This window comes from Burkholderia sp. Cy-637, assembly GCF_011753175.1.
GTDB classification, from domain to species: domain Bacteria; phylum Pseudomonadota; class Gammaproteobacteria; order Burkholderiales; family Burkholderiaceae; genus Burkholderia; species Burkholderia gladioli.
In genome coordinates this window covers 1-51,530 of sequence record NZ_VWWC01000034.1, presented here as the reverse complement: position 1 = coordinate 51,530, position 51,530 = coordinate 1, and the positions used below count along the sequence as shown (strand labels likewise).

Sequence of the window (51,530 nt, the reverse complement as noted above, 5' to 3'; positions counted from 1 at the left end):
GCCAGCGAGGCGGCCAGCACGCGCGCTTCCAGGCTCAGCGCCGCGCCGCGCAGGCCGCGGAAGTAACCCGAGCCGTCCTGCCGTTCGTAGGCCTGCGAGGCCAGCGCGGCGGCCTCGCCCAGGCTGCCGGTCTGCCGGCCGGCGCGCTCGGTCCAGTAAGGCACCAGCCGCACTTTTTCCCAGGCGCTGGCGGGCAGGGCGCGGGGCAGGTTCCATATCTCGTTGGGCACGGCGGCGCGGCCGATGCCGTGGATCAGGCCGGCCCGGTAGACCAGCGCGCGCGCCGCGGTGTCGCCGGCCAGGCGCGCGTGGCATTCGGCGGCGGTGGCGGCGACCGCGCGCGAGAAGCCCGTCATCCAGGGCAGTTTCAGGTCGATCACGTCGGCGACCAGCGCCGCCGAGCCGGTTCGCTGCATGTCGGTGGTGGCGAGCGCGAGCTCGAAATCGGCCGGCGCCGCGCTGGCCAGCTCGGCGAGCCAGCGCTCGGCGTGCCGCGCGGCGGTCGCCGCCAGATGGGCCGGATAGCGTTGCCCGGCGCGTTGCGCGATCAGCGCCAGCGCCGCCTCGATGCCGTGCGCGCGGCTGAGCACCTCCAGGTCGCCGGCCAGCGCCACCACCAGCACGGCGACCGGCACGTCCTCGCGCGCCAGTTGCGCGGGCACGCCGCGGCCGTCCCAGGTTTCGAAGATGGCGCGCAGCGCCGTCTCGGTCTGCGTGGAGAGGCCGAGGATGCGGGCGACCTCGCCCGACACCTCGCAATGGATCTGCGCCAGCGGCATCAAGGCGGCGCCGGCACCGGCGCGGACGATCGCCTCGGTCGCCTCCGGCCGGCCTTCGAGCATGTCGTTGCGGATCGCGATGTCGTCGCCGAACACTTCGGCGAAACCCGCCGCGTTCGCCGTGCAGCCCGACCAGCGCAGCAGCGACACCTCGCGAACCGTGTCGCCGACCGAGGCCGTGAGGCCGGCCGCGTGCGCGAGCCGTGCCGCCAGCCAGGCGGTGCGCAGCGAGTGATCGGTCGGCTGCCCCATGCTCAGGTCGCCGATGAAGGCCAGCGCCCGCACGGAATCGAAGATGCGCAACGCGGCGTGGCCGGCGTCGAGGTCGAATATCGGGTCGGACATGAAAAGTGATCGGGATGGCAAAGGATCCGGCATGCTGCCCGCGAGCGGGCGCGGCCGGATTGCCGATGATATCGGACATTCGGGTTCCGCCACGGCGCCGCGCTGCGCGCGCGGCGCCGAAACATCGGTCAATCGACCGATGTTTTGGCCGCCGGGCGCTGGCGATACTGGCAAGCATGCGGGCCGTCCGGCTCGCGAACCGGCTTTGCCAAGGAGCATGCATGTCCCAACCTCGTCTCGATGCCAGCAGCACCCAGCAGGAGCACTGGCTCAAACGCTACTACTTTTCCCGCGCGCTGTTCTCGGTGATCTGGGTGGCGCTGGCCTTCGCGGTCGGCCGCCAGAGCCCGGCCGCGGCGGCGGTGTTGCTGGTCATCTACCCGGCCTGGGATGCGCTGGCCAACTTCGTCGACCTCTCGCGCAGCGGCGGCGGCATGAGCGGCAATCCCACCCAGGCCAGCAACGTGGCGATCAGCGCGCTGACCACCCTCGCGGTGCTGCTGGCGCTGGGCTCGGGCCTGTCGGCGGTGCTGACGGTGTTCGGCGTGTGGGCGATTCTTTCCGGCCTGCTGCAGCTCGGCACCGCGATCCGCCGCTGGCGGCGCTTCGGCGCGCAATGGGCGATGGTCCTGAGCGGCGCCCAGTCGGCCCTGGCCGGTACCTTCTTCATCGTGCAGAGCGAGATCACGGTGCCGCCGCCGATCGTCAAGATCGCGGGTTATGCGGCGGTGGGCGCGGTGTACTTCCTGATTTCCGCGGTCTGGCTGCAAGTGAAGCAGGCGCGGCGCGGGGCGGCTTGAGGGCAGGGCCGAGCGTGTCGCGAAGCCGGCTCGGGCCGCGCGCGATCGTTGCGCGCGCAAGCTTGCGGGGTGATCGTCGCGCCGGCGCCGTCCCGTGCATAAGCGGGACGGCGCCGGTCGTCCTTTACTCCGGCAGCGCCTCGTGCAGCAGCCCGCGCGCCGGCGCGCTGCCGTCCATCGGGAACAGCTTGCGCGTCTTGACGCGCCATCCCTCGGCGGTGCGCACCACGGTCCAGCGGTTCGCCAGCACGCGGAAGATCCGGTGGCCGCGCGAGAGCCCGTGATTGGGCAGCTCCGTCTCCGGGCTGTCGCGATCGAATCGCACCAGCATCAGGTAGGAGGTCACGAAGGCCGTGTCGCCGTCCAGCTCGATGCGCGGCAGGTTGCCGAAATGCGCCAGGCCGCCGTCGAGCGCCTGCTTGTGCGCCTCGCTCTCCACCAGCGCGACCAGCGCGTCGCGGCCCACCGCGCCCGGCGCGGCCGTGCCGCGATCGAACACGGCGTCCTCGGTGTAGACATGTGGGAAGAACGGGCCGTGGCCGGTGTCGGCGCTCAGCGGATGGGAGGCGATCAGCTCGTAGATCGCGAGCTTGTCTTCGATGATGGCCAGGCGCTGTTCCAGCGCCGAGGTGGAGGTGGGTTCCAAGATATGGACTCCTGTCGAGATGAAGGGGAGGGCAGAAAACCTCGCTGCATTCTAGGGGGATTTCGCGTTTCCGAGGCGGCCGTCGGCAGGCGTGAGCGAGGAATTTTCCGCCCGCTCAATCGAGGCTGCTCCAGCGGTTCGTGCCGGGCGGCGACAAGCCGATCTCGAAGGCGTAATGGAACAGCTCGGCGTCGCGCTCGATGCCGAGCTTCTTCATCGCGCTGACCTTCTGCGCGCTGACGGTCTGCTTCGCGCGGTTCAACCGCAGCGCGATTTCCCCGATCGTGTGCCCGGCCACGTAAAGCCGGATCACCTCGAATTCGCGCGAACTCAGCGTGTCGGCGATGCGCTGCCCGCGCAGGGCGCCCCTCACGCTGGGCGAGTAATACCTGGCACCCGCGTAGACCGAATGCGCCGCCGAGATCAGGTGGTCGGCGTCGTCGAGCTTGCTCAGCACCGACTGCACGTCGATGCCGACGATCTCGCGCAGCATGCCTGGATTGTCGACCGTGGTGAACACCACGATCTTCAGGTCCGGCCAGTTGCGCCGCAGGTGCAGCAGCAAGGGGAAACCGTCCGGGAAGCCGCCGCCCGGCATCATGTAGTCGGTGATCAGCACGTCGCAGACGGTGGCGTCCAGCAGGGCGATCAGCTTGCCGGCACTGGCGGCGAGGCCGACGATCTCGAGCGTCGGGGCCCGGCCGATTTCATGCCGCATGCCGGACAGGACCGTGGGATGGTCGTCGGCGAGGATCAGGCGGATCTTCATGGTGACTGTCGCGGGGGCTCGGAGTCCGATGCGCGGGAAGCCAGGGGGCGCATGTCATGGCGAATCGCCGAGCAATTCGATGACGAGTTGCGCATGGCTGAGGATTTCGTCGATCGCGACGGTGCCGGCGAGCGGCATCACGGCCTCGATGCTCAGGCGTCCGGACAAGCTGCGTCCGGGGATGACGCCGTCGGACATCCTCACCGTCAAGGTCTGGCCGGGTAGCCAGGCGACTTCGTTCGCGATGGTGCCCGGCGCCGCGTCGCTCTCCAGCCACGCGGGTTTGCCGTCCAGGCTGAGATCGCCGAGGCGCACGCGCAGGGCGCCGTCCTTGCCGAAACCGGCCAGTCCTGCCGGGCCGGCCTGGCCATGCAGGCGCAGCGCGAGCCTGGCGGGCTGCGCGCAGACGGCCGAGAGCGAGCCTGCCTGGGTGCCGAAGGTGACGATGCCGGGCGCGATCGGGACGAGCTCCCCGGCGGCGCGGCGTGGATAGTCCAGGTGCGGCCGGGAGAGACGAAGCTCGCAGCGGGCGTGCGTCGCGGCGGCATGGGATTCGGACGATCGGGCGAAGCCCGGCTCGGCGGCCAGGCAGGCGGCCTCGAATACGATCAGGGCAAGTGCGATACCGGGCTTGGGCAGCAGGAATGTCATGGATTCATGGAGTGTGGGAGCGGGCCGGCGACACGGTTCGGCATACGGCGTCGATGCGCTCGTAGACGCTGTCGGCCGGGGCTTGATGAGGAATCGCGAATTCCAGTCGGCAGCTCGCGCCGTCCGGATGGCGGGCGAACAGGGCCTGCTCCGTGAGATCGGGCAGGAAAACCATGCTGCCGGCCCCGGCCAGGGTGACCAGCCGACCTTGCGCGTCGACGATTGCCGAGCCTTGCGGGATGCCGCCGCCATCCTCCGCGGTGACGTTCAGCAGCGCTCGCCGTACCGTCGAAATCGCGAATTGCAGCTTGCCGACCGCGCCGCGCGCGGCATGGATGCGTCGATAGCCGTTGGCGAGATCCATGTTGCGTTTCAGGGACGCGACCATGACTTCCACCTGCGCGCCGCCGTAGGCAGGCAAGGAGGGAATCACCGCGCGTCCCCAGGCGTCGGTCCAGACCTTGCCCGCCGGGGTGTTCAGCGCGATACCCGCGACCCGGCCGACGGTGGCGATGCCGAAGGTGTCGCGCACCGGATAGGGCGAGAAGCTCAGGCCATCGGCGTGCCATACCGCGGCGCCGCTCGCCTGTACCGACCACGAGTTGCTCCCGGCGGCGACGGCGGACCCGAGCGCGAGCTGGACGTGACGCGGTGTGAGATTCAGGTTGGCGCTGGCCGAGGGCGCGGTGCCCGGGTTGTCCCGCTCGGCCGAGAGCGAGTAGCTCGCATGATCGCCGAGCGCCGCGCCGGTGCGGACCCCGACGCCGCGTCGCGTGCCTGAGCGGGTTCCGTAGATCGCCGTGTCATGGCGGCCGAGCGCGAAGGAGGCGCTGACGTACAGATTGTCGCCATCGTGCCCGCCTCGACGCGCATCCAGTGCACGCTCGGCCGATATGGACAGATTGACGAGGCCCAGGCGCTTGCCCCAGGAGACGAACAAGCGCCGCGAGGTGAGGCCGTGGAAGAAGCGTGTGCCGTCATAGCTGAGGTTGAAGTTGCCCAGCGCGGCGCCGGACCACGACAAGCCGATGGTGCGCCGGACTTCGGGCCGGTCGCGGTCGAGCCCCTGCGCGATCGCGTGACCGGGCGAGCTTGGCAAGGCAGGTCGCGGCATGTCGAGCAGGTCCGAATATCCGCGCGACTGACGCGTCTCGGAGACGTCCATCGAGAAGCCGGCGGCCAGCCGGGCCGATCCCAGCAAGGTGGCCTTCACGCCGCGGGCATGCATGCGCGGATTATCGGCGCCGACCAGCTGCGCGCTGGTGCCGAGCCAGCCGGCGGGCTGCGCGTCGAGGCGAATGCCGAGTGCGCGATAGCCGCTCGCGAGCGTCACGCCGTGGCTCAGGTTGACCCGGCTGCCCAGGGCGAAGCCGTGGGCCACGCTGGCAAGCCATGGCGCGGGGCCTGCGCCGCCGAGATCCCGGAGCTTGCCGAACGACATGCTGAAGCCGGCCGGCGGCCCGATATTCAACGGCTGCACGGCGGCGGCCGGAATCGAGAAACCGTGCCGCCGACCGTCTGCCTCGATGACCTCGACCGTCACGTCGCGGCGGGTCGACAGCAAGGGCAGCTCGGAAAAGGAGAAAGGGCCCGGGGGTACCACGGTGGAATGGATCAGGATGCCGCCCTGGCGCACTTCCACGCGGGCCTGCGAATGGGCGATGCCCTGGATCATCGGGCTGCCGCTGCCGCGAGGCAGCAGCGCTTGCTCGGGCGCGATCTGGACGCCCGTGATCGGCGCGCCACCCGTGATGTCGCCCTGCGCCATGAGCTGGCCAATCTGGAGTGCGGTGCGATATCCGGTGAAACTGCGCTGGCCGTAGGCCTGCACGTGGCTCCATTGCCGGCTGCCGTCGCGCATCGAGAAGGCGTCCTGGCTGCGCACGACCCATCCCTGGTAATTGAAACCCGACTCGACCGAACCCTGCAGGAACCGGCTGGTGCCGCCCATCGATCGGCTGTAGCCGGCCAGCACGTTGTAGTTGAGTATCGCGGCCGCGCCGCCGGTGGTGTAGACGGGGGACGGCGCCGCGCGTGCCGCGACGGCCTCGGGCGGCGTCACCAGTTCGACCGCCTGTTGCTCGGGCAGCAGATGGACGGCGGTGGTCGGAAAGGCGTCGAGAAATGCGCGGCAATCCAGGGCAACCGGCTGCGCGAGCCGATCGGCGCGAGACGGCGAGGCAGGGTTCGCGGTCTTGCCGGAGGACGGCACCGGCCTCAATCCCGCAAGGCGCAGCAGCGCGTCGCTCAGGCAGATCCGCCCCTCGGCGTCGAAATGCGCCGGGTGGCGGCCGACGGTGCTGCCGTTGACGCTGAGTTCGACCAGGTTGCGGCCCGGAAGGAACCGGGAGGCGGTGCTGAAATGCGCGGCGATCGATGGATCGATGCCGCGCGAGCGCAATACCTCGGGATCGAAACGCGTGGGTTCCGCGTCGGCGGGAAGCCATGCCGTCATGCCGGCGAGCGCGAACGCAGCCGATGACGAATGGCGCAGCAGGCACTTGCGACCTGCCGCGGTTTTCCGTGCAGCGGGGGATGGCGAGGATGGGCACGTGCGTGTGCTGCAGACACCGGCGAGGCACGGGCCGGCATGAGGCTGGATGCTTGGCGAAACCACGGCGGTGAATCAGCGTCGCTCGAGGACGTAGCTATCGCTCATGTACCCATAGACGGTGGCCGGAAAGAGCCGGATGCCGTCGACCGATTCCGCCGCCACGTGAGCCGGCAGGGGGACCGACACGGTCTCGCCGGGCAGGATGTACGGCTTCGCCAGGACCGCGGCGGCGGCGCTCGGCAGAATCCGGACCTGCTGGTCGAGACGGACCACGTAGCGGCTCGGATTGCTCAGCCGAACCGTGTCGCGATCGAGTTGCAGGGTCAGCCTGGTCCAGGGCGTGCGCGTTCTCTGCAGGTCCTTCGGCAGCACCAGCAGGGGCAGATTCTGGCGCACCGTCATGCGCACGGTCTGCGCCTGGCGCGCCGTTTCCGGAATGCCCTCGAAAATCACGCGTTTCATGCGTTCGTTGCCGAGCGAGCGCGTGTTGGTCAGCATGAACCGGATCAGTTGCGTCTTGCCGGGTTCGACGCGTGCGATCGGCGGCGTGGCGACCACGAAGCTGTCATCGTCCTCGGCCAGGTTCTGGATGGTGGTCGTCAGCAGCATGGGCGTGGGATCGGTGTTGGTGACCTTGATGCTGCCGCCTTCCTCGGCCTCGCTGAGCAGGACCACCGAGGTTTCCGGCAGCGGGCCGCCGGCCTGGGCGTCGGCGCAAGCCAGGCAAAGCAGGGCGAGGAGGCCGCGAGCGGCGCGAGATCGTATCGTGGGGGGCATAGTCTTCATGCGGCGAGTCGGCCGGAATCGTCGCGCGACAGGGAGTGCGCGCGGCGGGATGTCAGCGGGATGGGGGCGGGAGCCGGGAGCTTGCCTGGGGTGGACCCCGGCGAGGGGAAGACCCGGCGGATGGGCACGCGACAGTTGTCGCGCGCCCGATGCGGCTAGAGGTAGCGCAGTTCGAAATTCACCATGCCGTCGAGCAGGATTTCATCCCGGATCGGCAGCGAGGCCTTCCTTGCGATGGTCGGCACGATGTCGAGCGTCATGCTGGCGGTGGTAATACCTCCCGGGGTCTGGCCGCCGAGCGGGTACGAGCCTTTCCAGAACGTATACATGCCGTAGCTGTGGCCGTCATGGACGAGCCAGGTGCCGAAGTAAGGATTGGGATTGCCGGTGGTGAGCCGGGAGTTTTGATCCGTCATGGCCGCCACTCCGCTACCGCCGTCGACCGTGACCTTGCCGATGTCGATCATGAAGGCACCGATCTTGACGGCTTGTCCGTCGGTACCGGATACCGTGCCGAGGCCGAATACCGCATATGCCCCGTTGTTCTGGGCGGCGACCGGACTGCTGCCCCATGCGAGGTGGCTGACGTCGCCGGTCGCGATCCTCGACGCCGCTCGCATGTCCTTCAGCGTGATGCCGAGCCGGGTTGGCATCGCGCACTGGATCGCCAGGTCGATCGACTTCGCCTCGAGTTTCGTGCCATCCGCGTCGAGCGAACTATAGGCTCGATCGAAGTTGACGTTGCCATGATTCGAGAAGTCGAGGCTGCAGGCCGGTGGCGTTATCCGGCCCGTCATCGTCAGGATCGCGCTGCCGGTGCCCGGCGGATCGCCAGCGGCCCAACCGGCGATCGGGCAGATCGACAAGGACGCGCCCAGCACGATGGTGCGGGCCGCTTGCCGCGGATTCCAGTTCCAATGCATGAAGTGCCTCTTCAGAGATAGACGAGGTCGAGCGTGACGCTGCCGTCGAGTTCGATGGTGTCGGCGCTCGGCAAGGACACGGTGCGCGCGATGGTCGGCGTGACGACCAGCGTGCCGTTGACGAGCTTGGCCGCCAGGGGCGTGTCGGCGCCGCTCCTGGACCAGGAGGTGGTCGATTTGGGCGAGAGATACTGGCTTTTCGCGTCGCTCGACCAGGACGAGCGATTGGTGCTGGCCATGACCTTGGCATTGGCTTCGTCGAGTCGGACGGTACCGTCCTGGAAACCGATCATCATGCCGCCGATTCGTACCTGGTCATTCGGTCCCGTGGTGCCGAGGCCGAAGATCCAGTCGTCGCCGAGCGCGCTGGCCCAACGTGAACTGGCGACATCGGCCTGGGCGATCTTCGAGGCCGAGCGGGAATCGACCACCGCCAGGCCGACGCGCGTCGGGGCCTCGCAGACGATATTCAAGGCCACCGTCTTCGGCGCGAGTTGCGTGCCATCGATATTCAGGCTGTTGAAGGATGTCGATCCGAAATCGAGGCGGCCGTTGTTCTCGAGGGAAATGCTGCACGAGGGCGGTGAGATCCGTCCCGTTACCGTGAGTGTGGCCGAGGTGCCGGCCATCGCCGCCGATTGCATGAGGCTGTAGCAGAGGATTGCTGATGAGATTTTTTTGATTCTTATCACGATGTCGAATATGGAGATCGGTTGAGTTTGCGGGTTTGGGTGTAAGGGCGTGCGCGAGCCGAAAGCGATTATTTTTTCTAGACACCTCCCTTGCAAGAAGACGAGTCAGATACTTGAATTGGGGTCGATGCGGTAGTGCCTGTCGAATATTGTTTTATTGGCGGCATTGAGCCGTGTAGGGAGTCGAACAGGCTGTCGCAGTTCTCGTGAAGCATCCGGAACAGATCGGCGTTCCGCTCGACGCCGAGCTTGCGCATGCCGCGCAGCCTTTGTGCGCTGACGGTCTGCTTGCTCCGGTTGCGGCGGCTCGCGATCTCGGTGATCGACAGGCCGGACAGGTAGAGATGCAGCACCTCCAGCTCGGACCTCGTCACGCCGCGGCCGCGCCTCATGTCTTCGGCCTGCGCGAGCGGAATGCCGGGCGAATGGTAGTGGCCGCCGGCGAGCACGGCCTGGATCGCCGCCACCAGGTGATCCAGGCTGTCCGACTTGCTGACGATCGCCCGTATGCCGATCCTGCGCATCTGATCGACGAAGCGGGCGTTGATCTGCGAGGTGAAGACGACGATGCGCAGCCCGGCGTGGCGGTTGCGAATGCGCGCGAGCATCGACAAGCCGTCGCTCGAGTGCGCATCCGGCAGCGAGTAGTCGGTGACGAGCAGCCGGCAGGGAACGCGCGACAGCACGTCCATCAGGTCGGGCGGGCTTTGCGCGCTCCCCGCGATGCGCAATCCGTCGATCTCGCGCAGCACGGTGGCGAGGCCGGCGAGCATGGTGGGCTGGTGGTCCGCGAGGACGACGTCGAGAGAGGACGGGGCCATGGATGTGGGGGAATGGACAGGGCGAGGTTTCGTCAATGTACGAAGACCGCAAGGCCGAAAGCATTGGACCTGTCCTAAATCTCCCGGAATCGTCTAGGACGTGTCCGAGCCATGGCGCCCGCTGGCGCGGCCGAGGTTCATCTCGGCGCGGATGAAAAAACCGCTGCCATCCGGATCGCCCGGGTGGCAGCGGTGGTGTTGCAGCGACCGGATTACCCGGTCTGGATCAGCGCGATGCGGGCCTTACTTGCCGCATTCGCCCAGGTCCTTCCATACCTTGCCGCTGAAGTCGGGGCCGGTGGTGGCGGGGCTGCCCGGTTCGTTGCTGGTCCACCAGCGCGCCTCGTAGAGACGGCCCTGGTGCTGGACCCGGCTGCCGCCTGTGTAGGGCTTGCCGCCCTACCAGGCCGCGGCGCACTGGCCGCCCTCGCTGCCGCCTGCCTGCTTCGCCTTGACCAGCACGGTGTGACGGGCGCTCGACGAGAGCTTGCCGTCGCTGGCGCTGACCGAGAAGTCGAACTTGGTGTCGCGCGGCAGTTCGGGGGCATCGAAGCGCAGCGTCGCGCCGTCCTGGCTGGCCTGGATGCCGGCCGGCACGTTCCACTTGAAGCTCAGCGGGTCGCCGTCCGCATCGCTCGATCCGGCGGCCGACAAGGTGACGGCCTGTCCGGCCCGGGTGCTCTCCGGGCCGCTCAGTTTCGCGACCGGCGCGTGGTTTTCGCCGGGCTGCGCCGGCTTGCCCGGTTCGGCGTCGCCGTGCAGGTCCCAGGCCTGTTGCCAGGCGCTGCCGGTGCCGGGCGCATAGGCCCAGGCCGCGCCGGCGCACCAGCCGGTGGCCGGATGCGGCTTGCATCGGTAGAGCTTGCCGCCGTTCGACACGATGTCGCCGGCCTTGTAGGGCGTGCCTTGCTGGTAGGCGGGATATTGGCCGGCGTTGCCGCCATTGCCATTGCCGCTGCTGCCGCCATTGCCGCCATTGCCGCCGCCGGGTTTCTGCTGTCGCGCCTTGACCAGCACCGTATGAGTCGCGCGCGAGGACAGCTTGCCGTCGCTGACTTCCACCGTGAAGCTCAGGCGCGTGTCGCTCGCCAGTTCGGGCGCCTCGACGGTCAGCGTCGATTGATTCTTCGCGGCTGGGAAGCCGGCCGGCATGAGCCAGCGGTAGCCGAGCTTGTCGCCGTCGGCATCGCTCGATCGGGCCGCCGACAGCTTGATCGACTCGCCGGCCTGCACCGTGTCCGGGCCGCTCAGATGCGCGACGGGCGGGTGGTTCTTGCCGGGCTGGGACGGTTCTTGCGGCTCGCCGTGGCCGCCCGAGGCGCTCGCCTTGGCGAGCACGCTGGTGCGCGCCTTGGCATCGAGGCCGCCCGCGTCGGTGACGGTGACCTCGAACACGAAGCGCGTATCGGTCTTGACGGCCGGGATCTCGACGCTCGCCTTCGCGCTGCCCGCGTTCGCGATCGACAGGGCAGGGCCGCTCGCCTGCTTCCAGGCGAAGCGCAGCTTGCCGCCTTCCGGGTCGCTCGACTTCGAGGCGTCGAGCGTGACGCGCCGCGCCTGGTCGACCGTGAGGTCGCCGCCGGTGCGCGCGAGCGGCGCCCGGTTGGGGGCCGAACCGTCCCTGGCCTCGTGGCCGAGGCCGCTGTGCATCGCATTCAGGATGTCGCCGTTGTCGGCATCGATCTCCCAGGAGAACAGGCCGCCGAGCCCGAGCTTGCGCACGTACTCGCCCTTGGCGGCCACCGAGCGGGTGTCGTCGAAGCTCACCAGGTCGCCGTTCACCTTGTTGAAGACATAGGGCGCCTCGGCGCTCTGGTCGTAATGGTATTCGTAGCCGTTGATGCCGTGGCCGCCGGGCCCGACCATCTTCGCGGCGATGCTCTTGTAGTCGAGGATGCCGTTCTCCCAATCGCCCTTGACCGGGCCGCGCGCGGTGCCGGTGAAGGGGTTGTCGCCCTGGTAGCCGGACACGCCGGTCCAGCCGCGCCCGTACATGGCCGCGCCCACCACGATCTTGCCCGGCTTCACGCCCTGGGCGAGCAGCGCCTGCACCGAATTGGCCGTGGTGTAGGCCGTGTCCGGGCGCCAGGCCGGGGCGTTGAGCGCGGTCTGGTGGCCGAGGTCGCTCATGCTCCAGGCGCCGTAGAAGTCGTAGCTCATGTCGAAGATGTAGTCCATGTACTTCGACGCCTCCCGATAGTCGACCACGGCGATCTTGTCGTCGCCGGAGCCGATCGCGGAGGTCAGCTGGTAGGTCTTGCCGGTGTCGCGGGACAGCCGGTCGAGCATCTGGCGCAGCTCCTTCATCAGCGTCACGTAGAGCGGGCCGTCCTTGAGCGGATCGCCGAGCGAGGCATTCGCGCCCTTGCCGCCGGGGAATTCCCAGTCGATGTCGACGCCGTCGAAGAACTTCCAGGTGCGCAGGAACTGTTCGACCGAGTCGACGAACACCCGGCGCTTGCTCGCGTCGTGCAGGTGATGGAAAGGGTCGGACAGGGTCCAGCCGCCGATCGAGGGCAGGATCTTCAGATCGGGGTTGCGCTTCTTGGCGGCCATCATCTGGCCGAGCACGCCCTTGAGCTTCGAGCTGGCCGACTGGCCCGGCAGGGTCGCGCCGATCTCGCCCCAGCCGTCGTGGATCGCGACGCTGAAGTCGGGCAGGCCGCGGCACGACAACTGCAGCGCGTTGTAGGAGGTGCCGCCCATCGCCGCGAGCGAATCGTTGATGCCGGCGCCGCCGCAGATCGGCACGAAGCCGTACAGCATGTGGGTCAGGTTCTCCACCGGCACCTGGTCGACGCTGAACTTGCGGCCGTAGATCGACCAGGTCGCGAAGTAGCTGCCCACCACCGAGCCCGAGGTGTTGCGGAATGCGCGATTGGCCTTGTCGGCGTTGTCCGGCAGGTCGTCGGCCAGATCCGGCGTGGTGTCGAACACCATCACCTCGAGCGGCGCGCTGTCGGTGAAGGCGCCCTTGTCGTCGAGCACGCGCACCTGCATCTGCTTTTTCCCGGGGCGCGTGACGTGGGCGACCACGCTGCCCTTCTGCGTGCCGCCGGTGCCCGTCATGCTGATCGCCGAAGCCTCGTCGGCGACGCCGTCGACCACGGCCAGCGCCTTCACGGCGGTGCCGTTGTAGTAGATGTCGAACGGCAGCGGCACGTCGACGGCCTTGTTGATCCTGACCAGCTCCTTGTAGGGCACGGCGCCGGCCTTGTCGAGCTCGATCTGCACGAAGCCGTGCGGCTTGGAGGTGATCTCCCAGGCCTTCAGCGCGGGGGCGCCGGGCGCGGCGAACGCGGCGTTCGCGAAGCAGAGCGCGCTGGCCATGGCGATGGCCAGGCGGGCGTTGCGGTTCACCGGGGAGAGCTTGTTATGGATGCCTGAGCGTCCAGGCTGAGTGTTCTTCATGTTGCCAAGTCGTTCCTGAGGAAGAGTTCGAGGGTCCTTGTCGACACCGGGTCGCAGGGACGGAGCGGATTCTTCTTTGGAACCGGATGCGGCTGCAACGATTCTCAAGGCATTCTCAAAGCACGCAGGCGCGGTGGCGGGATCCTTGATGAATCGTTGAGGAATCTTGATGGCCTGTTGCATCGAACCAATACTCGGCGCTCCGATTTTCGATGCGAATTCCCGCCGTGAAGATGAAACCTCATGAATTGAAGCCGCGACGGCAGCAGGGCTTCACCCTGCTCGAGCTGCTGGTGGTGCTGCTGATCATCGCCTTGCTGGCCGCCTATGTCGGCCCGAAGCTGTTCTCCCAGGTCGACAAGGCCAAGGTCAAGGCAACGCAGGCGCAGATGACGACGCTGGCCGATGCCCTGACGCAGTTCCGGCTCGACACCGGCCGTTATCCGACGCAGGAGGAAGGGCTCGGCGTGCTGGTGGCGCCGGCGCGGAACCTGGACGGCTGGAGCGGCCCCTACCTGGCGAAGGCGGTGCCGAACGACGGCTGGGGGCGCCCCTATCGATGGAACGTGCCGGGCCGCGACGGCGAGGCCGAAATCGTCTCGCTCGGGCGCGACGCACGCGAAGGCGGGGAGGGCGTGGATGGCGACCTGGTCCATGGCCTCTGAGCCTTGCCGGCCCTATCGACTTCTCGGCCCGTGGCGGGCGGCCCTGGCGGCGGGCGCGCTGTGCCTGGCGCAGCCGAGCGGCGCGCTCGCGCAGGATTGCTGGACCCGCGCCGGCGACAAGTACGGCATCGATCCGCTGCTGCTGGCGGCGATCGCCCGGGTGGAGTCGTCGATGAATCCGGCCGCCGTCAACCGCAATCGAAATGGCACGACCGACATCGGGCTCATGCAGATCAACAGCACGCACCTGCCGCGGCTGCACAAGGCCGGCATCACGCGCAAGCGGCTGCTGGCCGAGCCCTGCACCTCGATCGATGCCGGCGCCGCGATCCTGGCCGGCTTCATCGAGCGGCTCGGGCCCACTTGGAACGCGGTGGGCGCCTACAACGCCGGCGCCTCGCCGGCCAGGGCGCGTGCCCGGCAAGCCTATGTCGACAAGGTCTGGCGGGCCTACCGGCAACTGACGCGCGACCGCGCGGCCAGCCTGGCCGGGCTGGTCGACTGGAGGCGATGAGCATGCCGATGTTCAGGGTGCGCCTGCTGCGCGACGGCCAGCTCGCGACGCAGGCGATGGAGGCCGCGGACGAGGCCGAGCTGCGGGCGCGGCTGCGCGCCTCGGCGGCGCCGGCGGTGGTGCTCGACGTGCGCAGGCAGCGCCGGCTCGGCGGCGCGCGGCGGCAGCCGAGATTCGCGCTCGCGCTGTTCCTGCAGGAGCTCTCGAGCCTGCTCGATGCCGGCCTGGTGCTGATCGAGGCGCTCGAGGCCCTGCACGGCAAGCGCGATGGCGGCCGGCAGGCGCAGCAGGTGATCGGGCGCGTGCTGGCGGTGATGGTCGAGGGCCAGCCGTTCTCGGCGGCGCTGGCCAGGCAGCCCGGGATCTTTCCGGCCCTGCTGGTGGCCACGATCGAATCGGCGGAAGGCAATGGCCAGTTGCCCGAGGTATTGCGGCGCTACCAGCAGTACGAGCATCGCATCGAGCAGATCAGGAAGCGCGTCACGGGGGCGATGGTGTATCCGGGCGTGGTGATCGGCGTTGGATTCTGCATCCTGCTGTTCATGGCCTTCTTCGTGATCCCGCGCTTTTCCGCCGTGTTCGAGGCCTTGAGCACGCTGCCGCCGACCGCCCGGCTGATGCTGGCCTGGTCGGGCCTGCTGGCGCGGCACGGCGCGCTGGTGTGGGCGGCGCTGGCGGGCTCGATCGCGGCGATCGGGCTGGCGCTGCGCACGCAGGCGGCGAAGCGCGCCGCGCGGCAGCTCATCTGGCGCCTGCCGAAGCTGCGCGAAGCCGGCCGGCTGTTCGCGCTGACGCGTTTCTATCGCACGGTCGGCCTGCTGATCCACGGCGGCACGCCGGCCATCGCGGCGCTGGAGATGGCCGGCAGGCTGCTGCCCGAGCCCTATCGGGCCGGCCTGGCGGCGGCCCTGGTGGACCTGCGCGCGGGGCTGCCCGTGTCCAGCGTGCTGGCCAGCCGGCAGTTGACGACCTCGGTGGCCGAGCGCCTGCTGCGCGTGGGCGAGCAGAGCGGCGACCTGGGCGGCATGTGCGAGCAGATCGCGCATTTCCACGACGCCGCGCTGGACCGCTCGGTGGAGTTGCTGAGCAAGGTATTCGAGCCGGTGCTGATGCTGGCCGTCGGGGCGACGGTAGGCACCGTCGTGATCCTGCTCTACCTGCCGATCTTCGAACTCGCCTCCAGCCTCGGCTGAGGCTCGGGATCACCTCGAACAAGGAAACATGCCGATGAAGCAAGACATGGCTGATCAGGACTGCTGGCAATCGCAGGCCGGCGCGGCCGGTATCGAGCTGGCCGACTATGTCGAGCGCTTGCTGCTCGCCGAGCCGCGCGCGCTTGGCCGCGTGGCGGCCCGGCTGGCGCTGGCGGCGCTCGATCCGCAAGCGCTGCGCGACGCGAAGCCCCGTTTCGACCTGCTGGCGCTGCACGACGCGCTGGCGCTGCGGGTCCTGCCGGTCGAGATCGGCGGGGCGGCCAGCCTGGTGCTCGCCGATCCGCTGGCGCGCGCGACGCGCGAGGCCTTGCAGGCGCGATTCCCGGCCGGCCCGATCGAGCTGGCGATGAGCATGCCGGGCGAGGTGGACCGCCTGCTGGGCGAGTTCGAGTCGAGCGAGCGGGTGATGGACGACGCGGCCGTCGACACGCGGGGCGATTCGCTGGCGCAGGCGGTGGAATCGATCACGCTGGCGAGCATCGCGAACGACCAGAGCCCCATCATCCGTCTCGTCAACATGACGCTCTACGACGCGCTGCAGGGCCGCGCCAGCGATATCCACCTGGAGGCTTCGCAGGACGGCCTGCATATCCGCTATCGCATCGACGGGGTCCTGCAGTCGATCCGCCGGGTGCCCGGCATCGAGGTCGCGGTACAGGCGATGTCGCGGCTGAAGGTGCTGGCCACCCTCGATATCGCCGAAAAGCGCGTGCCGCAGGATGGGCGCTTCAAGGCGGTCCTGCAAGGACGCGAAATCGATTTCCGGGTGTCGATCATGCCGGGCACGCATGGCGAGAACGCCGTGCTGCGGATTCTCGACCGATCGCAGCGGGGCGGCGAGATCCGCCTCGACGGGCTCGGCTTCGATGCCGGCACGGCGCAGCGCATCCGCGCGCTCGCGCAACGGCCTTACGGCTTGCTGCTGGTGACGGGCCCGACCGGCAGCGGCAAGTCGACCACGCTCTACGCGGTGCTCTCGGAGGTCGGGACCGGCGAGGAGAAGATCATCACCATCGAGGATCCGGTCGAATACGAGCTGGAGGGCGTGCTGCAGATTCCTGTCAACGAGCGCAAGGGGCTGGGTTTCGCGCGCGGCCTGCGCTCGATCCTGCGCCACGATCCCGACACGGTGATGGTGGGCGAGATCCGCGACGCGGAAACCGCCGCGATCGCGGTCCAGTCGGCGCTGACCGGCCATCGCGTGTTCTCCACCGTGCACGCGAACGACGGCTTCAGCGTGATCGATCGCTTCATCTACATGGGCGTGGAGCCGTCCACCTTCCTCGAGGCGCTCAACGGCGTGGTGTCGCAACGCCTGGTGCGGCGCATCTGTCCCGCCTGCGGCCACGGCGCCGATACGGCGGCCAGGCGCGGCGCCTTCGCCCGCTTGTCGGTGGAGGCGCTGGCGCATGCGGTCGAGGCCGGCCCCGGCTGCGAGAGCTGTCGCGGCACCGGCTATCACGGGCGGCTCGCTCTGGCCGAGGTCCTGCCGCTGGACGAGCCGATCAAGGCGGCCTTGCTGGCGCGCTCGATCGACAAGCGGGTACGCGCGCTGGCGGCCAATCCGCATTACCTGTCGATGCGCGAGGCGGGGCTGGCGGCGATCCGCCAGGGGCTGACGACGTTCCAGGAGGTGCAGCGTGCGATCGCCCTGGCATGAGGTGCATGTGATGCTCGACGGGGCGGCGCTGCGCGTGCTGTCCGGCGCGGCGCCGATCACGATCGATCACGAGGGCGACCCGGCCGCGGCGCTGGCCGCTTGTCTCGATCGCTTGCCGAGACGACGGCTGGCCGTGCTGAACCGCCTGCATCTGGTGCTCGCGCATCCATGGGCGCATGCCGTGGTGCTGCCCTGGCAGGACGGCGTGCTGGCCGAATCGGCATGGCAGGCCTATGCCCGGGCGCTGCTGGCCGAGCGCGCGATACACGATGCCCGGCGAGTGCGGATCGAGGCGAGCCCGCATGGCCGGTCGCGGCTTGCCGTGGCCGCGCCCGAGGCCCTGATCGAGGCGTCGGCCGGCGCGTGCCGTGCCGCCGGCTGGACGCTGGCCGGCTGCCGGGACCTGCTTTCGGCGGCGCTGCATCGGCATGCCGGTGCGCTCGCTTCGGTCGACGATGCCCGTCTCGCGCTGTTGCAGGCCGGTGCGCTCACCTGCGTGTTTCGTCGCGACGGGCAGTGGCGCGACGTGATCACGCTGGCATGGCGAGGCGGGAGGCTGCGCGACGTGCTCGATGCCGCCGCCTTGATGGCGCGGCAGCCGGCATCGCTCCGTACCTTTCTTTGCGCGGTCGAGCCGGTTGCCGCGAGCCTCCTGGACGACGACGGGCGAGGCGGCGATGGAACGATCCGGCTCGCGGCGCCGCTGGCCTGCCTCGACGGGGCAGCGGCATGAGCGGGGCGAGCGACATGGCCTTCGTCGCGACGCGCGGCCTGGCCAGGCGCCGCACCGCATTGGCGCTCGCCGTCGCGTTGGCGGCAGCGGGGCTGCTGCTGGGCGAGCAGGCGCGGCTCGACACGCTGCGCGACGAAGTCGGGCGGATCGAGGCGCGTGTCGACCAGCGCCGGCAGGCCGCCGAGCGCGCGGTCCGCGAACGGCAGCGCGTTTCCGCCGAGGCGCATCGCATCGAACGGCTGCTCGACGAGCAGTCGAGCAGCGACGGGAACACCGGGCTGCCGGTGCTCGACTGGATCGAGCGGGCCTGGACGCCGCGCATCGCGCTGCGCTCGCTGTCGATCGACAAGGCCGGCAAGGAAGCCCGGATCGAAGGCGGCGCGGCCGACCTCGAACATATCTACCGCTTCTCGAATCGCCTGCGGGACGCGCACCCGGAACGCCGGATCGGCCTGTTGCGGCATCAGGTGCGGGACATCGCCGGCAGTCGAACCTACACATTCAGCCTGAACGTCACCCACCCATGAAATGTTCCGCATCGATCGACTGGAAGGCGCCGCTGGCGCGCCTGAGATGGCGCGCCTACCGTCTGGCACGGCAGCTCGGATGGATCGAGACGCTGGCCTGCCTGGTCGTGCTCGCCTTGCCGGTTCATCACTTCGCGCTGGCCGTCCCGGAGCGCGAGCGGCTCGCGCAACGCGGCGCCGAGCTGAAGCAGACGCTGGCCGCCGACGCGCCGGCGCCGCGATCCGGCGACAGGATCAGCCTCGAGGACCTGCGCAAGACGAATACCGACGAGCAGGCCTATTTCGTGTTCGACACCCTGGCCAGGCACGGCCTGCACCGCAAGTCCGCCACCTACCGGCGCGACAGCGAGGTGAAGGGGGCCCTGGAGCGCCTGAGCATCGGCATCGCCCTGACGGGCAGCTATGAAGGCCTGCGCGGGGCCTTGCGCGTGATCGCCGAGCAGCCGCTGCTGCGCATCGAGCAGTTGACGATCGAGCGCAAGGATATCGACGACACCCGCCTCGAGATCGGCCTGGGCATCAGCCTGCTGGGGCCCGACACATGAGATACGGGGTCTTGTCACGGCGGCTGGCGGCGCTCGGGCTGGCGTTGTCGGCGAGCTGCATGTCGGCGGCGGAATCCGGCGAGGAAGCCGTCGATCTGTTTCCCGAGCAGCACTGGGCGACGCTCGGCCGGGCAGCGGAAACCGTGTCGCCGCCGGCCGAAACGCGCGAGGCGGCGAGCGCCGATGTCGCCTCGGCAGCGGCGGCGGATTCGCCGCCGGAATCGATGGATGCCCCGTTCGAACTTGCCGGCGAATGGCGCGAGAACGGCCGGCGCATCCTCGTGCTGGACGGCATGGGGCAGAGCTTCGTGCTGTGCGCGACACGCTGCGAGGTGCCCGGCGCGATCCTGCCGGGCGAAGCAATCACCGGCGCTTACCGGTTCGGGGCGGTGCATCGAGGCAAGGTGGTGATCCACGCCGATGACGACACCGTGTTCGAGCTGACGGCGCCCGGCATGGAGGTATCTGGCTCCGAGTGAGGAGCCGCGGAATTCATCATGAAACCCATCACGCTTATTTTTCCATTGATCGCCGCGATGGCCGGCGGTGGTTGCGCGGGCACCTATCACCGTGCCGACGATGCCGCGGGCACGAGCCCCGCGCAGGGGATCGAGGCGCTGCAGCGCCGGCAAGCCGAATCGCCTCGCGACATCGAGGCCGCGCAAGCGGCGGCGACCGGTTTGCAGGACTATGTCCGGGGCGAAACGAGGCAGGCCGAGGCGCGAGCCGCGCTCGGCGATTACGCGGCCGCCGCCGAGCACCTGTCGAACGCGCTGGCGCATGATCCGGGCAACCTGCAGGCGGAACAGTTGCGCGGGCAACTGGTGCGCCGCCAGCAGGCTGACGACGATCTCGCGCGTGCCCGGCAACTGAGCCGGAGCCGGCCGCAGCAAGCGCTGGACCTGGTGCGCGGCGTGCTCGGCGAGCAGCCCGCGCATCGCGAGGCCCGGCGCCTGCGCGATGCGCTGCTGCGCGACACGAAGGCGAGCCGCGCCGCGCGCCCGCAACTGGCCGATGCCTTGCGCAAGCCGGTGTCGCTCAATTTCCGCTCGCAGCCGATCGGCCGTATCTTCGAGGCGATCTCGCGCGTATCGGGCGTGAACTTCGTGTTCGACAGCGAGGTGCAGGCCGACATGCCGGCCTCGCTGTTCGCGAGGCGGACCACGGCCGAGAACGCCATCGAGCTGCTGCTCAGGACCAGCCAGCTCGAAAAGCGCGTGCTCGACCGCCATACCTTGCTGGTCTATCCGGCGCGCCCGGAAAAGGCGCGCGACTACCGGGAGTTCGCGATTCGCACCTTCTTCCTCTCGCATGCCGAGGCGAAATCGGTGATGGCCGCCTTGCGCCAGATGGTCAAGCCCAAGGACATCTACGTGGACGAGCGCGTCAATGCCATCGTGCTGCGCGATACGCCCGAGACGATCCAGGTGGCGGAGCGCGTGGTGATCGGGCTCGACATCCCGCAATCCGAGGTGACGCTGGACGTGCAGGTGCTCGAGGTCAATGTGAACGACAGCGTCGACCTGGGCCTGCAATACCCGGGGAAGATCCAGCTCAGCGCGCTCGGCGCCGGCGAGGAGGTAGGCCTGACGCTCGGCGACCTGCTGCGCCTGAATCGCGACCGGATCGGCGTCGCGAGCGAATCGGGCGCGCTCTCGATGGCGATCGACATGCTGCAGAAGCAGGGCAAGACGCGCACGCTGGCCAATCCGAAGATCCGCGTGCGCAACCTGGAGAAGGCCAATATCCGGATCGGCGAGCGCGTGCCGATCGTGACCACCACCAACGGCAACGGCGTGGTGACGGAATCGGTCAGCTACCAGGACGTGGGCCTGATGCTGAAGGTCGAGCCGCGCGTCAGCCTGGACGACGAGGTCAGCGTCAAGGTGAGCCTGGAGGTTAGCAACATCCTGTCCGAGCAGCGGACCCGCAGCGGCCTGGTCGCCTATTCGCTCGGCACGCGCAATGCCGACACGCTGATGACGGCGCGCAACGGCCAGACGCAGGTGCTGGCGGGCCTGATCAAGCGCAGCGAGATCGAGAGCCGCGCCGGCTTGCCCTGGCTGTCGTCCTTGCCGGTGCTCGGCCGGCTGTTCGGTTCGGACCGGACCCGCAACGAGGAAACCGAGATCGTGCTGCTGATCACGCCGCATATCGAGCGCCGGCTCGACCTGCCCGAGGCGGCGGTGACGACGTTTCTCTCGGGTACCGAGACGCGCGTGACCACCGAGGCACTGAGCCTGGCGCCGGTCGGCGCCGGGCGGGAACCTGCTCCGCCGAAGCTGCACGAGCCGATCGTCGCCGCCGATGTGGTGGATGCCGAAGCGCGCGAGGTGGGTGAGGACAGCGAGCCGAGCCTTGTCGAACAGGTGGAGGCACGCGAGGCGGGCGACGAGGGAAAGCGCGAAGCGAAGGACCGGAAGCCGGCCGCGGGCAGCGATCCGTCGCCGACGACAGGGCCGGGGCCTGCCGCCGGCGAAGCCGTCGAGCATCACGGCGTGGGCGGCATGATGCGCACGCGCGACACGAACGACACGCGGCGCGACAGCGCCCGATCGGCGGCACCGTTCCGAGACGGGAGGCAATCGTGATCGGCCGCCGTCGCCATCGCACCGCGCAACGCGGCTTCACGCTGATCGAATTGCTCGCCTCGCTGACGCTGCTGGCCTTGCTGCTCAGCGTGGCGATGCCGCTGGCCGACGTCGTCAAGCGCCGCGCCGGCGAGACCGAGCTGCGTCGCGCCCTGGTCAGCATCCGCGGCGCGCTCGATGCCTACAAGCGCGCCTCCGACGAAGGGCGCATCGAGCGGAGCATCGACGACAGCGGTTATCCGCCGGACCTGCGCACGCTGGTCGACGGCGTGCGCGACCGCAAGAGCCCGACCGGCAACCGGCTCTATTTCCTGCGGCGGATTCCGCTCGACCCGATGTGCGAATGCGAGGGCACGGCGCCCGAGCAGATGTGGGAAACCCGCAGCTACGACAGCGACGCGGAGCGCTTTTCGGCCGGCGCCGACGTGTTCGACGTGCGCTCGCGCAACCGACAGGAGGGCCTCGATGGCATCCCGTATCACCAATGGTAGCGGCCGGGGTCGCGCGCGCGGCTTCACGCTCGTCGAACTGCTGGTGGTGATGGCGATCATCGCCGCCTTGACGGCCTTCGTCGCGCCCAACTACCTGAAGCAGGGCGACCGTGCCAAGGAAACCGTGCTGCGCCACAACCTGCATGCACTGCGAGAGTCGATCGACGATTACCGCGCCGATCACGGCCGCGATCCCGATTCGCTGCAGTCGCTCGTCGACGGACGCTACCTGCGCGAGTTGCCGCTCGATCCGCTGACCGGCAGGCGCGGCAGCTGGGTGCCGATGCAGGGCGAACTCGGCGGCGTGCACGACGTGCGCAGCGGCGCCAGGGGGCAGGGCCTGGACGGGAGCGCCTATGAAACCTGGTAGGGCGGCCGAGCGCGGGATCGCCTATCTCGGCGTGCTGATGCTGGTCGGCGCGATCGCCCTGGGCGCGGCGCAGGCGGCGCGGGTCTGGCAGACGCTCCAGTTGCGCGAGCGCGAGGCCCAGTTGCTGTTCGTCGGCGACCAGATCCGGCAGGCGATCGACAGCTACTATCGCTCGGGCCCCGGCAGCCGTTATCCGCGCTCGCTGGAGATGCTGGTCGAGGACCGGCGCGGGCCGCGCACGCTCCGGCACCTGCGGCGCGTGTATCGCGATCCGCTGACGGGCACTCGCGAATGGGGTATCGTCGAGGCGCCGGACGGCGGCGTGATGGGCGTGTTCAGCCGGGCAGCGGGCCGGCCCGTCAAGCGGCGCGGTTTCCCGGAAGCCTGCGCGGACTTCGAGGACAAGCCGGGCTACGCCGACTGGCGCTTCGTCCACGCGCCGGCGCATGGCGAAACCGTGCCGCCGATGAGCGGCTTCGAGCCGGGCCGAACGGGAGGTGAGGGATGATCGTCGCGATTCTGGAAGATGTCGTGGCGCAGGCGAACTTCGTGGCCGCCTGGCTGGAGAAGGCCGGCCACCAGCCCCTGGTGCGGCATGACGGCGACAGCTTCGTCGAGCTGGTGAGCCGCGAGCGCGTGGACCTGCTGCTGCTCGACTGGGACGTGCCGGGCAAGTCGGGCATCGAGGTGATGCGCTGGGTGCGCGAGCGATTCGGCGCGCAACTGCCGATCGTGATGATGACGCAGCACGATGGCGAGGACGACATCGTGCACGGCCTGGACAACGGCGCCGACGACTACCTGGTCAAGCCGCTGCGCGAGCGCGAGCTGGTCGCGCGCGTCAACGCGCAGATGCGCAAGTATTATCCGCAGGCGGGGCAGGGCCGGCGCATCGAGATCGGCCGCTTCGTGATCGACGCGGCCGAGCATGTCGCGCGCATCGACGAGCGCGCCGTGGAGCTCTCGCAACGCGAGTTCGAACTGGCGCTGATGCTGTTCGAGAACGTCGGCCGGATCGTGTCGAAGGATGCGCTGATCAAGCGGATCTGGGGCGGTGTCGATCGCAGGTACGACGCCACGCTCGCCACCTATGTGAGCAAGCTGCGCTCGGCTCTGGAACTGCGTTCGCACAACGGCCTGGTCATCTCCACCATCTACAACCACGGTTATCGGCTCGAACGGGTTTGAGCCGCCGGCGGGGGGCGAGTCGTCCATGAAAAACTGACTAGTCTGGTCGACTGCGGGGTTCGCTATCTTGAAAATGGGCACGGCTTTTCCCTTCCCGTTTTGACCCTTCCCGATGGCGCCCCGCATGACAAGGAACGACGTTCGTGCTTGACCGGTTCATTCGCGGAAAACGCGAAGCGAAGCGCGCATGGACGTCGAGCTGGACCGTCGCCGTGGCGCTGCTCGCGTGCTCCGCCCTGAGTTACACGCCCGACGGCGAATCGCTGTTCGCGCCCTTCGACCTGCTGCATTGGCAGCTCGTGGCGCATCACGAGCATGGCGCGCATGGCGACGCCGGACGCGTGGTGACGGTGGTCATCGATGCGCGCACGCTCGAGGCGCTCGGGCCTGCCACCGTCTATGCCAGGGAAACCCATGCGCGCCTGCTAGATCGCTTGCGCATGGCGGCCAGCGTCAGTCTCGACTTCCCGATGGTGAACCGCCAGCCCGGCGACGCCATGCTCGCGCGTGCCATCGCGCGCCACGGGCGCGTGGTGCTGACCGCGCAGTCGAACGGCCTGGCGGGGCGCGTCGACCTGCTGGTCGCGCCGCCGCCCGCGCTGGCGAATGCCGCCGCGGCGGTCGGGCAGCGCAAGCTGGTGTTCGGCAGCGGCCATACCGTGCAGGGCATCGTGCCGTTCCTGGCGGTGGGGCCCGCGGGGTTCGAGGAGGCGCATGTCTCGCGCCTGGCCTTGCAGGTTGCCGAGGCGGTGCCGGCGCTGCGCAACCTGCGTGGCCTGGTCCAGGCCCATGTCTCGTCGATGGGGCGGGTGGTGCCGGGGGCGCTCGCCTTGTCGTTCCCGAACGATTTCGACCTGCGCCAGTATTCCTATCTCGACGTGCTCGAAGGCCGCGTGCCGGAAGCCGCGTTCGCCGGGCGCGTGGTATTCGTGGGCGACACCGCGACGGGCCTGTCGGGCGGCCCCTATCACCTGTCGGCGCGCGGCGCGCCCTTGACCCGGGTGCAGATCGACGCCCAGGCCGCCGACGAACTGCTCGACGGCAAGGTGGTGCTGCGCGTGCCGTTCGTGCTGCAGATCCTGTTCGGCCTTGCCGCCGCGTCCGGCATGATCCTGATCTGCGCACGCGCGTCGGGGCGGCGCTCGCATGCGATGGCGCTGGCCTGGATGCTGGCGATCGCGGCCGCGTTGACGGCGCTGCCGATGCTGAGCCGCTACTGGATACCGCTGGGGCCGGCGCTCGCGAGCTGCGTGGCGATCTACGCCGTTTATGGCTGGCGGCGGGCCGCCGGCGTGCGGCGGATGCTGCGGCACGAACTGGATGGATTGCACGCGGCGGGCTTGCCGCTGGCTGCCGAGGGGCACGTGCGCGAAGCGTCGCCCGACGACGAGCTCGACGCGCTGGTGCAAGGCATGCGCGCCTCGCGCACGGCTTATGTCGACCTGATCCGGTCGCTGCCTTATCCGGTGTTCGTCGAGCGGGGCGCGAAGCTGGTGCTGAGCAACGAGCGCGGGCGCGAGCTTGTCGAGCGCCTGGCAGCGGCGCGGGAGCCGGCCATCATGATGCTGGCGCGCGAGCAGATCCGCCTCGCGAAAGCGGCGGGCGAGATCCGCACGCTGGAGCTGAACCTCGGCGGCCGCGCGCAGATGATGATGGTGACGCCGTTCGGCGAGGGCGGTGAAGGCGGTGAAATGAGCGAGGCCGCCGACGCGAGCGATATGGGCAGCATGATCTGCCTGGTCGACGTGCACGACATCAAGGCGGCCGCCGAGCACGATCGCATGACCTTGCGCCATATGGCGCACGACCTGCGCAATCCGCTGTCGACCATGCTGAGCCTGCTGGAGGCACGCGGCATGGGCGACGGTGACGGCAAGGGCGAGGCGCCCGATCTGATAGCGGACCTGCACCAGTTGGTCGACTACAGCTTGCGCGTCGCGCAGGACTTCACGCAGCTCTCGCGCGCCGAGCATCTCGACGCGCGCAGCTACCTGCCCTTGTCGGCGGCGGATCTCGCGGCCGAGGCGATCGACCAGGTCTGGCACGGCGCCGCCGCGAAGCGGATCGCCATCGACGGGCCCCGGATCGACGACGGCGATGCCTGGGTGCTCGGCAGCCCCGACATGCTGCTGCGAGCGCTGGTAAACCTGCTCGACAATGCCATCAAGTATTCGGCGCCGGATACGCGCATCGAGGTGAGGCTCGCGCCGCGCGCCGACGACGTGGCGATCGGCATCGAGGACCAGGGATGCGGCGTCGCCGCCGAGGCGATGCCGCATCTGTTCGAGCCGTTCTTCCAGGTCGGCGGCACGCGCGGCGATCCCGCGCTCGGGGTGGGGCTCGGCCTGCCGTTCGTGCGGGCCGTGGTGGTGCGCCATGGCGGGACGGTCGAGGCGAGCTCGACGCCGGGCGTGGGCAGCCGCTTCACGATCGCGCTGCCGCGCACGGAGACGGTGCTGCTCGACGCGTGATGGCCGCGCAAGGCCCGCTTTCCGCGCGAGCCTTTGCCGTTGTTCCTGCGTTCAGGGCGCGACTTTCGGATTCGAGCTGAACCAGCCCCGATGATCCTGCCAGTTGCCGTATTCGTCGACGATCGCCCCTTGCGGCGAGGCCATCATGAAATGCCAGCTTTCGAGCTGCTTGAGCTGCCGGACCTCGCCTTCGTGCTGGACCACGACATTCTGGCTGCGGACCGGCCCGAAACTCTTCGGGATGGCGGGAATCTCCGCGGACTTCGGCCCGATCTCCGAGAAATCGTAGACCCAGCCATGCAGCACGCGCCATGACTCGTGCTTCGCGGGCCGCGCGGGCGGCGAGGCGATCGGCATGTGGCGATGCTCGGGCAGCATCTGGTTCGGCAGCAGGTACATCGTCATCGCGTAATAACCGTATTGCTGCTGGTTCACCCAGATCATCTCGGTCAGCCCGACGTGCTCGAAATCATGCAGCCCGAAGTCGCTGATCCAGAGCTGCGCGCGCATCTCGGGCGTGATGCGCTGGCCATGCGATTCGGCCAGTTGCGCGATCGCATCCTTGGCGACTTCCTTCTGGAACACGCCGTCCACGTAGAAATCGGCGTTCGTGTAGACGCGATGCGCGGCGGGGCTCGCGGGCGTGGCCATGGCGGCCGTCATGCCGCCGCCGAGCAGCAGGGTGAATAACAGGGGGAATGAAATCCTGAGTCGAGAATTCGCCATGATCGAGAAAATATGAATAAACGGATCTCGATGTTTCCACGCGAAAACACGCCGATGAAATTCATTGTATCGATGGCTTTATCTATCGTTTCGATATGAGATCGCCATCGGCCGATGCGCGCCAAACCGCCTGTGGATGAGGCTTCCCGCCTCGATGGAGACTTATCTGCCAGGTAGATGGAGTCATCGATTATTTAAATCTAATGGGTTTCGGTGCCGTGTTAAATTTTTGGCCAGACGGATAAACCATGATTGATTTTCCGTCTGTTCCTTTATTGCTGGAGAGCGACAATGTCCGAAACCAATTCGCGACGTGATTTCCTTCGTCACGCGGCAGCCGGCACGGCCGGCATGGCGGTGGCCGCCGTACCCGGTATCGCCGCGGCCGCCGATGGCGCGCCGGATGCGATGCCTCCCCTGGCCCGCATGCGCAATCCCCACGACCTGTATCCGCGCGCGCCGTTCGCGCGCCAGGTCCAGCCGGTGCCCGGCCTGGTCTCGAAGATGGTGCCGCGCCCCGATCACGGGGAAACCAGCTATCGCGGCTCGAACCGGCTGGCCGGGCGCAAGGCCCTCGTCACCGGCGGCGACAGCGGCATCGGCCGCGCCGCGGCGATCGCCTTCGCGCGCGAGGGCGCCGACGTGGCGATCAACTACCTGCCGGTCGAGGAAAGCGACGCGCGCGAAGTGGTCGCCCTGATTCGCAAGGAAGGGCGCAAGTGCGTGGCGATCCCCGGCGACATCCGCACCGAGGCGTTCTGCCGGCAGTTGGTGGAGCGGGCCGTCACTGAGCTCGGCGGCCTCGACGTGCTGGTCAGCAACGCCGGCCACCAGCAGGCCAGGGACGATATCCAGGACATCAGCTCGGAGCAGTTCGAGCAGACCATGAAGACCAATGTCTATGCGCCGTTCTGGATCGCCAAGGCCGCGCTGCCCCATATGCCGGCCGGATCGTCGGTGATCCTGACGACTTCGGAGCAGGCCTTCCTGCCGTCGGCCAACCTGCTCGACTACGCACCCACCAAGGCGGCGAACATCGCCTTCGTGAAGGCGCTGGCCAAGCAGCAGGCGCCCAGGGGCATTCGCGTCAATGCGGTGGCGCCGGGCGCGACCTGGACGCCGCTGCAGACGAGCGGCGGCCAGCCGCCCGAGGTGATCGACCGCTTCGGCCAGGACAATCCCACCGGGCGGCCGGCTCAACCGGTCGAACTGGCGCCGCTCTACGTGACGCTCGCATCCGCGGAATCGAGCTTCTCCAGCGGCCAGGTGTTCGGCGCGAACGGCGCGACGGGCGCTGCCTGATCGGCGCCGTCGCGCGACGCCATCCGTCAACGGCGGGCGAATTCGCCCGCCACGATCATCGCAGGGCGCAGTGGAACTGAGACAGTTACGACATTTTGTTGCCGTCGCCGAGGAGGCGAACTTCACGCGCGCGGCCGAGCGATGCCATATCGTCCAGTCGGCCCTGTCGACCTCGATCCGGCTGCTCGAGGAGGAGCTGGGCACCCGGCTGCTGGTGCGCACCACGCGCCATGTCAGCCTGTCCGAGGCGGGCGCGGCCTTTCTCGAGAGCGCGAGGAGCGCGCTCGGGATTCTCGATCGCGCCGTGGTCGGGGTCGAGAGGATGCGCTCGGCGCGGCGCCGCACGCTGTCGATCGGCATCGTGCAGAGCCTGCCGCCGTTCCTGGCCTTGCCGGCCTTGCTGTCGCGTTTCGATCGCGCGCATCCGCAGGTCGAGGTGCGGCTGGTGCAGGACACCGCGGACGTGCTCAACGCCAGGGTGGAGGATCGGCAGCTCGATCTCGCGATCCTGCCGATCGACGAGCGCAACGAGCGGCTGGTTTCGCGCATCGTCGCCTGCGATCGGATGGTGCTCGCCTGCGATCGCGGCAATCCGCTGGCCCGCGCCGCCTCGGTGACGCTGGATCAGCTCACGGGCGAGGCCTTCGTCGATTTCGTGCCCGGCCAGGGCACGCGCGGCAGCGTCGATCGCGGTTTCGCGGCGGCCGGTCTGCAGCGCCGCGTGGCGTTCGAGGTCGGCGATCTCGATACCTTGCTGGACCTGGTCTCGCAGGGCCTGGGTGTCGCGGTGCTGCCTGAGGATATCGTCGCGAGCCGCGCCGGGCGGTTCGCCTGCGTGGGGATCGAGGCCGAGAATCTGTGTTGGGAGCTGGTGGTCACGCACCTGGCCGCGGCCGGTTATCCGGATGACACGCTGGATCCGGCGCCGGCCGCGTTCCTGGCGATGCTGCTGGCGGGGGCGGCCAGCGAGCCCGGCCTCGAGGGCCGGGCCGTGTCCTGAATCCGGCGCTGGCGACCGCATCGAGCGCCTGCGCGCCGGCCTGTCTCGCATCAGATCAGGCCGGTCTTCCTTCCCGCCGCGGCAGCCTGGGTTCGGTTGAAGACGTTCAGTGCCTTGAAGATGGCCGTGATATGGGCCTTCACGGTCTTTTCGGAAAGACCGAGCCGATCGGCGATCAGCTTGTTCGGCACACCCTCGGCTATATAGCGCAGCACTTCGACCTGGCGTTGCGTCAGCGCCGCATCGGCGACGCGAGGTGCGGGCATGGCGGCGTGGCCGGCATCGAGCGCGGCGGTTTCGTTCAGCATCAAGGGTGGCACGTAGCGTTCGCCGTCCAGCACCATCGTGATCGCCGACAGCAGCGTGTGCGCACTGGCGGACTTCGGCACGTAGCCAAGCGCGCCTTGCGCGAAGGCGGCCCGCACGTCGCTTGGATTCTCCGACGAGGACAGCACGATGATCAGCAGTTTCGGACGCTTGCCGGCGATCGCCGAGATCGCCGCCAGGCCGTCCGTGCCGTGAATCTTCAGATCGAGCACCACCGCGTCGAGATCGGCATGTTGATCGAGCAGGTGCATCGCCTCTTCCGCGCTGCCTGCCTGGATCACTGCCAGCGCGGCGTCATGCCGGCGAAGCAGGGCCTCCACACCGTCCCGCATGACCGGATGGTCATCCACGATGAGAATTTTCATGAAATCGAAGAAATGAATAACGGATAGAGAAAATGCGCGACTGACGATGATTCGCTCGTGAAGGCCGGGGTCTTAATACTTAAGTCCCGATTATATTTCCCCCTGCCTGCGCCCAAGGTCGTATTTACATCGGACGAACCTTCGCCAACACTGAAGCGTCGATGTGCGGTGCCTGAGGCCCCGCGGTCGGGCTGGTCCGGTATTTGTCAATCTGCGTCACGGTAGTAATCCGGTATATCCGTTTCAAGGATGGTGGATTCGAGCGGCGTTTTATTGATTAATCTTGGGAAACAGTCGAGGTCGAAAATGGACGTTGCCAATCGGGATGATGCGGTCTGGGAATTGAACATGTCCTATCTGTGGCTCGCGCAGCGAATGCTGCGCGAGGACCGCGCGACGGGCATGTTTCGCCTGGGCCTGAACGCGGAGCTGGCCGATGCGCTGGCCGCGCTGTCGATGAAGCACATGATCGACCTGGCCTCGGCGGGGCAGTTGATCTGCGTGCTGCGGCCGAGCCAGCGCGGCGCGGTCTCGGCGCTGACGCGGCCGACGCCGCCGGTCGACATCGTGCGCCTGCATGTGGCGATGGCGCTGGCGAGCGGCGTGCCCGGCGCGGAGGAGGTCGCATGAGCCGCGAGCCAGAACGACATGGCTTGGTCCGCGACGCGATGCTGGTGATGGACGCGATCGCCTTGATCCGGCTCGGCGCGCGGCTCCAGTTGCTGCAAAGCGAAGTGGCCTTGCCGCACGATCGCCTCGTGCGCCTTTATCGTGAAGTGCGAGGGGTGCCGCCGACCAAGGGCTTGCTGCCGTTCTCGGCCGATTGGTACATGACCTGGATGGCGAACCTGCATGCCTCGTTGTTCCATGGTATCTACCGCTTCCTGTTGAACGAGGCGGGCTGTCGTCGGCTCGATGCGCTCGTCAAGGCCTATGGGCAATACCTGGCCTGCTGCGAGTCGGCAGCCTGCTCGCCTGCGCTGGACCTGACGCGCGCCTGGACACTGGTGCGCTTCGTCGACGGCGGCATCCTGGATACGATGCAATGCGTGGAATGCGGCGCTCGCTTCATCAGGCATCGCCACGATTCACGGGTGCATCGGTGCTGCGTCGCGTGCCACTTGCCGGCGCGCGCGGGCAAGCGTGCCGGTGCCGCGTGCGCCGATGCGCTGCAAGGGCCGGCACTCGCGCAGGCGGACGAACACGCCGCATGGCCCCGCGAAGCCTCGCGTAACGCGGCGTGGCAGGCCACGTGGCGGAACACGTGAAGGGAGTGGGTGATGTGGTATCGCAGGCTGCACCTGTTCCTCGGTATTCGGCCGGCGCGGAGCGTGCCGGTGCGTTTGCCTCGGCAAGCTTGCCGGTCGTCGCGCGCCGCGTGCCGCCCGCGGCCGGCGAGTGCCGTGGTGCGCAGGCGCCCGCGCGTGCCTCGGCGAGCCGGTCGACGATGGCGTCGTCGCTGATCGGCGGCGATGGGATGGGGGGACATGAGCGTCATTCGTCCTGCCCGCTTTCCTTCGTGGGTTGGCGCGAGACACGGATTCTCTCTCGTGCCTCGGCGACGATACGCAGCGACTCGCGCAGGAACCGGTCGTCCACGGTGGCTTCGAGGAAGAGCGCCTCGGCGCGTCTGCGCCGGTTCCGGCCTGGATTGTGCGCAAGCATGTAGCTCATCTGACCTGCCCGGCCTGCGTCGCGAGAAGCGGCTCAATGTTGCGGCAGGACCATCGTCCGGAGCATCGGCCTGGCGACCGCGATGAACTCCTTGAGCTTCGCCAGGTTCTGGCTGCCTGCCTTGTAGATCAGATTCATCGGGCTCGGACATCCTTCGAAGTCCCGGAAGATCCTGACCAGCCTGCCGCTGGCGAGATCGTCGCGAATCATCCATTCCGGCATCAGGGCGATGCCGACGCTCGATTTCACGATCTCGGCGGCGGCGGCGGGATGATCCACCACGCAGGCCGGGTTGATCTTGATGCCGACCGGTTTGCCATCGGCGCCGAACAACTCGATTTCGTCGCGATAGTGGGGCGAGCAGGCAATCCAGGGATGTCGCGCGACGGCATCGGCCGGCGACAGGCCGTCCTCGTGGGTCTCCTCGATGAACCCGGGCGCGGCGACGATGTACTGCTTGATATGACCGATCGTCTCGAAGCTCGTGTTGATGTTGTTCGATTGCGTCGTCGCGAGTGCGCAGTCGATGGCGTTCTCGTAGAAGCGGACCGGGCTCTCGTTGATCTGCCATTCGAGTCTGACCTTCGGACAGGCCCGCAGATATGCCGAGGAAATCCGGGCGATGACCTGCTTCTCGAACCCGCTCGGCGCCGTGACGCGCAGCACGCCGCGCGCGATGTTCTTTTCGCTTCTGACCAGCTCCTCGAAATCCGTCAGGTCGTTGATCAGATCGCGGACGTAGTCGTAGTAGCGACGTCCGGTCTGGGTGACATCCATGCCATGGGTGGTCCGGTTGATGAGCGGTACCCCCAGGTGGGCCTCGAGTATCTGAAGCTGGCGGCTCACGGTCGGCTGGCTCGAATTCAATTGTCTGGCGGCTTCGGTGAAACTCCCTGTCTCCACGATGCGGACAAAGGTGTCCATCAGGGCTAGCTGGTTGATCTTGGCGTGCGCCGAAATTTTCATGTATTCAAATGAGGCAATGCGATGCCGGATGTGCCGGGTCGACGACGGAACACGTTTGTCGACCCGGAAGGTCGTTCGAGGAATGCCGCGGGGACGAGTACGGATTGGCGCGGGACGTGCCGAGGGTATACCGGGGGGGCGGCGCGACCGCGCGATCAGCCGCCGCCGCCGGGATCGGGCGCGGTGCCCGATCCCGAGCGATGGATCCATCAGCCGCGCAGCGAGATCTCGACGCGACGATTGCTGGCGCGACCCTCGGCCGTCGCGTTGGATGCGATCGGATCGGCCTTGCCGCGGCCGGCCACCGACAGCTTGTCGGCCTGCAGGCCGTGTGCCTGCAGGTAGGCGGCGACGGTGTCGGCACGGCGCCTGGAGAGGGCGAGGTTGTAGGCGTCCCGTCCGACCGAGTCGGTATAGCCGGTGACCGTGACCTCGGCATAGCGACGCCCGGCATGTCCGCTCAGGAGCGTGTCGAGCGAGGCACGGGCCTTTGGCGTGAGCGTGGCCTGGCCGGTCGCGAACAACGCGTCGCCGGACAGATTCAGGTGCTCGATCGGTGCGGGCGGCACGGGAGGGGCGGCCGGCGCGACGGCCGGCTCGACGCGCGGGACCACGGCAATGGGTGCCGGTGTCTCGCCGCACTGGAATACCAGCGCGGCGGGAACCGCGTTGTTGCGCGGCGCGCGGGCCGAGTCGATCACGCGTACCGGTTGATCGGCGCAGATCCTTCGCGCGGCCTTCATGCAGGTTTGCGAGCCCGACAGCAGGCCGTGGCAATCCACCTGGAAGGTGCGCATGCCGTCGCGCGCCTGTAGTTCGGAGACGCTATAGGTCGGGCCGGACGCGCTCGAGCACGCGGCAAGCGAGGCCACGGACAGCGCGCAGAGATAGCTGAGTTTGTTCATGGTTGCATCCTCAATGCATTCGTCTTGGGAAGGTTGCCGCGCCGACCATCGTCCGGTCGGCGCGGCGCGGTGGGTGGGTCGATCTCATCCGCCCGCCCGGACTGCTTACTTCCACTGATACAGCATGCCCGCGCCGATCACGCGCTGGTTGCCGCTGAAGCCGCCGTTGATCGAGGCCTTCAGGTTTTCGCTGATGCGTGCCTGCATGTTGACCGCGATTGCCTTCTGGCCCAGGAAGGTGGCGGTACCGACACCCATCCCGAAGTTGGCGTCGCGATCGAGCTGCGGGATCGAGGCCATCGCGCCAACCGCCGCGATACCCTGCCTGGCCATCTGGTCGGTCTGCTGCAGTTGCGAGCCGAGGCTGTTGATCTGCGATTGCTGGCCCGACAACGAGGTCGACAGAGTCGACTGCACGGCATTGAGCTGATTCAGGTTGACCGCATCGGTACCTTCCGTGCCTGGTGCCACGTTGGTGATCTGGCGCTGCTGCGTGCCGCTGCCGACCGACACCACGTTCGAGCGGCCGCCATCCGTCGAATTCGCGCCGATCGCCACCGAGTTCGAACCGGCCGTGACGGTCGGCAGATCGGTGCCCTGGCCGTTCATGTCGGCGGCGATGCCATTGTTGTTGGCGGCCCGCGTGGTGTTGTTGTTGAGGGTGGTTGACAGCTGGTTCAGCGTATTGCTGATGTTCGACACGCCGCTCGACAGCGAAGCCACGTTGCTGTTGGTGGTGCTCAGGCCGGTGGACAAGGAGCCGATGCTGGTCGAGGTCGAGGTGGACAGCGACGAGACATTGCTGTTGGTCGAACTCAGGCCGGTGGACAAGGAGCCGATTGCGGTCGAGGTCGAGGTGGACAGCGACGACACGGTGCTGTTGGTCGAACTCAGGCCGGTCGACAGCGAACTGATGCCGGTCGACAGCGACGCGACATTGGCGGCGGTCGAGGTCGACAGGCTGTTGACGGCCTGGTTGGTCGCATTGAGCTGGCTGCCGTTGACCGCGTCGGTGCTGGCGGCCGAGACCTGGCCCGCCGCGACGTTCGTGACCTGGCGTTCCGCGCCCGGTGCGCCGACGCTCACCACGCTGGTGGGCGTGCTGCCGGCGAAGAAGTACGTGACGCCGCCGATCGTGGTGCTGGACGCCGGGTTGGCGGCAGCCGTCATCGAGCCGGTGCCCAGGGCCACCGAATTGGCGATGTTCGCGACCGCGCCGGAGCCGAAGGCGAGGGCGCCATTGGCGCTGGCCGTCGCGGCGTTGCCGAGCGCGACGGTGTTGTCGGCGCTTGCCTGGCTCGCGTTGCCCAGCGCCAGCGCGCCGGCGCCGGTCGCCGTGTTCGCGTTGCCGAGCGCCACCGCGCCGTCGCCGATCGCCGTGTCGTTCGCGCCCATCGCCACCGCGCCGGTACCTGTCGCGATGCTCGGATCGCCGATCGCCACCGCGCCGTCGCCGGTGGCGGTGTTGCCGGAGCCGATCGAGACCGCCTTGCCGCCGGTGGCCGTCGCGCTCTGGCCAATCGCCACCGCGCCGTCGGAGGCGGCGTTCGAGCCGTTGCCGACCGCGACGCTGCTGGCGCCCGAGGCACTGGCGTTGGTGCCGGCGGCGATCGCGTTGAGGCCGCTCGCGCCGTCGTTGTTGTAGTTGCCTTGCTGCGTGCCGTTGTCGTTGACGCTGTAGTAGTGCGTTTTGGCCGCGTTGATCGCGCTCGAGGTCGAGGTGGACAGCGAACTGATCGAGCTGGTGGCCGAGCTGAGGCCGGTCGACAAGGAGGTGAGACCGGTCGAGGTCGAGGTGGACAGCGAGCCGATCGTGCTGTTGGTGGTGCTCAGGCCGGTGGACAGCGAGCCGATGCCGGTCGAGGCCGAGCTCGACAGCGAGCTGATCGTGCTGTTGGTGGTGCTCAGGCCGGTGGACAAGGAGCTGAGACCGGTCGAGGTCGAGCTCGACAATGAGCTGACCGTGCTGTTGGTCGAACTCAGTCCGGTGGACAGCGAGCCGATACCGGTCGAGGCCGAGGTGGACAGCGACACGATCGAGCTGTTGGCCGACGAGAGGCCGGTCGAGGTCGAGCTCGACAGGGACGAGACCGTGCTGTTGGTCGAGCTCAGTCCGGTGGACAGCGAGCCGATACCGGTCGAGGCCGAGCTCGACAGCGAGGTGATCGCGCTGTTTGCCGTGGACAGGCCTGTCGAGGCCGAGGTCGAGAGCGACGTGACGGTGCTGTCGGTCGAGCTCAGGCCGGTGGACAGCGAGCCGATGCCGGTGGAGGTCGAGGTGGACAGCGAGGTGAGCGAGCTGTTTGTCGAGGACAAGCCCGTGGAGGCCGAGGTCGAGAGCGACGTGACGGTGCTGTCGGTCGAGCTCAGGCCGGTGGACAGCGAACCGATGCCGGTGGAGGTCGAGGTGGACAGCGAGGTGAGCGAGCTGTTTGTCGAGGACAAGCCCGTCGAGGTCGAGGTCGAGAGCGACGTGACGGTGCTATCGGTCGAGCTCAGTCCGGTGGACAGCGAGCCGATACCGGTGGAGGTCGAGGTCGACAGCGAGGTGATCGCGCTGTTTGTCGTGGACAGGCCGGTCGAGGTCGAGGTCGAGAGCGACGTGACGGTGCTGTTGGTCGAGCTCAGGCCGGTGGACAGCGAGCCGAGGCCGGTCGATGCCGAAGTGGACAGCGAGGTAATCGCGCTGTTGGCCGACGACAGGCCGCTCGACGTTGAAGTGGACAAGGACGTGACCGTGCTGTTGGTCGAGCTCAGTCCGGTGGACAGCGAACCGATGCCGGTGGAGGTCGAGGTCGACAGCGAAGTGATCGCGCTGTTTGCCGTGGACAGGCCCGTGGAGGCCGAGGTCGAGAGCGACGAGACCGAGCTGTCGGTCGAGCTGAGTCCGGTGGACAGCGAACCGATGCCCGTGGAGGTCGAAGTGGACAGCGAGGTGATCGCGCTGTTTGCCGAGGACAAGCCCGTGGAGGCCGAGGTCGAGAGCGAGGTGACCGCGCTATCGGTCGAGCTCAGGCCGGTGGACAGCGAGCCGAGGCCGGTCGATGCCGAAGTGGACAGCGAGGTAATCGCGCTGTTGGCCGACGACAGGCCGCTCGACGTTGAGGTGGACAAGGACGTGACCGTGCTGTTGGTCGAACTCAGGCCAGTAGACAGCGAACCGATGCCGGTGGAGGTTGTGGTGGACAGCGAGGCGAGCGAGCTGTCGGTCGAGCTCAGGCCGGTGGACAGCAAACCGATGCCGGTCGAAGTCGACGTGGACAAGGAGGTGATCGCGCTGTTTGCCGAGGACAGGCCCGTGGAGGCCGAGGTCGAGAGCGACGTGACGGTGCTGTCGGTCGAACTGAGGCCAGTGGACAGCGAACCGATGCCGGTGGAGGTCGAGGTGGACAGCGAGGTGATCGCGCTGTTGGCCGACGACAAACCCGTGGAGGTCGAGGTCGAGAGCGACGCGACGGTGCTGTCGGTCGAGCTCAGGCCGGTGGACAGCGAGCCGATACCGGTGGAGGTCGAGGTGGACAGCGAGGTGATCGCGCTGTTGGCCGACGACAAACCCGTCGAGGCCGAGGTCGAGAGCGAGGTGACGGTGCTGTTGGTCGAGCTAAGGCCAGTGGACAGCGAACCGACGCCGGTGGAGGTCGAGGTGGACAGCGAGGTGATCGCGCTGTTGGCCGACGACAAACCCGTCGAGGTCGAGGTCGAGAGCGACGCGACCGAGCTGTTGGTCGAGCTCAGGCCGGTGGACAGCGAGCCGATGCCGGTGGAGGTCGAGGTGGACAGCGAGGTGAGCGAGCTGTTTGTCGAGGACAAGCCCGTCGAGGTCGAGGTCGAGAGCGACGTGACGGTGCTATCGGTCGAGCTCAGTCCGGTGGACAGCGAGCCGATACCGGTGGAGGTCGAGGTCGACAGAGAAGCGACGTTGCTGTTGGTCGAGCTCAGTCCGGTGGACAGCGAACCGATGCCGGTCGAGGTCGAGCTGGACAGAGAAGCGACGTTGCTGTTGGTCGAGCTGAGGCCGGTGGACAAGGAGCCGATGCCGGTCGAGGTCGAGCTGGACAGAGACGCGACGTTGCTGTTGGTCGAGCTGAGGCCGGTGGACAAGGAGCCGATGCCGGTCGAGGTCGAGCTGGACAGCGAAGCGACACTGCTATTGGTCGAACTCAGGCCGGTGGACAGCGAACCGATGCCGGTCGACAGGGACGAGAGCGCGCTGCTCGACGAGGATACCGTCGTCGACAGCGAATTCACGGCCGAATTGGTGGCGAACAATTGCGAGCCATTGATGGCATCGGTGCTGGTCGCCGTGATCTGGCCGGCTGCCACGTTGGTGACCTGGCGCTCCAGGCCGGGTGAGCCGACGCTGACCACGCTGCTTGGCGCACCGCCTGCGAAGGCATGGGTCGTGCCGCCGACCGTGCCGGTGGGCGTCGGATTCGCCGCAGCGGTGACCGAGCCGCTGCCGAGCGCGACGGAGCCGGCCACCGAGGCGCTGGCACCGGAGCCAATCGCGATGCCGCTGTTGGCCGAGGTCGAGGCGTTCGGGCCGATCGCGATCGCCTGGGTGACATTGCCCACCGAGGCCAGATTACCGACGGCAAGCGAGGATGCCCCTGCCGCGGAGGCCCCGGTTCCGAGTGCCGTGGCGGAGGCTCCGGTCGCCGCCGATCCGGCGCCGAGCGCCGTGGTGTTCACGTTGGTCGCCGTGCTCGATGCGCCGAGTGCGACCGAGCCGGCGGTGCCGCTGGCGGTCGAGCCGTTGCCGAGCGCCAGGGCATCGCCGCCCGATGCGACGGTGGAGGCCGCGAAGGTGCCGAAATTGCCCAGTGCTATCGCACCGATGCCGCTTGCGGAGGCCGCGCTGCCGATCGCGGTCGCGCCGTTCGCGCCCGTTGCGCGTGCCGTCGAGCCGATGGCCACCGAGCCGCTGCCGCTTGCCACGCTGGCACTGCCCAGCGCGACTGAACCCGTGCCATTGGCCAGGTTGCCCGAGCCCATCGCCAGGGCGCCCGTACCCGTTGCCAGGTTGTTCAAGCCCATTGCCACCACGCCGCTACCCGACGCGAGGTTCGGACCGCCACCGATCGCCACGGCTCCGTTGCCGTTGGTCGAGGTGCCATAGCCGATCGATACGGCCTGGCCGCCGGTTGCCGCGGCGGTCTCGCCGATTGCTACCGAACCGGCACTGCTGGCGGTGGAAAACTGTCCGACCGCGACCGCGTAGTCGGCGGACGCCGCGCTTTGTCGACCGACTGCGATCGCACTATTACCCGACGAGGAGGCGTTGTAGCCGATCGCCATGTTGTAGTTGTTGGTGGTCGCCTGGGCGTTCTGGCCGATCGCGATCGAGCCGTCCACGCTCGTGGTCGCGCCGCTGCCGAGCGCCACCTGGCCGCCGGTATTGCCATCGGTGCCGACCACGTTGCCGTTGCGCGCATTGCTGCCGATCGCGATATTGGCCGTCGTGCCGGAGCCGGCCGGGCCGGTGTTCGCCGCATTGCCGATGGCGATGGTGTTGGTCGAGGCCGCCTGCGCGTTGGTGCCGATGGCCATCGAATTGACGCCCGTGGCTCCGTCGTTGTTGTAGTTGGCCTGCTGCACGCCGTTGTCGTTCACGCTGACGTAATGCGTGTTGCCGGTCGACAGGGCGCTCGACAGCGAGGTGGACAGGCTGTAGAGCTGGCTGCCGTTGACAGCGTCATTGGAGTTGGCGGAGATCTGGCCCGGTGCCACGCCGGTGAGAATCGTATTGGTGGCGCTGTATAGGCCGGTTGTGTAGTTGTACAGCGTGGTGGCGATGTTCAGCGTTGGCGTGATGACATTGCCGGTTTGCGACAAACCCGTCGTTGTCCCAAAAAGTGCGGCACACGAATAGGTGGAACTCAGATTCCCGCATACGCTGGTAGGAGAGCCGAGCGAGGTGCCGATCAGAGATGCGTTCGTGGCATAAGTCAGAACATCCGCGCCGAACAATCCGGAGAGGGCGGTGTTGTTGTCCTGCAGCCCAGAAGGATAAACATTGCTGACGGTGCCGCCGGATGTACCGCCCGGAGCGGTACCGTTGAACAGCGTTCCGTCGTTGACGTTGCCCGGGGCAACCAGGGACTGCGCGTGCAGCGGCGACGAGACCACCGCAAAAGCCGCCAATGCGCCGAACGCCACGGATTTCAGGCGCAACAGCGTGCGACCCAGGGCGAGGCCGGGCTGCATGGTGGCGCCATCCTTCGACGTTCCGCCGGCTCGCTTGCATCGATCGATCTCGCTGACCGCCACCCATGCACCGAGCGATTCGTTCCAGACTGTTTTGTATGACTTGTTCATAACGGACACCTAAATGAAATTGCTAGGAAAATGTTTTTGTAATCTCTCAGGTGTTCGTCACTCGGAGAATGCGTTCGACGCTGCCTTCGAGGGCAATGCCCGTGTATTTGTGTTTTCTAAGCTAGCAACAAAAACTTTATTGCCACAGAGAAGAATCTTTAAATTTATTGTCATTTATGGACTGAATTTCATGGATTTGAAAGTCGAATATCCATGTCTGCTGAGTGATTATTTGCAGTCTGGATATCCGTTATTCGACAGTCATTTGCTGCGTGACTCTTTTCTTTTCGGATGGGAAGATATGGGAAATTATTTGATATCTCAATAATCAATTGTCATAAAACGACAATTGAAGTTTCAATTATTGTGAATTACTCTTGACGAATAACGATTATTTGTATCGTGGGGTGGAAATGAAATCGGGATCTGGAGAACCGCAGGATTGCCGTACCTCGGGAGGGTCGCGATGGCTGCTGCCCTGAACGGCTTGCGCATCGGCATCACGATCGGATTGCGCAGCCCCGACGAAAGCATGTGGATCAACGGCATCAAGCAGAACGCCTTGTTTCTCGCGAAGCTGTTGATGGCGTCGCCGCGGGGGCATCGCGTAACCCTGGTCAATACCACCGACGTGCCGTTGACCGACGCGCTGCCCTGGGATCGCGCCCTGTACGACACGCGCGGGTTCGCCGACGTGAAGGACGCCCTGGATGTGCTGATCGAGCTCGGGGGGCAGGTCGATGCCGACCAGACCGCCTACCTCAAGACGCGCGGCACCAGGCTCGTCAGCTATTGCTGCGGCGTCGAGTACATCAACGTGATGGAGTCGATCCTGTTCGGCAGGCGTCTTTGGGATTCGCTCTTCGTGAACCGCGGGTTCGACGAGGTATGGGCGATTCCGCAGATCGCACCCTCGTCGCTGCCGTTCCTGCAGTCCCTGCGCCGTTGCCCGGGCCGCGTCGTGCCCTTCGTCTGGGATCCGATGTTCCTGTCCGCGCGAGGCGCGGTGCTCCCCGGCAACGGCGAATACCGCCCGAGCGGCCGGCTCGGCAAGCGGCTTGCCGTGATGGAGCCGAATCACGATGTCGTGAAGTGCTGCCTGTATCCGATGCTGATCATCGACGAGGTCTATCGTCAGGCATTCGACAGGATCGAGTTCGTTCATGTGTCGAATGCCGATCGCCTAGCACACGACAGTCCAGAGTTCGTGATGCTGATGAACCAGTTGGAGGTCGTGCGCGCGGGCAGGGCGAGCTTCGTCGGACGATTCGACACGCCGGTCTTTCTCGCTAGCCTGACCGACGTGGTCGTCTCGCATCAATGGTCGAACCCGCTCAACTACTTCTATTTCGATGTGTGCTGGCAGGGCTATCCGCTCGTGCATAACGCCGGTCTCGCGCCCGATCTCGGCTACTACTATCCGGACAACGAGGTGGAGAAGGGCGCGCAGGCGCTGCTGCATGCGCTGCGCGCGCACGACGGCGAATGGGAGGCGTATACGCGACGCCAGCGCCAGATCCTGCTGCGCTACACCTCGTCGAATCCGTCGCTCGTTGCCGAATACGACCTGCTGCTCGCGAACCTGCTCGGGGCGGTGGCCTGAGCAGGCGTGCCCGGCCGTTCGATTCTCGTGATGATTGTCTAGTGGGGACACGACAACCGGGGGTTATTCACATGACAAAGTTTCGTCTTTCGAAGCGTGAATGACGCGCCTATGATTCGGCCATCTGATCGGCGAAGTCGGGCGCCGGCTGGACGGCACCGGCTGTGCCGCAAGCCTGTGATCGCAGGCGGGACCCGCCCCGGAGCTGGTCGGCGTGTTGCGAGCGCCGCGTGGCGGTAGAAAATCTCATCGAGTCTGTGGTGCTAATTATGGATGTCAAGATCAATCGGCTGGCCCTGATGGACACCTTCGTGAAGATCGTCGAGGTGGGCAGTTTCACGGAAGCCGCCAAGTCGCTCAATACCAGCCAGCCGACCGTGAGCCGTCAGCTGCGATCGCTCGAGGATCTTCTGGGCATGGAATTGGTTCGCAGAACTACCCATGGGATGCGCGTCACGGATGCCGGGAAGCGCTATTACGAGTATTCTCGTGCGCTGATCAGCGACATGGTGCAGTTCGAGAACATCATGCGAGGCGAGCATGTCGAGCCACGCGGCAGCTTGAGGATCATCGTTCCGCAACTGCTGGTGCCGGAGTGGTTGACCGTCGTGGCATCGCGGTATTTCAAGGAATGCCCGCAGGTCAAGCTGGAGTGGATGGCGCACGATAAGCCGGTACGCTTCCATGAGGAGGCCGTCGATTGCGTGATCCGCTTCGGGCTGCCGTTCGATCAGGCCTCGGCGGTGCGCTCGGTGGGAATGCTCGAGCGGATCGTGGTGGCCAGTCCGGACCTGCTGGAACGCTGCGGAATCGACGAATCGCCGATCGCGTCGTCCGGGAAGCTGCCGTGGATTTCGCTGTCGGCGGATTATCGTACTCGTTTGCAATTGTTTGACGATCACCAACGCGGGCATGAATTCCAGATCGATCCGGTATTCGTGGCGGACCAGATCCTTGCAACACGGGAGGCGGCCCGACAGGGGATCGGCGCGCTACTGGTTCCCGAATGGGCCGTGACGGACGATATCAAGAGTGGAAGTCTCGTCAGGATATTTCCGGCATGGGCCGGCGCGCCCATGCCGATCAATATCATTTATCCGAAGGACGGGGAGAGCACGCCGAAGCTTGCGCGCTTCCTGGAGGTCGCCGAATCCGCGATCCAGGAGATATTCGAGTGATGCCTCGCTGGCCGGGCAGGCAATGTCCGGCGCATGAGGCCATGCGTGCCGGGATTGCGCCAGATAATGGCGATGCAATATGCGGAATTTGATTATCCGATTTTTAAATTTCAAAGCCGATTTATAAATATTTGACTTATCGGCGCGGTATGGCGGATGTCAATGCCATTAAAAGGCGTTTATCATTCGCGCAGATCGGGACGATGGATTCGAATCTCGCTGTCGCGAATCAGCCATGATAATTCGTTCAAGGCAGAGTGCATCGTCGTGCGCTCGATGCGATGACGAAGAACAGGACACCTCAAGGGAGTACTGACGGTGACATACACCACTGAATGCGTCGCAGGCGGTCACCGCGAGCGACGGCCGTGCGTCGGTATCTCATTGTTCGCACGCGAGGGCCAGGCGATCTGGGAAAACGGCATTCATCAGAACATCGCCTACCTCGCGATGATGCTCAAGCGTTCCGAGCACGTCGGCCCTGTCTATTTCCTGAACGGCGGCGATGCCGGCATGCTGCCGTCGGGCCTGGACCTGGACGGCCTCGACATACCGCTCGTCAGACCGGCCGACGTCACGCATCAGCTCGACGTCGTCATCGAAATGGGCGCGCAGTTGCCGCTCGAATGGCTCAAGCACGTGAAGGCGCTCGGCAAGAAACTGGTCGCGTGCTTTGTCGGCCACACCTATGGCGGCCTGGCCGAAACGCCGATCTTCGGCAAGCCGTCGGGGCACATCTTCAACCATCGCCTGTTCGACGAAGTATGGGTGCTGGAGAAATCGGAGAGGGTCGACGTCCCACTGCTGCGCACGCTGATGCGTGCGCCGGTTCACACAATCCCGCATCTGTGGTCGCCGTACTTCATTGACCGGCGCATCGCCGAACTGGCAAGCGAAGGCCTGGCATTCGGATATCGGCGCGGCGCTCGGCCCTGGCGGATCGGCACGCTCGAGCCCAACATCTCGGTCGTCAAGACTTGCCACTATCCGATGCTGGTGAGCGAGGCGTGCTACCGGGCGAGGCCCGATGCGATCCAGCATCTGTTCGTGGTCAATGCCATGCACATGAAGGCGCATCCCACCTTCCTGCACTTCGCCAACAACCTCGACCTGGTGCGCCAGCACAAGGCCAGCTTCGAGCCGCGCATGGACCTGCCCGGCTTCATGGCGCGCCATGCGGATGCAATCGTGTCGCATCACTGGGAAAATCCGCAGAACTACCTGTATTACGACGTGCTCTACGGCGCTTATCCCCTGATCCACAATTCCATGCTGCTCGGTGGGGCCGGTTACTACTACCCGGATTTCGACGCGGCCGAAGGCGGCCGCGTGCTGCTCGACGCGTGGCTGCATCACGACGAACGACTCGACGATTACCGTGACAAGGCCGACCGCCTGCTGAGGTCGGTCTCGATCGACAACCCCGCGAATCTCGACGCGTTCGTCACGCGCCTGGTCGCTCGAATCGGAGAATGAGCATGCCGGATACCAAGGTCCGCGGTGCGCCTGGCGAGGGCAGGCGCCTGGTCGTCGGCGTGTCGCTGCATGTGCGGGGCGCCGGCCAGTCGCTGTGGGAAAACGGCATTTTCCAGAACTGCCTGTTGCTGATCCTGCTGTTGCGTCAGTCGCCGCTTGTCGCCGAGGCCGTGATGGTGAACGGCGGCGAGCAGGCCGCTGATCCGCAGTTGATGCTCGACGAGTGGGATGTGCCCTTGCTCGCCATGGACGAAGCGCTGCAGCGCTGCGACGTGCTGATCGAGATGAGCGCGCAGTTCAGCCCGGATTACCTGCGTGCGTTTCGGGAGCGGGGCGGCAAGGCCGTCACGATGCGGGTCGGCAACGACTACGTGATCGACATCGAACGCGCGATGTTCGACAAGCCTCCGGGTTTCCTGTTCTCGGGCGCGCCCTACGACGCGGTCTGGACGATCCCGGAATTCGAGCGCTCCTGCCTGCACTATTACCGGACCGGCTTGCGCGCGCCGGTCACGATCGTGCCGCACATCTGGCATCCGGTGCTGTTCGACAAGGCACGTACCACGCTCGGCGCCGGCCTGAGTTTCGGCTACCGGCCCGGCAGGCGGCGCTGGCGCGTGGCGATGTTCGAACCGAACATCTGCATGGTCAAGACCAGCATCGTCCCGATGCTGGTGGCCGAGGAGGCCTATCGCGCGAAGGCCGATTTCCTGGAGGTGGTGCGCGTCTGCAATGCGATGCATCTGAAGGATCACACGACCTTCGTTCATTTCGCCAAGGCGCTCGATATCGTCGATCATGGGCTCACCACCTTCGAAAGCCGTTACGCGGTGTACGAGTTCATGGCGGCGCATGGCGATGCCGTCGTGTCGCATAGCTGGGAAAACGCCCAGAACTATCTGTACTACGAATTGCTGTATGGCGATTACCCGCTGATTCACAATTCGCCATTCCTCGACAAGGCCGGATATTACTACCCGGGGTTCGATTGCCTGGCCGGTGGCCATGCCCTGCTGCGGGCGTTCGCCGAACACGATGCGAACCTCGAGGCCTACCGCGAGCAGTCGAGGCAGGTACTCGATTCGGTGAGCATCTACCATCCCGACAACCTGGCTGCCTATACCGACGCCTTGTCGGCGCTTTATGCCGCCGCCCCCTGAACCGCCGCATTGGCTCGAAACATGAACAAGACCTATCCGGAGCTGCTCGCCGAATGTACCGAACTGGAGGCCAAGCTCGCGCGCGCTCGCGCCAGCGTGCGGGACGAGGCCTTGTGCACGATCAGGAAGCTGATGATCGATTTCGGGATCGATGCGGATGAACTGACGGGAACGCCTGGCGTGAAAAGGCCGGGCTCCCGCGCGCCGAAATACTGGGATCCGGAATCGGGCCGGACCTGGACCGGGCGAGGCAGGGTGCCGGCGTGGATCGCCGGCAAGGATCGCAGCACGTTCGAACTCTGAGGTCATCGTCGGCACGTGCCATCGCCGTTTCCATTGACAGGCCATTGGGCGGAGTTCACGCGAAGTTGCGCAACGCCGCCTTCTTCAGCATTTCCATCATCAGGCGCGCATTCGTCGACAGCATCAGGTCCGAGCGCGTCACCAGGCCCTCGGTCAGGTCAGGCAGCGGCTCGACGAGATCGAGCGTGACCAGGTCGGGATCCTGGATTTCCGCCGCGATATCCTCGTTGACGACGGCAATCGCGGTGCTGCACTTGAGCACGGCCCGCGTGGCGATCACGTTCTGGCTCTCGATGTTCTGCGGTGCCTCGTTCGCTTTTGCCGCGCTGAATTCTTCCGGGTGCGGCGCCAGGCGGATGCCGCCGCTCACCCAGCGAAAGGGGGTGAGTTCCTCGCGCGTGCAGCGCCTGCCTGCCAGCGGGTGGGTACGAAAGGCGAGTACCACGGTCGGACGGCTGAACCAGGGGTCGAAGCGGAACGGCAGGGGAATCGATCCCGGCCGCGCGGCACAGACGCCGAAATCGAGCGTGCCGTCGCGCAGGCCAGGCAGCACCGAGGAGAGCGTGCCGTCGACGATGCGCAAGGGCGCGCGTGGCCGTTGCACGAGGAATTCGGGCAACACGAGGGGCAGTAGGCGGGCGGAGGCCATCAGGGACAGGCCCATCGCCACCCGGCCGCGATCGTCGGGCGATACGTCGCCGTCGAGGAGGCTCATCTGCTCGACGATCAGCGTCGCACGCGGCAGCAGCGACCGGCCCGCCGGGGTCAGGGTGGTGCCTTCGACGCCTCGCAGGATCAATTTCGTGCCCAACTCCTCCTCGAGCAGGCGCATCGTCTTGGTGACGGCTGCCTGGGTCACGCCCATCGACCGCGCGGCGGCCCGGATGCTGCCGAGGCGCGCGACGCAGACGAAGGCGAGTACGTGCGGATACTTCATCGATGTCGATCCACGATGGATTGTCCGGGCGCAACGCTTGCCCGTATCACGCTCTACTTTCGTCGGCGTGCGGATCTTCCACCACTAGCGTATACGCGGTCCCGACCATTTTCAGGCCGTGCCGCGCGTCTCCGGCGCGCCGCCGCTCGCCCTCTCGCACCAACCCCGCCACGCCCCGCGATACGCCGCCTCGACATGCCGCGCGAAACGCGCCCCGTCCATCAACGGCGAGGCGGCGAGCCGCGCGCGCAGGCCGGCGCGCATCGCGGCCAGGCGCGGCAGGTCGCGCGCCAGCCCGGTGGCGATCTCGACGAAGCGCGCGTCGCTGTCGGCGACGATCTCGCTCAAGCCCAGGTTGGCGGCCTGGCTCAGTCCGGCGCGGCCCACCACCGTGTCGGTGATGCGCGTCACCACCGGCACGCCCATCCAGTAGGAATCGAGGCTGGTGGTATGGCCGTTGTAGGGCAGGGTATCGAGCCCGATGTCGATCTCGTGATAGGTCCGCAGGTACTCCGCGCGCGGGCGGAAGGCGGTGAAGGCGACGCGCTCGTCGTCGATGCCGTGATCTCGCAAGCGATCGAGCAGAAGCCTGCGCGCCGAGCCTTCCGGCGCCATCAGGACCAGCCGTGCCTCGTCGAACCCGCGCATCACTTCGGCCCACAGACGGAACGAGGCATCGCCGAGCTTGCAGGGATTGTTCAGGCATCCGAAGGTGGGATAACCGTTCGCGAGCGCCGGCAGGGCATTGACCTCGGGTGTGTCGGTCAGCGGGTCGTAGCACCAGAAGGTCTCGGGCAGGCGCAGCGAGCGCTCGCTGTACCAGCCGTCGGCGCCGACGGGATCGAGCCAGGGATCGGTCAGGCGGTAGTCGATCGCCTCGATGCCGGTGGTGCCCGGGTAGGCCAGCCAGGCGATCTGCACCGGCGCGGGCTTGCGCGCGAACAGCAGCGGCCGGCTGTCGGCCATGTGCATCGAGAGGTCGACCAGGATATCGATGCCGTCCTCGCGGATCAGCCGCGCCAGCCGCTCGTCGTCGAGCTGCCTGACCTCGCGCCAGAGATCGGCGTGGCCGGCGATGCGCCGGGTCAGCGCGTCCGGGCGCGTCACGCTCGAATAGCAGACGATCTCGAAGCGCGCGTGATCGTGATGCGAGAGCAGCGGGATCGTGAACAGCGCCTGGCAATGGTTGCGGAAGTCGGGCGACACATAGCCGATGCGCAGGCGGCGCGACGGCTCGGCCGGCCGCGCATGCGGCTCGCGATGCGCGCGCAGGGGCGCCTCGTGCCGCGCCGACCAGCGGCGCGCCTCGTCGAGGATCGCCTCGGGATGCGTGGCCTGGAAGCTCAGTGCATAGAGCAGGTTGCCATGCGCCACCACGTTGGCCGGGTCGCATGCGAGCGCATGGCGATAGCAGTCGATGCCCTCGTCGAGGCGGCCCTGGTCCTTCAGCACGTTGCCGAGATTGTTGTGGCTGGCCGAGTGGCGCGGATCGGCGGCGAGCGCGTCGCGCAGGCGCGCCTCGGCCTCGTCCATCGCGCCGAGCATGCGCATCGTCACGGCCAGGTTGTTGAGCGCGGCCAGGAAGGCGGGGCGCAGGCGGATCGCGGTATCGAAGGCGTCGGCCGCGTCGTGCAGCGAGCCGGCTTCCTGGTAGACCACGCCCAGGTTGTTGTACGCATCGGCATGCGCGGGTGCCTGCTCGATCGCGCGCTGGTAGTGATCCAGCGCCTCGCGACGCTGGCCGAGCGCGTGCAGCGCGTTGGCGAGGTTGTAGGCGGCTTCGGGGAAGACGGGATCCAGCTCCAGGCTGCGCGTCAGCAGGGCGGCGCTGCGGGCGAATTCGCCGTGTCGATGCAGGGCGACGCCGAGGTTGGCCAGCACCATCGGCGAGTCGGGCGCGACCTGCCGGGCCATCTCGAGCAGGGCCACCGATTCGTCGAGCTGGCCGGTCGCCAGCGCCAGCGTGCCGAGGTTGGTCAGCGCATCGGCGTCGCCGGGCTGCAGTTCGAGCGCGCGCAGGTAGGCGGCTTGCGCGGCCTGGTGCTCGCCGAGCTGGCGGTGGCAGTTGCCGAGGTTGTTGAGCGCGTCGACGCGGGCGGGGTCGCGCTCCAGCAGCGCGGTATAGGCCTCGATGGCGGGCGCGGCCTGGCCGGCCGATTGCAGCGCCGAGGCCAGCGCGAAATGCGCGTCGATGGAATCGGCGTCGAGGGCGAGGGCCTGCCGGTAGGCGCCGATCGCCTCCGCGAAGCATTGCGCGGCCGCGAACACGTGGCCGCGCGCGAGGTGGTAGCGGGCATTGCCGGGGGCGCGTGCCAGCGCGGCGTCGAGCCAGTCGAGCGCGGCGTCGTAGGCGCCGCTCTGCAGGTCCAGCATGCCGAGGCGGAACATCAGGTTCGCCTCGCCGGGCTCGAGCGTGAGCGCGCGCTGGTACAGGTCGCGCGCCTCGGCCAGCCGGCCCGCGAGATGATGCGTGGTCGCGAGTTCGAGTATCTGCCTGTTTTCCATGCTGGGCCCGCCCTGGATGAAGTCGCCGGATCGGCTCCGTCGCGACGCTGGCCAGGGCTCGCATCGCGTGCTCGCGATGCAACTGGCGAGCGGCGAGCGACGGTTTGCGTGACCGACGGGAAGCCTCCGCGGGAACGATAGCAAGGCCGGCGGCGCCGGTGTTTACAGGCGTTTACGCGCGGGGCTTGCCGCGGCGGCGCATCGGCGACGGGTCTTTCAACAAGGTGACCATTCGTTTCGCAAAGCGATGCAAATGCGCTGCGAAAGACTGACAAGGCTTTCGGAAGGTCGACGATGGCATGCGGTCCGTGGTGCCGGTTTTGCTCAGGAATGCAAAGCGCATCGGGCGGGAGGCAGGCCCGGTCGGTTGGCAATCTTCCCGGCTGCGCGATGTCGGTCTCGCGCTGGGCGATTCGAGCAGGCTGGGCCGGGCAAGTGGTTCGCCGGGCAGGATTCGACGTGTGGCTGGCGGCCCGTGCAGCCGGAGCGGCTGGACGGACGACGCGGGGGAATCAGCGGGCCGCCTCCTGCGCGGCCTCGTCGTCGACGTCCTGCCGGGTCGGCTCGAAGCGCACCGCCGCCAGGAAGCCGATCGGGATCAGCGCGGCGATCGACACGATCCAGAACATGTCGGTGCCGTAGCGCGCCTTCAGGATCGGCAGCACGAACAGCGCGAGCGCGCTGCCCAGGCCGGCCAGCGCGCGGCCGAAGCCGACGCCGGTGCCGCGGATCGCGGTCGGATACGACAGCGCCGGGTAGACCATCATCTGCGCGCCGGGGCCGAAGCCTTCCGCGAACAGCCAGGCGCCCAGCATCGCCAGCGCGAGGCCGATGCCGAGCGCGCCTTGCGGATGACCGAGCAGGGCCAGCGCGACCAGCGACACGAATTGCAGCGCGAAACCCGCGATCGCGACCTGCCGCGACGGCCGCCGATAGGCGAGGCGCATGCCCAGCAGGCCGCCCGTCAGCGCGAACAGCAGGTTCAGCGCGAGCGAGGCCGAGATCGTCTCGAACACGCCGGCGCCGAGGAACTGCGACAGGATCGAGGGCAGGAAAAAGGCGATCGCCGTGTATTCGAAGGGGATGCAGAGATTCATCGCGCTGGCCACCAGCGTGCGCGCCAGGTAGGGGCGCCGGAACAGCACCCGGAAGCCGACCGGCGCCTGGGCCGGCGGCGCGCCGGCATCCTCGGCGCGGTGCGCGCGGATCCCGTAGGACTCGCGCAGGATGCGCGCGGCGTCCTCCAGCTTGCCCTGGTTGGCGGCCCACAGCGGCGACTCGTTCATGAAGCGGCTGCGCACCGCGATGATCACCAGCGCCGGCACCGCGCCGAAGATCAGCGAGGCGCGCCAGAGCCAACCCGCATGCTCGGCCGGCAACGCGAAGTAGAGACCGAACACGATCAGGAAGCAGACCGAGGACGCGGCGTACCACATCGGGCACCAGGCGGCGAGCCGCGAGGCCTTGTTGCCGCGGCCCTGGAATTTCGAGAACTCGGACAGGAAGGCCATCGCGACCGGCAGGTCGATGCCCACCCCGAGCCCCATCACGAAGCGCGCGGCGATCAGCACCCAGACGTTCGGCGCGAGCCCGGCCACGATCGCCGCGACCACGAAGAACAGCATGTCGGCCATGAACACCTGGTAGCGGCCGATGCGATCGGTGAACCAGCCGCCGAGCAGGCTGCCGAGGATCGTGCCGATCACGATCGAGGAGGTGACCAGGCCGGTCAGCGCGGGCGTGAGGCCGAATTCGCGAACCACGTCCTGGATGCCGTAGGACAGCGTGGTCAGGTCGTAGGCGTCGAGGAACACGCCGCCCAGCGCCAGCAGCACGATCACGCGCGCATGGCTGTCGCGGCTGGTGCTGGTGTTGATCAGGCGCGAGACGTCGCTCGCGGAACGGATCGGCGAGGAACTCGCCGCATCGAGGTCGAGGGTGCTCAAGGGGTTCTCCACGGTTGGCGATCGGCGCGATGGGCGGGAAGCAGGGGCGTGCGGGCGCGATCGCGGCGGCGGCGCGGTGCTGGCGGCACGGCGGCGGTCGCGAAGGGCGATGCTAGGCAAGGGCGGCGCGCTCACGAACGGCCGATTTGCGATTAGCAAATCACGCGCGAGCGATCGGGAGGGACGTGGCAGGCAGGGGCAGGCAAAACGATGCGGCGGCGGAGGCGGCGCTCGCGTGGGCCGGCTCGCTCATGTCGTGGCGGCGGAGCAACGCGTGCCACGGCATATGCTTGGGCGAAATCGATCGAAGCGGGGAACTGGACGCCGGCCGATGACGGCCTGGCCGGCGTGCCGAAACGGGGGCGCGGCAACTTGCGGGAAGGGCGCTTCGACAGCCGACGGGGGCGTCAGTTCCACACACACTATATATATAGTGTGTTGCGCATCTCGCAGGGGGCGGTGCCCTGGCGACTCAGTGCCAGCCGCCCGGCACGAACACCCAGTTCGGGCCCTGCCGGCGCCATTGTCCCGAGCTCCAGCGGCGCCCGCGCCGCGCCGCGATCCAGCGCCCCGGCACCCACGCATAGCGGCCACCGCGCCAATCCCAGTAACCATCGGCCCAGACATAACCGCGAGCGCGCGGCGGCGGCGGGCGGCGATCGCGCCGCAGCGGCGGCGGCGCGCGGTCGGGGC

45 protein-coding genes are annotated in these 51,530 nt (G+C 67.5%); 25 read left to right on the top strand and 20 right to left on the bottom strand.

Annotation, left to right across the window (positions count from 1 at the left end; all coding sequences use genetic code 11):
• On the bottom strand, nt 1–1,124 hold a 1,124-nt coding region (locus tag F3J10_RS12540; protein WP_167242227.1), incomplete at its 3' end, for an HD domain-containing phosphohydrolase.
• 221 nt (nt 1,125–1,345) lie between these two features.
• On the opposite strand from F3J10_RS12540, the gene F3J10_RS12535 reads away from it, so the two are divergent.
• Entirely contained in the window at nt 1,346–1,924 is a 579-nt protein-coding gene (locus tag F3J10_RS12535) for a DUF308 domain-containing protein (protein ID WP_025100083.1), read from the top strand.
• A gap of 124 nt (nt 1,925–2,048) precedes the next feature.
• On the opposite strand, the gene F3J10_RS12530 is transcribed toward F3J10_RS12535, so the two are convergent.
• The 7 genes from F3J10_RS12530 to F3J10_RS36265 form a co-directional block, all read right to left on the bottom strand.
• The gene (locus F3J10_RS12530) at nt 2,049–2,570 is read right to left on the bottom strand and encodes a nuclear transport factor 2 family protein (protein WP_025100084.1); all 522 of its coding nucleotides are present in this window, start codon (nt 2,568–2,570) and stop codon (nt 2,049–2,051) included.
• Nucleotides 2,571–2,685: 115 nt separating this feature from the next.
• Nucleotides 2,686–3,339, bottom strand: coding sequence for a response regulator transcription factor (locus F3J10_RS12525; RefSeq protein ID WP_025100085.1), 654 nt, complete (start codon nt 3,337–3,339; stop codon nt 2,686–2,688).
• A 54-nt stretch (nt 3,340–3,393) separates the two neighbouring features.
• Complete coding sequence (locus F3J10_RS12520; RefSeq protein WP_167242226.1) at nt 3,394–3,990, bottom strand: hypothetical protein; 597 nt, start codon at nt 3,988–3,990, stop codon at nt 3,394–3,396.
• A 4-nt stretch (nt 3,991–3,994) separates the two neighbouring features.
• Nucleotides 3,995–6,445 (bottom strand): fimbria/pilus outer membrane usher protein, encoded by a 2,451-nt coding sequence (locus F3J10_RS12515; RefSeq protein ID WP_167242225.1) that lies wholly within the window; start codon nt 6,443–6,445, stop codon nt 3,995–3,997.
• Between the two features lie 171 nt (nt 6,446–6,616).
• Nucleotides 6,617–7,330 (bottom strand): fimbria/pilus chaperone family protein, encoded by a 714-nt coding sequence (locus F3J10_RS12510; RefSeq protein WP_240155547.1) that lies wholly within the window; start codon nt 7,328–7,330, stop codon nt 6,617–6,619.
• Between the two features lie 155 nt (nt 7,331–7,485).
• On the bottom strand, nt 7,486–8,253 hold the full coding sequence (locus tag F3J10_RS12505) for a DUF1120 domain-containing protein (RefSeq protein WP_166912345.1): 768 nt from the start codon (nt 8,251–8,253) through the stop codon (nt 7,486–7,488).
• An 11-nt stretch (nt 8,254–8,264) separates the two neighbouring features.
• A complete protein-coding gene (locus F3J10_RS36265) occupies nt 8,265–8,549 on the bottom strand; it encodes a hypothetical protein (protein WP_240155543.1) in 285 nt (94 codons plus the stop codon).
• Here F3J10_RS36265 and F3J10_RS36260 point away from each other — a divergent pair.
• A complete protein-coding gene (locus tag F3J10_RS36260; RefSeq protein ID WP_240155542.1) occupies nt 8,548–8,907 on the top strand; it encodes a hypothetical protein in 360 nt (119 codons plus the stop codon). The two genes, F3J10_RS36265 and F3J10_RS36260, sit on opposite strands and share 2 nt — an antisense overlap.
• 115 nt (nt 8,908–9,022) lie before the next feature.
• Here the strand turns inward: F3J10_RS36260 and F3J10_RS12495 are convergent, their stop codons facing one another.
• Both F3J10_RS12495 and F3J10_RS12490 read right to left on the bottom strand, forming a co-directional pair.
• Nucleotides 9,023–9,766 (bottom strand): response regulator transcription factor, encoded by a 744-nt coding sequence (locus tag F3J10_RS12495; protein WP_275691695.1) that lies wholly within the window; start codon nt 9,764–9,766, stop codon nt 9,023–9,025.
• Between the two features lie 399 nt (nt 9,767–10,165).
• Complete coding sequence (locus F3J10_RS12490) at nt 10,166–13,177, bottom strand: glycosyl hydrolase family 18 protein (RefSeq protein WP_240155540.1); 3,012 nt, start codon at nt 13,175–13,177, stop codon at nt 10,166–10,168.
• Nucleotides 13,178–13,410: 233 nt separating this feature from the next.
• Here F3J10_RS12490 and gspG point away from each other — a divergent pair, with 233 nt between their 5' ends.
• From gspG to F3J10_RS12420, 14 genes are all read left to right on the top strand, one after another.
• A complete protein-coding gene (gspG, locus tag F3J10_RS12485; RefSeq protein WP_167242229.1) occupies nt 13,411–13,842 on the top strand; it encodes a type II secretion system major pseudopilin GspG in 432 nt (143 codons plus the stop codon).
• Nucleotides 13,832–14,356 (top strand): lytic transglycosylase domain-containing protein, encoded by a 525-nt coding sequence (locus F3J10_RS12480; protein WP_240155537.1) that lies wholly within the window; start codon nt 13,832–13,834, stop codon nt 14,354–14,356. Before gspG ends, F3J10_RS12480 begins: the two co-directional genes overlap by 11 nt.
• A 2-nt stretch (nt 14,357–14,358) precedes the next feature.
• Nucleotides 14,359–15,549 carry a type II secretion system F family protein gene (locus F3J10_RS12475; RefSeq protein WP_167242222.1) on the top strand — a complete coding sequence of 397 codons (1,191 nt, stop codon included), beginning with the start codon at nt 14,359–14,361 and terminating at the stop codon, nt 15,547–15,549.
• Nucleotides 15,550–15,583: 34 nt separating this feature from the next.
• Nucleotides 15,584–17,230 (top strand): GspE/PulE family protein, encoded by a 1,647-nt coding sequence (locus tag F3J10_RS12470; protein ID WP_167242221.1) that lies wholly within the window; start codon nt 15,584–15,586, stop codon nt 17,228–17,230.
• On the top strand, nt 17,211–17,963 hold the full coding sequence (locus tag F3J10_RS12465) for a hypothetical protein (protein WP_167242220.1): 753 nt from the start codon (nt 17,211–17,213) through the stop codon (nt 17,961–17,963). The genes F3J10_RS12470 and F3J10_RS12465 overlap by 20 nt, the downstream gene beginning before the upstream one ends.
• On the top strand, nt 17,960–18,490 hold the full coding sequence (locus F3J10_RS12460; RefSeq protein ID WP_167242219.1) for a hypothetical protein: 531 nt from the start codon (nt 17,960–17,962) through the stop codon (nt 18,488–18,490). The genes F3J10_RS12465 and F3J10_RS12460 overlap by 4 nt, the downstream gene beginning before the upstream one ends.
• A complete protein-coding gene (locus F3J10_RS12455; RefSeq protein ID WP_167242218.1) occupies nt 18,487–19,035 on the top strand; it encodes a hypothetical protein in 549 nt (182 codons plus the stop codon). The genes F3J10_RS12460 and F3J10_RS12455 overlap by 4 nt, the downstream gene beginning before the upstream one ends.
• Nucleotides 19,032–19,514, top strand: coding sequence for a hypothetical protein (locus F3J10_RS12450; protein ID WP_167242217.1), 483 nt, complete (start codon nt 19,032–19,034; stop codon nt 19,512–19,514). The genes F3J10_RS12455 and F3J10_RS12450 overlap by 4 nt, the downstream gene beginning before the upstream one ends.
• An 18-nt stretch (nt 19,515–19,532) precedes the next feature.
• Nucleotides 19,533–21,626, top strand: a complete 2,094-nt coding sequence (locus F3J10_RS12445; protein ID WP_167242216.1) for a secretin N-terminal domain-containing protein — start codon at nt 19,533–19,535, stop codon at nt 21,624–21,626.
• Nucleotides 21,623–22,117: a type II secretion system protein gene (locus F3J10_RS12440; RefSeq protein ID WP_345791204.1), complete on the top strand. Its 495-nt coding sequence runs from the start codon at nt 21,623–21,625 to the stop codon at nt 22,115–22,117. Before F3J10_RS12445 ends, F3J10_RS12440 begins: the two co-directional genes overlap by 4 nt.
• Nucleotides 22,092–22,487 (top strand): prepilin-type N-terminal cleavage/methylation domain-containing protein, encoded by a 396-nt coding sequence (locus tag F3J10_RS12435; RefSeq protein ID WP_025100103.1) that lies wholly within the window; start codon nt 22,092–22,094, stop codon nt 22,485–22,487. The genes F3J10_RS12440 and F3J10_RS12435 overlap by 26 nt, the downstream gene beginning before the upstream one ends.
• Nucleotides 22,474–22,995, top strand: a complete 522-nt coding sequence (locus F3J10_RS12430) for a hypothetical protein (protein ID WP_025100104.1) — start codon at nt 22,474–22,476, stop codon at nt 22,993–22,995. The genes F3J10_RS12435 and F3J10_RS12430 overlap by 14 nt, the downstream gene beginning before the upstream one ends.
• Entirely contained in the window at nt 22,992–23,675 is a 684-nt protein-coding gene (locus F3J10_RS12425) for a response regulator transcription factor (protein ID WP_046517889.1), read from the top strand. Before F3J10_RS12430 ends, F3J10_RS12425 begins: the two co-directional genes overlap by 4 nt.
• A gap of 143 nt (nt 23,676–23,818) precedes the next feature.
• On the top strand, nt 23,819–26,146 hold the full coding sequence (locus F3J10_RS12420; RefSeq protein ID WP_167242215.1) for an ATP-binding protein: 2,328 nt from the start codon (nt 23,819–23,821) through the stop codon (nt 26,144–26,146).
• A 51-nt stretch (nt 26,147–26,197) separates the two neighbouring features.
• Here the strand turns inward: F3J10_RS12420 and F3J10_RS12415 are convergent, their stop codons facing one another.
• The gene (locus F3J10_RS12415) at nt 26,198–26,809 is read right to left on the bottom strand and encodes a hypothetical protein (protein ID WP_240155535.1); all 612 of its coding nucleotides are present in this window, start codon (nt 26,807–26,809) and stop codon (nt 26,198–26,200) included.
• A gap of 354 nt (nt 26,810–27,163) precedes the next feature.
• Between F3J10_RS12415 and F3J10_RS12410 the strand changes: the two genes are divergently transcribed.
• Entirely contained in the window at nt 27,164–28,174 is a 1,011-nt protein-coding gene (locus F3J10_RS12410; RefSeq protein ID WP_167242213.1) for an SDR family oxidoreductase, read from the top strand.
• 70 nt (nt 28,175–28,244) lie between these two features.
• Nucleotides 28,245–29,174 carry a LysR family transcriptional regulator gene (locus F3J10_RS12405; RefSeq protein ID WP_167242212.1) on the top strand — a complete coding sequence of 310 codons (930 nt, stop codon included), beginning with the start codon at nt 28,245–28,247 and terminating at the stop codon, nt 29,172–29,174.
• A 50-nt stretch (nt 29,175–29,224) separates the two neighbouring features.
• On the opposite strand, the gene F3J10_RS12400 is transcribed toward F3J10_RS12405, so the two are convergent.
• Nucleotides 29,225–29,866 (bottom strand): response regulator transcription factor, encoded by a 642-nt coding sequence (locus tag F3J10_RS12400; RefSeq protein ID WP_167242211.1) that lies wholly within the window; start codon nt 29,864–29,866, stop codon nt 29,225–29,227.
• A gap of 249 nt (nt 29,867–30,115) precedes the next feature.
• Between F3J10_RS12400 and F3J10_RS12395 the strand changes: the two genes are divergently transcribed.
• Nucleotides 30,116–30,496 (top strand): flagellar transcriptional regulator FlhD, encoded by a 381-nt coding sequence (locus F3J10_RS12395; RefSeq protein ID WP_345791203.1) that lies wholly within the window; start codon nt 30,116–30,118, stop codon nt 30,494–30,496.
• Nucleotides 30,493–31,134, top strand: coding sequence for a FlhC family transcriptional regulator (locus tag F3J10_RS12390; RefSeq protein ID WP_167242210.1), 642 nt, complete (start codon nt 30,493–30,495; stop codon nt 31,132–31,134). Before F3J10_RS12395 ends, F3J10_RS12390 begins: the two co-directional genes overlap by 4 nt.
• 226 nt (nt 31,135–31,360) lie before the next feature.
• Here the strand turns inward: F3J10_RS12390 and F3J10_RS12385 are convergent, their stop codons facing one another.
• From F3J10_RS12385 to F3J10_RS12370, 4 genes are all read right to left on the bottom strand, one after another.
• Nucleotides 31,361–31,540 (bottom strand): hypothetical protein, encoded by a 180-nt coding sequence (locus F3J10_RS12385; RefSeq protein ID WP_060001980.1) that lies wholly within the window; start codon nt 31,538–31,540, stop codon nt 31,361–31,363.
• Between the two features lie 33 nt (nt 31,541–31,573).
• Nucleotides 31,574–32,464 (bottom strand): LysR family transcriptional regulator, encoded by an 891-nt coding sequence (locus F3J10_RS12380; protein WP_167242209.1) that lies wholly within the window; start codon nt 32,462–32,464, stop codon nt 31,574–31,576.
• Nucleotides 32,465–32,715: 251 nt separating this feature from the next.
• Nucleotides 32,716–33,411 (bottom strand): OmpA family protein, encoded by a 696-nt coding sequence (locus tag F3J10_RS12375; RefSeq protein ID WP_167242208.1) that lies wholly within the window; start codon nt 33,409–33,411, stop codon nt 32,716–32,718.
• 105 nt (nt 33,412–33,516) lie between these two features.
• A complete protein-coding gene (locus F3J10_RS12370) occupies nt 33,517–39,729 on the bottom strand; it encodes a YadA-like family protein (protein ID WP_167242207.1) in 6,213 nt (2,070 codons plus the stop codon).
• A gap of 466 nt (nt 39,730–40,195) precedes the next feature.
• Between F3J10_RS12370 and F3J10_RS12365 the strand changes: the two genes are divergently transcribed.
• The 5 genes from F3J10_RS12365 to F3J10_RS12345 all read left to right on the top strand — a co-directional run bounded on the left by F3J10_RS12365 (nt 40,196) and on the right by F3J10_RS12345 (nt 45,449).
• On the top strand, nt 40,196–41,332 hold the full coding sequence (locus F3J10_RS12365) for a DUF2827 domain-containing protein (protein WP_167242206.1): 1,137 nt from the start codon (nt 40,196–40,198) through the stop codon (nt 41,330–41,332).
• Nucleotides 41,333–41,562: 230 nt separating this feature from the next.
• A complete protein-coding gene (locus F3J10_RS12360; RefSeq protein ID WP_167230816.1) occupies nt 41,563–42,510 on the top strand; it encodes a LysR family transcriptional regulator in 948 nt (315 codons plus the stop codon).
• A 318-nt stretch (nt 42,511–42,828) separates the two neighbouring features.
• Nucleotides 42,829–43,986, top strand: a complete 1,158-nt coding sequence (locus F3J10_RS12355) for a DUF2827 domain-containing protein (protein WP_167242205.1) — start codon at nt 42,829–42,831, stop codon at nt 43,984–43,986.
• A 2-nt stretch (nt 43,987–43,988) separates the two neighbouring features.
• Complete coding sequence (locus tag F3J10_RS12350) at nt 43,989–45,146, top strand: DUF2827 domain-containing protein (protein WP_167242204.1); 1,158 nt, start codon at nt 43,989–43,991, stop codon at nt 45,144–45,146.
• Nucleotides 45,147–45,167: 21 nt separating this feature from the next.
• A complete protein-coding gene (locus tag F3J10_RS12345) occupies nt 45,168–45,449 on the top strand; it encodes an H-NS histone family protein (protein ID WP_060005156.1) in 282 nt (93 codons plus the stop codon).
• 55 nt (nt 45,450–45,504) lie between these two features.
• Here the strand turns inward: F3J10_RS12345 and F3J10_RS12340 are convergent, their stop codons facing one another.
• From F3J10_RS12340 to F3J10_RS12325, 4 genes are all read right to left on the bottom strand, one after another.
• Nucleotides 45,505–46,386, bottom strand: coding sequence for a LysR substrate-binding domain-containing protein (locus tag F3J10_RS12340; RefSeq protein ID WP_060005158.1), 882 nt, complete (start codon nt 46,384–46,386; stop codon nt 45,505–45,507).
• A gap of 111 nt (nt 46,387–46,497) precedes the next feature.
• The gene (locus F3J10_RS12335) at nt 46,498–48,891 is read right to left on the bottom strand and encodes a tetratricopeptide repeat protein (protein WP_167242203.1); all 2,394 of its coding nucleotides are present in this window, start codon (nt 48,889–48,891) and stop codon (nt 46,498–46,500) included.
• A 512-nt stretch (nt 48,892–49,403) separates the two neighbouring features.
• On the bottom strand, nt 49,404–50,837 hold the full coding sequence (locus tag F3J10_RS12330) for an MFS transporter (protein ID WP_025102249.1): 1,434 nt from the start codon (nt 50,835–50,837) through the stop codon (nt 49,404–49,406).
• 472 nt (nt 50,838–51,309) lie between these two features.
• On the bottom strand, nt 51,310–51,530 hold a 221-nt coding region (locus tag F3J10_RS12325), incomplete at its 5' end, for a YXWGXW repeat-containing protein (RefSeq protein ID WP_167242202.1).

Coding starts and splice junctions, on each gene's coding strand:
- F3J10_RS12535 (WP_025100083.1), top strand. CDS start 1,346: ATGTCCCAACCTCGTCTCGATGCCAGCAGCACCCAGCAGGAGCACTGG.
- F3J10_RS12525 (WP_025100085.1), bottom strand. CDS start 3,339: ATGAAGATCCGCCTGATCCTCGCCGACGACCATCCCACGGTCCTGTCC.
- F3J10_RS12520 (WP_167242226.1), bottom strand. CDS start 3,990: ATGACATTCCTGCTGCCCAAGCCCGGTATCGCACTTGCCCTGATCGTA.
- F3J10_RS12515 (WP_167242225.1), bottom strand. CDS start 6,445: ATGACGGCATGGCTTCCCGCCGACGCGGAACCCACGCGTTTCGATCCC.
- F3J10_RS12510 (WP_240155547.1), bottom strand. CDS start 7,330: ATGAAGACTATGCCCCCCACGATACGATCTCGCGCCGCTCGCGGCCTC.
- F3J10_RS12505 (WP_166912345.1), bottom strand. CDS start 8,253: ATGCATTGGAACTGGAATCCGCGGCAAGCGGCCCGCACCATCGTGCTG.
- F3J10_RS36260 (WP_240155542.1), top strand. CDS start 8,548: ATGCCGCCGATTCGTACCTGGTCATTCGGTCCCGTGGTGCCGAGGCCG.
- F3J10_RS36265 (WP_240155543.1), bottom strand. CDS start 8,549: ATGATGATCGGTTTCCAGGACGGTACCGTCCGACTCGACGAAGCCAAT.
- F3J10_RS12495 (WP_275691695.1), bottom strand. CDS start 9,766: ATGGCCCCGTCCTCTCTCGACGTCGTCCTCGCGGACCACCAGCCCACC.
- F3J10_RS12490 (WP_240155540.1), bottom strand. CDS start 13,177: ATGAAGAACACTCAGCCTGGACGCTCAGGCATCCATAACAAGCTCTCC.
- gspG (WP_167242229.1), top strand. CDS start 13,411: ATGAAACCTCATGAATTGAAGCCGCGACGGCAGCAGGGCTTCACCCTG.
- F3J10_RS12480 (WP_240155537.1), top strand. CDS start 13,832: ATGGCCTCTGAGCCTTGCCGGCCCTATCGACTTCTCGGCCCGTGGCGG.
- F3J10_RS12475 (WP_167242222.1), top strand. CDS start 14,359: ATGCCGATGTTCAGGGTGCGCCTGCTGCGCGACGGCCAGCTCGCGACG.
- F3J10_RS12470 (WP_167242221.1), top strand. CDS start 15,584: ATGAAGCAAGACATGGCTGATCAGGACTGCTGGCAATCGCAGGCCGGC.
- F3J10_RS12460 (WP_167242219.1), top strand. CDS start 17,960: ATGAGCGGGGCGAGCGACATGGCCTTCGTCGCGACGCGCGGCCTGGCC.
- F3J10_RS12455 (WP_167242218.1), top strand. CDS start 18,487: ATGAAATGTTCCGCATCGATCGACTGGAAGGCGCCGCTGGCGCGCCTG.
- F3J10_RS12450 (WP_167242217.1), top strand. CDS start 19,032: ATGAGATACGGGGTCTTGTCACGGCGGCTGGCGGCGCTCGGGCTGGCG.
- F3J10_RS12445 (WP_167242216.1), top strand. CDS start 19,533: ATGAAACCCATCACGCTTATTTTTCCATTGATCGCCGCGATGGCCGGC.
- F3J10_RS12435 (WP_025100103.1), top strand. CDS start 22,092: ATGGCATCCCGTATCACCAATGGTAGCGGCCGGGGTCGCGCGCGCGGC.
- F3J10_RS12430 (WP_025100104.1), top strand. CDS start 22,474: ATGAAACCTGGTAGGGCGGCCGAGCGCGGGATCGCCTATCTCGGCGTG.
- F3J10_RS12425 (WP_046517889.1), top strand. CDS start 22,992: ATGATCGTCGCGATTCTGGAAGATGTCGTGGCGCAGGCGAACTTCGTG.
- F3J10_RS12415 (WP_240155535.1), bottom strand. CDS start 26,809: ATGACGGCCGCCATGGCCACGCCCGCGAGCCCCGCCGCGCATCGCGTC.
- F3J10_RS12410 (WP_167242213.1), top strand. CDS start 27,164: ATGTCCGAAACCAATTCGCGACGTGATTTCCTTCGTCACGCGGCAGCC.
- F3J10_RS12400 (WP_167242211.1), bottom strand. CDS start 29,866: ATGAAAATTCTCATCGTGGATGACCATCCGGTCATGCGGGACGGTGTG.
- F3J10_RS12395 (WP_345791203.1), top strand. CDS start 30,116: ATGGTGGATTCGAGCGGCGTTTTATTGATTAATCTTGGGAAACAGTCG.
- F3J10_RS12390 (WP_167242210.1), top strand. CDS start 30,493: ATGAGCCGCGAGCCAGAACGACATGGCTTGGTCCGCGACGCGATGCTG.
- F3J10_RS12385 (WP_060001980.1), bottom strand. CDS start 31,540: ATGAGCTACATGCTTGCGCACAATCCAGGCCGGAACCGGCGCAGACGC.
- F3J10_RS12380 (WP_167242209.1), bottom strand. CDS start 32,464: ATGGACACCTTTGTCCGCATCGTGGAGACAGGGAGTTTCACCGAAGCC.
- F3J10_RS12375 (WP_167242208.1), bottom strand. CDS start 33,411: ATGAACAAACTCAGCTATCTCTGCGCGCTGTCCGTGGCCTCGCTTGCC.
- F3J10_RS12370 (WP_167242207.1), bottom strand. CDS start 39,729: ATGAACAAGTCATACAAAACAGTCTGGAACGAATCGCTCGGTGCATGG.
- F3J10_RS12365 (WP_167242206.1), top strand. CDS start 40,196: ATGGCTGCTGCCCTGAACGGCTTGCGCATCGGCATCACGATCGGATTG.
- F3J10_RS12350 (WP_167242204.1), top strand. CDS start 43,989: ATGCCGGATACCAAGGTCCGCGGTGCGCCTGGCGAGGGCAGGCGCCTG.
- F3J10_RS12345 (WP_060005156.1), top strand. CDS start 45,168: ATGAACAAGACCTATCCGGAGCTGCTCGCCGAATGTACCGAACTGGAG.
- F3J10_RS12340 (WP_060005158.1), bottom strand. CDS start 46,386: ATGAAGTATCCGCACGTACTCGCCTTCGTCTGCGTCGCGCGCCTCGGC.
- F3J10_RS12335 (WP_167242203.1), bottom strand. CDS start 48,891: ATGGAAAACAGGCAGATACTCGAACTCGCGACCACGCATCATCTCGCG.